The sequence below is a fragment of the Citrobacter sp. CK198 genome, from assembly GCF_030333295.1.
Classification (GTDB): domain Bacteria; phylum Pseudomonadota; class Gammaproteobacteria; order Enterobacterales; family Enterobacteriaceae; genus Citrobacter_B; species Citrobacter_B koseri.
Genome location: NZ_JAOWGE010000028.1, coordinates 1 through 55,466 on the forward strand (window position 1 = coordinate 1; position 55,466 = coordinate 55,466).

General features: G+C 51.6%; 64 protein-coding genes (1 of these 64 running past the window's edge). 24 read left to right on the forward strand and 40 right to left on the reverse strand.

The genetic code is table 11. The annotated features are described in order from the left end of the window. The 3 genes from OGY62_RS06440 to OGY62_RS06450 all read left to right on the forward strand — a co-directional run. On the forward strand, positions 1-582 hold a 582-nt coding region (locus OGY62_RS06440), incomplete at its 5' end, for a DUF2931 family protein (protein WP_286459389.1). 138 nt (positions 583-720) lie between these two features. Further along, a complete protein-coding gene (locus OGY62_RS06445; protein WP_049010113.1) occupies positions 721-1,536 on the forward strand; it encodes a Cof-type HAD-IIB family hydrolase in 816 nt (271 codons plus the stop codon). 150 nt (positions 1,537-1,686) lie between these two features. Next, entirely contained in the window at positions 1,687-2,949 is a 1,263-nt protein-coding gene (locus OGY62_RS06450; RefSeq protein ID WP_286459393.1) for a DUF1479 domain-containing protein, read from the forward strand. Here the strand turns inward: OGY62_RS06450 and OGY62_RS06455 are convergent. Next, entirely contained in the window at positions 2,946-4,019 is a 1,074-nt protein-coding gene (locus tag OGY62_RS06455) for a LacI family DNA-binding transcriptional regulator (protein ID WP_024130506.1), read from the reverse strand. The genes OGY62_RS06450 and OGY62_RS06455 overlap by 4 nt on opposite strands. 292 nt (positions 4,020-4,311) lie before the next feature. Between OGY62_RS06455 and OGY62_RS06460 the strand changes: the two genes are divergently transcribed. Beyond that, complete coding sequence (locus OGY62_RS06460; protein WP_049010087.1) at positions 4,312-5,613, forward strand: MFS transporter; 1,302 nt, start codon at positions 4,312-4,314, stop codon at positions 5,611-5,613. Positions 5,614-5,630: 17 nt separating this feature from the next. After that, a complete protein-coding gene (locus OGY62_RS06465) occupies positions 5,631-7,994 on the forward strand; it encodes a glycoside hydrolase family 31 protein (protein ID WP_248622891.1) in 2,364 nt (787 codons plus the stop codon). 83 nt (positions 7,995-8,077) lie between these two features. Here the strand turns inward: OGY62_RS06465 and OGY62_RS06470 are convergent, their stop codons facing one another. Further along, complete coding sequence (locus OGY62_RS06470) at positions 8,078-9,673, reverse strand: ABC-F family ATPase (RefSeq protein WP_047457942.1); 1,596 nt, start codon at positions 9,671-9,673, stop codon at positions 8,078-8,080. Positions 9,674-9,891: 218 nt separating this feature from the next. Between OGY62_RS06470 and ldtB the strand changes: the two genes are divergently transcribed. Beyond that, complete coding sequence (gene ldtB / locus OGY62_RS06475) at positions 9,892-10,812, forward strand: L,D-transpeptidase (RefSeq protein WP_012133148.1); 921 nt, start codon at positions 9,892-9,894, stop codon at positions 10,810-10,812. A gap of 80 nt (positions 10,813-10,892) precedes the next feature. Here the strand turns inward: ldtB and OGY62_RS06480 are convergent, their stop codons facing one another. Beyond that, on the reverse strand, positions 10,893-12,002 hold the full coding sequence (locus OGY62_RS06480) for an anion transporter (RefSeq protein ID WP_286459395.1): 1,110 nt from the start codon (positions 12,000-12,002) through the stop codon (positions 10,893-10,895). After that, complete coding sequence (gene mntR, locus OGY62_RS06485; RefSeq protein ID WP_012133150.1) at positions 11,999-12,472, reverse strand: manganese-binding transcriptional regulator MntR; 474 nt, start codon at positions 12,470-12,472, stop codon at positions 11,999-12,001. Before mntR ends, OGY62_RS06480 begins: the two co-directional genes overlap by 4 nt. A gap of 305 nt (positions 12,473-12,777) precedes the next feature. Here mntR and OGY62_RS06490 point away from each other — a divergent pair, with 305 nt between their 5' ends. Next, entirely contained in the window at positions 12,778-13,275 is a 498-nt protein-coding gene (locus OGY62_RS06490) for a hypothetical protein (RefSeq protein WP_160880228.1), read from the forward strand. 520 nt (positions 13,276-13,795) lie between these two features. On the opposite strand, the gene OGY62_RS06495 is transcribed toward OGY62_RS06490, so the two are convergent. The 23 genes from OGY62_RS06495 to OGY62_RS06600 all read right to left on the reverse strand — a co-directional run bounded on the left by OGY62_RS06495 (position 13,796) and on the right by OGY62_RS06600 (position 30,788). Next, the gene (locus OGY62_RS06495; RefSeq protein WP_286452000.1) at positions 13,796-15,499 is read right to left on the reverse strand and encodes a hypothetical protein; all 1,704 of its coding nucleotides are present in this window, start codon (positions 15,497-15,499) and stop codon (positions 13,796-13,798) included. Then, positions 15,499-16,044 carry a baseplate complex protein gene (locus OGY62_RS06500; RefSeq protein ID WP_286459396.1) on the reverse strand — a complete coding sequence of 182 codons (546 nt, stop codon included), beginning with the start codon at positions 16,042-16,044 and terminating at the stop codon, positions 15,499-15,501. Before OGY62_RS06500 ends, OGY62_RS06495 begins: the two co-directional genes overlap by 1 nt. Then, positions 16,016-16,741: a hypothetical protein gene (locus OGY62_RS06505; RefSeq protein ID WP_200089684.1), complete on the reverse strand. Its 726-nt coding sequence runs from the start codon at positions 16,739-16,741 to the stop codon at positions 16,016-16,018. Before OGY62_RS06505 ends, OGY62_RS06500 begins: the two co-directional genes overlap by 29 nt. Further along, a complete protein-coding gene (locus OGY62_RS06510) occupies positions 16,731-17,273 on the reverse strand; it encodes a tail fiber assembly protein (protein ID WP_200089685.1) in 543 nt (180 codons plus the stop codon). The genes OGY62_RS06505 and OGY62_RS06510 overlap by 11 nt, the downstream gene beginning before the upstream one ends. A gap of 13 nt (positions 17,274-17,286) precedes the next feature. Next, positions 17,287-19,224: a phage tail protein gene (locus OGY62_RS06515; RefSeq protein ID WP_286451999.1), complete on the reverse strand. Its 1,938-nt coding sequence runs from the start codon at positions 19,222-19,224 to the stop codon at positions 17,287-17,289. Positions 19,225-19,233: 9 nt separating this feature from the next. Continuing rightward, a complete protein-coding gene (locus tag OGY62_RS06520) occupies positions 19,234-19,821 on the reverse strand; it encodes a phage tail protein (RefSeq protein ID WP_172773924.1) in 588 nt (195 codons plus the stop codon). Then, positions 19,814-20,998, reverse strand: coding sequence for a baseplate J/gp47 family protein (locus tag OGY62_RS06525; protein ID WP_160880235.1), 1,185 nt, complete (start codon positions 20,996-20,998; stop codon positions 19,814-19,816). Before OGY62_RS06525 ends, OGY62_RS06520 begins: the two co-directional genes overlap by 8 nt. Further along, positions 20,995-21,324, reverse strand: a complete 330-nt coding sequence (locus OGY62_RS06530; protein WP_172773925.1) for a DUF2590 family protein — start codon at positions 21,322-21,324, stop codon at positions 20,995-20,997. The genes OGY62_RS06525 and OGY62_RS06530 overlap by 4 nt, the downstream gene beginning before the upstream one ends. Beyond that, a complete protein-coding gene (locus OGY62_RS06535; RefSeq protein WP_286451998.1) occupies positions 21,321-23,288 on the reverse strand; it encodes a phage tail tape measure protein in 1,968 nt (655 codons plus the stop codon). The genes OGY62_RS06530 and OGY62_RS06535 overlap by 4 nt, the downstream gene beginning before the upstream one ends. Beyond that, positions 23,285-23,479, reverse strand: a complete 195-nt coding sequence (locus tag OGY62_RS23375) for a DUF6890 family protein (RefSeq protein ID WP_371321192.1) — start codon at positions 23,477-23,479, stop codon at positions 23,285-23,287. Before OGY62_RS23375 ends, OGY62_RS06535 begins: the two co-directional genes overlap by 4 nt. Continuing rightward, positions 23,476-23,733: a putative phage tail assembly chaperone gene (locus OGY62_RS06540; RefSeq protein ID WP_172773927.1), complete on the reverse strand. Its 258-nt coding sequence runs from the start codon at positions 23,731-23,733 to the stop codon at positions 23,476-23,478. Before OGY62_RS06540 ends, OGY62_RS23375 begins: the two co-directional genes overlap by 4 nt. Then, complete coding sequence (locus OGY62_RS06545) at positions 23,720-23,908, reverse strand: hypothetical protein (protein WP_254303346.1); 189 nt, start codon at positions 23,906-23,908, stop codon at positions 23,720-23,722. Before OGY62_RS06545 ends, OGY62_RS06540 begins: the two co-directional genes overlap by 14 nt. Beyond that, complete coding sequence (locus OGY62_RS06550; protein WP_172773928.1) at positions 23,880-24,218, reverse strand: hypothetical protein; 339 nt, start codon at positions 24,216-24,218, stop codon at positions 23,880-23,882. The genes OGY62_RS06545 and OGY62_RS06550 overlap by 29 nt, the downstream gene beginning before the upstream one ends. Continuing rightward, complete coding sequence (locus OGY62_RS06555; RefSeq protein WP_000175564.1) at positions 24,218-24,559, reverse strand: M15 family metallopeptidase; 342 nt, start codon at positions 24,557-24,559, stop codon at positions 24,218-24,220. The genes OGY62_RS06550 and OGY62_RS06555 overlap by 1 nt, the downstream gene beginning before the upstream one ends. Then, complete coding sequence (locus OGY62_RS06560; RefSeq protein WP_160880241.1) at positions 24,556-24,852, reverse strand: phage holin family protein; 297 nt, start codon at positions 24,850-24,852, stop codon at positions 24,556-24,558. Before OGY62_RS06560 ends, OGY62_RS06555 begins: the two co-directional genes overlap by 4 nt. A 10-nt stretch (positions 24,853-24,862) precedes the next feature. Next, positions 24,863-25,318: a phage protein gene (locus tag OGY62_RS06565; protein WP_200089698.1), complete on the reverse strand. Its 456-nt coding sequence runs from the start codon at positions 25,316-25,318 to the stop codon at positions 24,863-24,865. After that, on the reverse strand, positions 25,315-26,442 hold the full coding sequence (locus OGY62_RS06570) for a DUF2586 domain-containing protein (RefSeq protein ID WP_286451997.1): 1,128 nt from the start codon (positions 26,440-26,442) through the stop codon (positions 25,315-25,317). The genes OGY62_RS06565 and OGY62_RS06570 overlap by 4 nt, the downstream gene beginning before the upstream one ends. After that, complete coding sequence (locus OGY62_RS06575; RefSeq protein ID WP_160880244.1) at positions 26,439-27,146, reverse strand: hypothetical protein; 708 nt, start codon at positions 27,144-27,146, stop codon at positions 26,439-26,441. The genes OGY62_RS06570 and OGY62_RS06575 overlap by 4 nt, the downstream gene beginning before the upstream one ends. Beyond that, positions 27,143-27,649 carry a phage tail protein gene (locus OGY62_RS06580; RefSeq protein WP_172773932.1) on the reverse strand — a complete coding sequence of 169 codons (507 nt, stop codon included), beginning with the start codon at positions 27,647-27,649 and terminating at the stop codon, positions 27,143-27,145. Before OGY62_RS06580 ends, OGY62_RS06575 begins: the two co-directional genes overlap by 4 nt. Then, positions 27,646-28,098 carry a head completion/stabilization protein gene (locus OGY62_RS06585; RefSeq protein WP_172773933.1) on the reverse strand — a complete coding sequence of 151 codons (453 nt, stop codon included), beginning with the start codon at positions 28,096-28,098 and terminating at the stop codon, positions 27,646-27,648. The genes OGY62_RS06580 and OGY62_RS06585 overlap by 4 nt, the downstream gene beginning before the upstream one ends. A gap of 99 nt (positions 28,099-28,197) precedes the next feature. Further along, entirely contained in the window at positions 28,198-28,896 is a 699-nt protein-coding gene (gpM, locus tag OGY62_RS06590) for a phage terminase small subunit (RefSeq protein WP_172773934.1), read from the reverse strand. Between the two features lie 3 nt (positions 28,897-28,899). Continuing rightward, on the reverse strand, positions 28,900-29,922 hold the full coding sequence (locus OGY62_RS06595) for a phage major capsid protein, P2 family (protein WP_233644175.1): 1,023 nt from the start codon (positions 29,920-29,922) through the stop codon (positions 28,900-28,902). 62 nt (positions 29,923-29,984) lie between these two features. Beyond that, positions 29,985-30,788, reverse strand: a complete 804-nt coding sequence (locus tag OGY62_RS06600) for a GPO family capsid scaffolding protein (RefSeq protein WP_172773936.1) — start codon at positions 30,786-30,788, stop codon at positions 29,985-29,987. Positions 30,789-30,949: 161 nt separating this feature from the next. Between OGY62_RS06600 and OGY62_RS06605 the strand changes: the two genes are divergently transcribed. The 3 genes from OGY62_RS06605 to OGY62_RS06615 are packed head-to-tail and all read left to right on the forward strand — an operon-like array spanning position 30,950 to position 34,115. Next, on the forward strand, positions 30,950-32,737 hold the full coding sequence (locus OGY62_RS06605; RefSeq protein ID WP_172773937.1) for a terminase large subunit domain-containing protein: 1,788 nt from the start codon (positions 30,950-30,952) through the stop codon (positions 32,735-32,737). Further along, positions 32,734-33,795, forward strand: coding sequence for a phage portal protein (locus OGY62_RS06610; protein WP_172773938.1), 1,062 nt, complete (start codon positions 32,734-32,736; stop codon positions 33,793-33,795). The genes OGY62_RS06605 and OGY62_RS06610 overlap by 4 nt, the downstream gene beginning before the upstream one ends. Beyond that, positions 33,792-34,115, forward strand: a complete 324-nt coding sequence (locus OGY62_RS06615; protein ID WP_160880257.1) for an Ogr/Delta-like zinc finger protein — start codon at positions 33,792-33,794, stop codon at positions 34,113-34,115. Before OGY62_RS06610 ends, OGY62_RS06615 begins: the two co-directional genes overlap by 4 nt. Positions 34,116-34,412: 297 nt before the next feature. Here the strand turns inward: OGY62_RS06615 and OGY62_RS06625 are convergent, their stop codons facing one another. The 11 genes from OGY62_RS06625 to OGY62_RS06675 form a co-directional block, all read right to left on the reverse strand. Continuing rightward, the gene (locus tag OGY62_RS06625; RefSeq protein ID WP_160880294.1) at positions 34,413-36,434 is read right to left on the reverse strand and encodes a replication endonuclease; all 2,022 of its coding nucleotides are present in this window, start codon (positions 36,432-36,434) and stop codon (positions 34,413-34,415) included. A gap of 1 nt (position 36,435) precedes the next feature. Beyond that, positions 36,436-36,648 (reverse strand): hypothetical protein, encoded by a 213-nt coding sequence (locus tag OGY62_RS06630; protein WP_160880259.1) that lies wholly within the window; start codon positions 36,646-36,648, stop codon positions 36,436-36,438. Next, positions 36,645-37,511, reverse strand: a complete 867-nt coding sequence (locus OGY62_RS06635) for a DNA adenine methylase (RefSeq protein ID WP_160880261.1) — start codon at positions 37,509-37,511, stop codon at positions 36,645-36,647. Before OGY62_RS06635 ends, OGY62_RS06630 begins: the two co-directional genes overlap by 4 nt. Next, positions 37,501-37,830: a DUF3850 domain-containing protein gene (locus OGY62_RS06640; protein ID WP_160880263.1), complete on the reverse strand. Its 330-nt coding sequence runs from the start codon at positions 37,828-37,830 to the stop codon at positions 37,501-37,503. The genes OGY62_RS06635 and OGY62_RS06640 overlap by 11 nt, the downstream gene beginning before the upstream one ends. Then, complete coding sequence (locus tag OGY62_RS06645) at positions 37,827-38,540, reverse strand: hypothetical protein (protein ID WP_286451996.1); 714 nt, start codon at positions 38,538-38,540, stop codon at positions 37,827-37,829. Before OGY62_RS06645 ends, OGY62_RS06640 begins: the two co-directional genes overlap by 4 nt. Then, a complete protein-coding gene (locus OGY62_RS06650; protein ID WP_286451995.1) occupies positions 38,531-38,764 on the reverse strand; it encodes a DUF2732 family protein in 234 nt (77 codons plus the stop codon). Before OGY62_RS06650 ends, OGY62_RS06645 begins: the two co-directional genes overlap by 10 nt. A 67-nt stretch (positions 38,765-38,831) precedes the next feature. Further along, entirely contained in the window at positions 38,832-39,233 is a 402-nt protein-coding gene (locus OGY62_RS06655; RefSeq protein WP_160880269.1) for a hypothetical protein, read from the reverse strand. Next, complete coding sequence (locus tag OGY62_RS06660) at positions 39,233-39,661, reverse strand: hypothetical protein (RefSeq protein WP_160880271.1); 429 nt, start codon at positions 39,659-39,661, stop codon at positions 39,233-39,235. Before OGY62_RS06660 ends, OGY62_RS06655 begins: the two co-directional genes overlap by 1 nt. After that, entirely contained in the window at positions 39,651-39,878 is a 228-nt protein-coding gene (locus OGY62_RS06665) for a phage filamentation protein Fil family protein (protein ID WP_160880273.1), read from the reverse strand. Before OGY62_RS06665 ends, OGY62_RS06660 begins: the two co-directional genes overlap by 11 nt. 8 nt (positions 39,879-39,886) lie before the next feature. Further along, a complete protein-coding gene (locus tag OGY62_RS06670) occupies positions 39,887-40,390 on the reverse strand; it encodes a phage regulatory CII family protein (protein WP_200089710.1) in 504 nt (167 codons plus the stop codon). Positions 40,391-40,420: 30 nt separating this feature from the next. Next, a complete protein-coding gene (locus OGY62_RS06675; RefSeq protein WP_200089712.1) occupies positions 40,421-40,642 on the reverse strand; it encodes a regulator in 222 nt (73 codons plus the stop codon). Between the two features lie 145 nt (positions 40,643-40,787). On the opposite strand from OGY62_RS06675, the gene OGY62_RS06680 reads away from it, so the two are divergent. From OGY62_RS06680 to OGY62_RS06700, 5 genes are all read left to right on the forward strand, one after another. Next, positions 40,788-41,369, forward strand: coding sequence for a phage repressor protein CI (locus OGY62_RS06680; protein WP_286452001.1), 582 nt, complete (start codon positions 40,788-40,790; stop codon positions 41,367-41,369). 24 nt (positions 41,370-41,393) lie between these two features. Beyond that, a complete protein-coding gene (locus OGY62_RS06685) occupies positions 41,394-42,113 on the forward strand; it encodes a hypothetical protein (protein WP_286451993.1) in 720 nt (239 codons plus the stop codon). Positions 42,114-42,131: 18 nt separating this feature from the next. Continuing rightward, entirely contained in the window at positions 42,132-43,172 is a 1,041-nt protein-coding gene (locus OGY62_RS06690) for a phage integrase (RefSeq protein WP_286451992.1), read from the forward strand. A 168-nt stretch (positions 43,173-43,340) separates the two neighbouring features. Next, complete coding sequence (mntS, locus tag OGY62_RS06695; protein ID WP_047457949.1) at positions 43,341-43,469, forward strand: manganase accumulation protein MntS; 129 nt, start codon at positions 43,341-43,343, stop codon at positions 43,467-43,469. A gap of 289 nt (positions 43,470-43,758) precedes the next feature. Next, positions 43,759-45,345 carry a phosphoethanolamine transferase gene (locus OGY62_RS06700; RefSeq protein WP_286459398.1) on the forward strand — a complete coding sequence of 529 codons (1,587 nt, stop codon included), beginning with the start codon at positions 43,759-43,761 and terminating at the stop codon, positions 45,343-45,345. A gap of 150 nt (positions 45,346-45,495) precedes the next feature. Here the strand turns inward: OGY62_RS06700 and ompX are convergent, their stop codons facing one another. Next, the gene (gene ompX / locus OGY62_RS06705; RefSeq protein ID WP_012133153.1) at positions 45,496-46,011 is read right to left on the reverse strand and encodes an outer membrane protein OmpX; all 516 of its coding nucleotides are present in this window, start codon (positions 46,009-46,011) and stop codon (positions 45,496-45,498) included. A gap of 353 nt (positions 46,012-46,364) precedes the next feature. On the opposite strand from ompX, the gene rhtA reads away from it, so the two are divergent. The 6 genes from rhtA to ybiO all read left to right on the forward strand — a co-directional run bounded on the left by rhtA (position 46,365) and on the right by ybiO (position 52,996). Beyond that, the gene (gene rhtA / locus OGY62_RS06710; protein ID WP_012133156.1) at positions 46,365-47,249 is read left to right on the forward strand and encodes a threonine/homoserine exporter RhtA; all 885 of its coding nucleotides are present in this window, start codon (positions 46,365-46,367) and stop codon (positions 47,247-47,249) included. A 305-nt stretch (positions 47,250-47,554) separates the two neighbouring features. Further along, positions 47,555-48,058 (forward strand): DNA starvation/stationary phase protection protein Dps, encoded by a 504-nt coding sequence (gene dps / locus OGY62_RS06715; RefSeq protein WP_012133159.1) that lies wholly within the window; start codon positions 47,555-47,557, stop codon positions 48,056-48,058. Positions 48,059-48,422: 364 nt separating this feature from the next. After that, on the forward strand, positions 48,423-49,169 hold the full coding sequence (gene glnH, locus OGY62_RS06720) for a glutamine ABC transporter substrate-binding protein GlnH (protein WP_012133160.1): 747 nt from the start codon (positions 48,423-48,425) through the stop codon (positions 49,167-49,169). A 95-nt stretch (positions 49,170-49,264) separates the two neighbouring features. Then, the gene (gene glnP, locus OGY62_RS06725; protein ID WP_012133162.1) at positions 49,265-49,924 is read left to right on the forward strand and encodes a glutamine ABC transporter permease GlnP; all 660 of its coding nucleotides are present in this window, start codon (positions 49,265-49,267) and stop codon (positions 49,922-49,924) included. Then, a complete protein-coding gene (glnQ, locus tag OGY62_RS06730; RefSeq protein WP_012133163.1) occupies positions 49,921-50,643 on the forward strand; it encodes a glutamine ABC transporter ATP-binding protein GlnQ in 723 nt (240 codons plus the stop codon). Before glnP ends, glnQ begins: the two co-directional genes overlap by 4 nt. A gap of 118 nt (positions 50,644-50,761) precedes the next feature. Then, positions 50,762-52,996 (forward strand): mechanosensitive channel protein, encoded by a 2,235-nt coding sequence (gene ybiO / locus OGY62_RS06735; RefSeq protein WP_115181808.1) that lies wholly within the window; start codon positions 50,762-50,764, stop codon positions 52,994-52,996. On the opposite strand, the gene rlmF is transcribed toward ybiO, so the two are convergent. Further along, positions 52,993-53,919 (reverse strand): 23S rRNA (adenine(1618)-N(6))-methyltransferase RlmF, encoded by a 927-nt coding sequence (rlmF, locus tag OGY62_RS06740; protein ID WP_115181809.1) that lies wholly within the window; start codon positions 53,917-53,919, stop codon positions 52,993-52,995. The two genes, ybiO and rlmF, sit on opposite strands and share 4 nt — an antisense overlap. A 286-nt stretch (positions 53,920-54,205) precedes the next feature. On the opposite strand from rlmF, the gene mcbA reads away from it, so the two are divergent. The 3 genes from mcbA to ybiJ form a co-directional block, all read left to right on the forward strand. Next, positions 54,206-54,466, forward strand: a complete 261-nt coding sequence (gene mcbA / locus OGY62_RS06745) for a DUF1471 family periplasmic protein McbA (protein WP_012133167.1) — start codon at positions 54,206-54,208, stop codon at positions 54,464-54,466. 191 nt (positions 54,467-54,657) lie between these two features. Then, positions 54,658-54,924 carry a DksA/TraR family C4-type zinc finger protein gene (locus OGY62_RS06750; RefSeq protein ID WP_047457957.1) on the forward strand — a complete coding sequence of 89 codons (267 nt, stop codon included), beginning with the start codon at positions 54,658-54,660 and terminating at the stop codon, positions 54,922-54,924. Between the two features lie 287 nt (positions 54,925-55,211). Then, a protein-coding gene (gene ybiJ, locus OGY62_RS06755) for a DUF1471 family protein YbiJ (RefSeq protein ID WP_012133170.1) crosses the window boundary here: on the forward strand, positions 55,212-55,466 show its 5' portion. Its footprint extends 6 nt past the window's final position; the window shows 255 of its 261 coding nt (coding positions 1-255); it begins with the start codon at positions 55,212-55,214; its stop codon lies off the right edge, out of view.

The following is a 55,466-nucleotide window of genomic DNA, read 5'->3' on the forward strand; positions in this document are numbered from 1 at the left end:
GACTGGACGCTGCCTTATGGCGAGTGGAGTTTTTCTTTTGTCACCCCTTCTGAACTACCCGCAGAAGTCCTTCATGCCCGGGTTATTGATACGGATGGTTATCTGTATACCTTTAATACGCTTGATCCGACTTCCCGAAGTCCTGATTCTATCGACAATTGGGCTACTGCTGTTCATGGTGTCAGCTTTAATAATTTCAACAAAGTCAAAAAGCCGCCTCAGTACATTGTCTTCTGCTGGGAATCCTATATCGATAAACAAACTTACGAGACCAGCGCCGTGTTCGGACCGGAAACCTGGCTACGGATGAAAACCCCTGCCGATCATACCTGGGACGGGGATGCCGTCTGGTACGACAATATAACTTTCGGCCTGTCCCCTGGTGGCAAAGTCAACGTCTGGTTCCCCGATGTCGCCGGGCGTCCCAGCCTTCCCGTAAAACCGCTGAAAATGTGGACCCTCGCAGGCAACGAGATGACGCTCTGCAAAGACTACGTCGTCCCCGGCGGCACGTTTAATTTCATTCAGTCAACGCAGGATTTCATTAAAGGCAAAACCTACCCGTATGGAAACTGGGATTAACAATATCCTTGCCCGACAGGCAACTACAAATACGGCGACTTCAGTTGCCGTTTCACTTTCGAATGAAATTAAATTTGTGCTCCCCGTCACCTTGTTATTAGAATGTTTCTGGTCGCAGTTTTGAGCCAGGAGCAATGTATGACCGTTAAAGTTATCGTCACTGATATGGACGGAACTTTTCTCGACGACGCCAAAAAGTACGATCACGCACGATTTATGGCGCAGTATCAGGAACTAAAAAAACGCGGCATCGAATTTGTCGTCGCCAGCGGCAATCAGTATTACCAACTCATTTCCTTTTTCCCCGAGCTGAAAGACGAAATTTCCTTCGTCGCGGAAAATGGCGCGCTGGTTTATGAGCATGGCAAGCAGCTGTTTCATGGCGAACTGACCCGGCATGAATCCCGTATTGTGATTGGCGAGCTGTTAAAAGATAAGCAGCTTAATTTTGTCGCCTGCGGCCTGAAAAGCGCTTATGTCAGCAAACATGCGCCGGAATCTTTTGTGGCGCTGATGTCGAAGCACTACCACCGCCTGCAACCCGTGAAAGATTACCAGGACATTGACGATGTTCTGTTTAAGTTTTCACTGAACCTGCCAGACCAGCAGATCCCCTTCGTGGTTGATGCGCTGCATACGTCGCTGGACGGCATTATGAAACCCGTGACCAGCGGCTTCGGCTTCATCGACTTAATCATACCGGGATTACACAAAGCGAACGGCATCAGCCGTCTGTTGAAACGCTGGGATCTTTCGCCGCAAAACGTGGTGGCGATTGGCGACAGCGACAACGATGCGGAAATGCTGAAAATGGCGCGGTACGCTTTCGCGATGGCGAACGCCGCAGACAACATCAAAGCCCTCAGCCGTTATCATACCGATGATAACAACCATCAGGGGGCGTTAAACGTGATTCAGGCCGTACTGGATAACGCCCCGCCTTTTAACGTCTGATTCCAGATACCGGAGCGCTGCTCCGGTTTCCCCCTGCTTTTCCATTCTGCGTACCGCATCAAGCTTTTAAACTTGCATTAACTTATTTATAACTTATATTGTCATTTGTAATTAATTTAAATTTCGAATGAAAGTCAATGCGAGGTAGTTATGGCTTTAACCTTCACAAGCGATACATTACCGGCCGATCATAAAGCGGCGATCCGGCAGATGAAGCAGGCGTTGCGGGCGCAGCTCGGTGATGTGCAGGGCGTTTTTGACAGGCTCAGCGAGGTGATTGCCACACGCGTGGCGGAAATCAATACGCTCAAAGCGCAGGGCGATGCCGTCTGGCCTGCGCTGTCTTACGCGGATATCCAGTCCGGCGCCATCACGGCAGCGCAGCGTGAACAGATCAAGCGGCGTGGATGCGCGGTCATTAAGGGCCATTTCCCACGGGAACAGGCGCTGGCATGGGATCAATCCATGCTGGATTATCTGGATCGCAACCATTTTGATGAGGTGTACAAAGGTCCCGGCGATAACTTCTTCGGCACGTTAACCGCCTCCCGCCCTGAAATTTATCCGATTTACTGGTCGCTGGCGCAGATGCAGGCTCGTCAGAGCGAAGAGATGGCGAACGTTCAGTCTTTCCTTAATCGGCTGTGGACATTTGAAAGCGACGGCAGACAGTGGTTCAACCCGGATATCAGTGTGATCTACCCGGATCGCATCCGCCGCCGCCCACCCGGCACCACCTCAAAAGGTCTGGGGGCGCATACCGATTCCGGCGCGCTGGAACGCTGGCTGCTGCCCGCCTATCAACGGGTTTTCGCCAGTATCTTTAACGGCGAGCTGGAAAAGTACGATCCCTGGCATGCCGCCTACCGTACCGAAGTCGAAGAGTATACGGTCGATAACACCACCAAATGCTCGGTTTTCCGCACCTTCCAGGGGTGGACGGCGCTGTCAGATATGCTGCCGGGCCAGGGCTTGCTGCATGTGGTGCCGATTCCAGAAGCGATGGCGTATATCCTGTTACGCCCCCTGCTGGATGACGTTCCTGAAGATGAACTGTGCGGCGTTGCGCCAGGCCGGGTGTTGCCGGTTTCGCAACAATGGCATCCGCTGCTGATTGAAGCATTGACCAGTATTCCGCAACTGGAGGCCGGGGACTCCGTCTGGTGGCATTGCGATGTGATCCACTCCGTCGCGCCGGTGGAAAATCAGCAAGGCTGGGGAAACGTGATGTACATCCCCGCCGCGCCGATGTGCGAGAAAAACCTGGCTTACGCGCACAAGGTCAAAGCCGCGCTGGAAACGGGCGCATCGCCTGGCGATTTCCCGCGTGAAGATTACGAAACAAACTGGGAAGGCCGTTTTACGCTGAGCGATCTGAACGTTCACGGAAAACGCGCGCTGGGCATGAGTTAAGCGTCATACAGCCCTTCCCGCTCTACGGCGGTGCGTCGTTTCCCTGGACGTATCCGCCGCACCGACTCCCGCACCGTCAACGTGCCGTTCAGCAACAGCGTACCGATTGGCGCATTCGGACGAACCAGACGTTGTTGCAGCATATGTACCGCCTCCGTCCCCAGCTCATCGCGCGGCACATGCACTGCCGTTAACGGCACATCCTGAATTTCCGCCAGATTAAAGCCGTCAATACTCATCACTGACACATCCTGCGGCACGCGAAGGCCGCGCTTTTGCAACGCGCTGATGACGCCCGCCGCCATAAAATCACCGCCGACCAAAAACGCCGTCGGCAACGCCTTATCCGGCGTATTCGCCAGCCATTCGCTGACCCGCTGCTCCGCCTCTTTCGCACTGAAACTCGGCGATACCAGTAAATCCCGCTTATCGTTAAATTTCAGATTATGGGTTTGCCAGGCGTCGCGAATGCCGGCCAGACGCAGCTCCATCGTGTAGCGACGCAGACAGAGCACCGTCATCACGTCGCGATGCCCCATTGAAAAAAGATAATCAGCGGCAAGTTCGCCAATGGCTCGGTGATCGGGCGAAACGGCTGGCAAACGCATTCGCTGGTCGCGGCAATTAATCAGTACGCAGGGTTTCCCCACGTCCACCGCCAAATCGTGAATATGCGGATCGTCAATCCCTAACAAAATCGCCGCCTGCGTTTCCGCTTCGTTCATCCGCGCGAGGAAAAGCTGCGCGTCACTGTCCAGTTCCTCAAGCGCGCAATAACGCAGCCGTACTTCATACGCCGTCAGCCCTTTACTCACGTTCTGAATCACGCGGTAGTAAAAGATGTCGGACCGCTCATCAAACGCCCGCTGCGGCGCAAAGACCACCAGACTATTCAGCAACAGCCTGCCTGCCGCCATCCCGTCCATGACGCCCAGCTCCCGCGCGCACTCCAGCACTTTGTTGCGCGCTTTTTCACTGGTATTTGCCTTCCCCGCCAGCACGCGGGAAACGGTGCTGACGGAAAGCTGCGTCCGCGCGGCAATTTCGCTGATTTTGAGCCTTTTATCCATTTTGTGATCTTGCTCCATTTGCTAAATGAAAAAATTTTCATAACGCACAAACAGGGAAATAACTGGCTTAATGCCCATCTTGCCAGAGCGATACCGTTAGTAATGAGAAAACTTGCACAAAATCCGCTATTGCCCGCCCATTTTCTCACTTAACCTGAACTTGTCACACAACTTACATACTAGTTGTATAGCAACTAAGAATAAATAAAAAGATAACTTTCAATGAGATAACAATATTTGTGTGACACCCAAACGTTTATTTCCCCTACCGTCCGTCTTGTGGAGAAAAGAAATGAGTCAGGACATCAATAACACTGTCGCCGCGAGTAAAACCCGCCGCGTCATCAAAAATTTGCGCTGGTATGTGCTGGTGCTGTTCTTACTGGGTGTGACCGTTAACTACATCACGCGTAACTCGCTGGGTATCCTGGCGCCGGAGCTAAAAGAGAGTCTGGGGATCACCACCGAGCAATACTCCTGGATTGTCGGCGCGTTCCAGATTGCCTACACCATTTTCCAGCCCCTGTGCGGCTGGCTGATCGATGTGATTGGCCTGAAGATTGGCTTTATGGTCTGCGCCGGGATCTGGGCGCTGATGTGTATCTTCCATGCGGGCGCCGGAAGCTGGCTGCATCTGGCGATTTTACGCTTCTTTATGGGCGCATCTGAAGCGGCCGCTACGCCAGCCAACGCCAAAACCATCGGCGAATGGTTCCCGAAATCAGAGCGTCCGGTCGCGGCGGGCTGGGCGGGCGTCGGCTTCTCAATTGGCGCCATGCTGGCGCCGCCAATCATCTACTTCGCGCACGCCTCATTCGGCTGGCAGGGCGCATTTATGTTTACCGGCGTGCTGGCGCTGCTGTGGGTGATCCTGTGGTGGGCGTTCTACCATAACCCGGAACAGCACCCGAACCTGAGTGGAGAGGAGCTGGAGTATATCAAGCAGGATAACGAGCCTCCGGCCGTGAAACTGCCCTTCCTGACCGCGCTGAAAACCGTGTCGAAAAATAAACGTTTCTACGGTATCGCGATCCCGGCCTTTATGGCAGAACCGGCCTGGGCGGTGCTGAGCTTCTGGGTGCCGCTGTATCTGGCGAAGGAACACGGTATGGATCTGAAGCAGATCGCCATGTTCGCCTGGCTGCCGTTCCTCGCCGCCGATCTCGGCAGCGTGGCGAGCGGCTACCTCACCCGCTTGTATACCCGTCTGTTTGGCTGCTCTCGCGTTAACTCCGTGGTGGCAAGCTCCGTGACCGGCGCGTTTCTGATGATTTCTCTCGGCATCGTGGCCATTACCCGCGATCCGTATATCACCATCGTGCTGATCTCCATCGGCGGCTTCGGTCATCAGATCATCTCCTGCATGCTGAGCGCGCTGGTCGTGGAGTCGTTTGATAAAGGCCAGATGGCGACCGTCAATGGAATGCGCGGCTCTGCGGCGTGGATCGCCAGCTTCCTCTTCTCTCTGTTAATTGGCGTTACCGCCGACAAAATCGGCTTTAACCCGCTCTTTATCGCCATGGGGTTCTTTGACCTGATTGGCGCTGTTTTCCTGGTGGCATTTATTGCTGAACGTCGCGCCAAGCGCGCCTGATAGTGGATGTATTGCGTATGAAAACCCTGAAAAACTGGATTGTAGAGAAACAGTCGGCCCATCATCTGGAACTGCTGGTCGATGGTCAACACCATCTGTGCCTGTACGTACTGGAAGAAAATCTGTTTCGCGTGCTGATCAAACGTAAAGGCGAACTGGCATTAGACAGAACCTGGAGTATCGCCCCGGCGCAGGATGTGCCGTGGGAAGGCCGCAGCCGTGAGGATGTCAGCGGCTTTAGCTGCCCGGCCTGGCAACTGACGCAGCAGAATGGCGCGCTGATTGTCGCCACTGAGCAACTGCGCGTGACCGTCCACCAGCCGCTGTGGCTGGAGTGGCACTATCGCGATGAGGCGGGCGACTGGCAGCCGCTGGTCAACGACCGCCCCACCAGCGCCTATCTGCTGAACGCTCACGGCGACGGCGTGGCGCACTATTTAAGCCGCCGTAAAGATGAACGTTTTTACGGCCTGGGCGAGAAAGCGGGCGACCTGCAACGCAACGGCCAACGCTATGAGATGCGCAACCTTGACGCAATGGGCTATAACGCGGTCAGCACCGATCCGCTGTACAAACATATTCCATTCACCATCGCCCGCCGCGATGACGTCAGCTACGGTCTGTTTTACGACAACCTGAGCAGCTGCTGGCTGGATCTGGGCAATGAAATCGACAACTATCACACCGCCTATCGCCGCTGGCAGGCGGAAGCGGGCGATATCGATTACTACATCTTTACCGGCAAGCGCGTGCTGGATGTCACCAAAGCCTTTGTACGCCTGACGGGGAAAACCCTGTTCGGGCCGAAGTGGAGCCTGGGTTACAGCGGCTCGACCATGCATTACACCGATGCGCCGGACGCGCAAAACCAGCTGATGAACTTTATCCGTCTGTGCAATGAACACGCGATTCCGTGCGATTCGTTCCAGCTTTCATCTGGCTACACCTCCATTAACGGCAAACGCTACGTCTTTAACTGGAACTACGACAAGGTGCCGCAGCCGAAAGTGATGACCCAGGCATTCCACGATGCGGGGTTGAAGCTGGCGGCCAACATTAAACCGTGTCTGTTGCAGGATCACCCGCGCTACAACGAAGTCGCGGAAAGAGGGCTGTTCATTCGGGATTCGGAAACCGACGCGCCGGAACGTTCAAGTTTCTGGGATGACGAAGGTTCTAACCTTGATTTCACCAATCCGCAAACCGTCGCCTGGTGGCAGGAAGGCGTCACCACGCAGTTGCTGGAGATGGGGATCGACTCCACCTGGAACGACAACAACGAGTTTGAAGTGTGGGATGGCGAAGCCCGCTGCCACGGCTTTGGCCGCGAAATCGCCATCAAACATATCCGCCCGGTCATGCCGCTGTTGATGATGCGCGCCTCGCTGGAAGCGCAGCAGCGCTTTGCGCCGGAAAAACGCCCGTACCTGATCTCCCGTTCCGGCTGCGCCGGGATGCAGCGTTACGTGCAAACCTGGAGCGGCGATAACCGCACCAGTTGGGATACCCTGCGCTACAACACCCGCATGGGGCTGGGGATGAGTCTGTCCGGGCTGTATAACGTGGGTCACGACGTCGGCGGTTTCTCTGGCGATAAACCGGATGCGGAGCTGTTCGTGCGTTGGGTACAGAATGGCGTGATGCACCCTCGCTTTACCATCCACTCATGGAATGACGATCATACGGTGAATGAGCCGTGGATGTACCCGGGCGTGACGCCGGCGATTCGTAGCGCGATTGAGCTACGTTACCGTCTGCTGCCCTACTTCTACACGCTGCTGTGGCAGGCGCACGCCGACGACGAGCCGATGCTGCGCCCCACTTTCCTCGACCACGAGCACGACGCGCAAACCTTCGCAGAGTGCGACGACTTCCTGCTTGGCCGCGATATTCTGGTGGCAAGCGTGGTGGAACCCGGTCAACGTGAACGCCGCGTCTGGCTGCCGGATAACGAAACCGGCTGGTACGATTTCGATAGCCACGAATGGTTCTCTGGCGGCCAGTGGATCACGCTGAACGCGCCGCTGGAAAAACTGCCGCTGCTGGTACGCGCCGGTGCAGGCCTGCCGCTGAGCGAACGGATCACCCATGTCAGCGCTGAACGCGACGATACCCGCGAGCTGAAACTGTTCCCGGTTAAAGGCGTGGGGACAACGTCCGGTCTGCTGTTTGAAGACGATGGCGAAAGCTGGGGTTATCAGACGGGCAATGCCCTGTGGGTGGAATGGGAGATGGTGTGCGATGGGGCGACCGTCAACCTGAAGATCAACGCGCGTGGCGACTATCGTCCGGCATGGAACGCGTTGAAGGTATCGTTACCGGCGGGGGAAAAACGCACGCTGCGGGTGAATGGCGTTGAAGGGAGTGAGTGGGTGCTCTGAAAATTGCCGGGGGGCGGCTTCGCCTTACCCGGCCTACAAACTGTAGCGTAGGCCCGGTAAGCGTAGCGCCACCGGGCTTTTTTTTAGCCGTCGATCCCTTTACTACGCAGATAATCTTCGTAGTTGCCGCTGAAGTCCACCACACGCTGCGGCGTAATTTCCAGCACGCGCGTCGCCAGCGAGCTAACAAACTCACGGTCGTGAGAAACGAAAATCAGGGTGCCCTGATACATCTCCAGCGCCATGTTCAGCGATTCGATCGATTCCATATCCAGGTGGTTGGTCGGTTCGTCCATCACCAGGATATTCGGTTTCTGCATCATCAGCTTACCGAACAACATACGCCCTTTTTCACCACCGGAGAGCACCTTCGCCGGTTTTCTGATATCGTCCTGGCTGAACAACAGACGGCCAAGAATGCTGCGTACCGCCTGCTCGTCATCGCCTTCCTGCTTCCACTGACTCATCCATTCAAACACCGTCAGGTCATTTTCGAACTCATATTCGTGATCCTGCGCGTAATACCCAATGCGCGCGTTCTCTGACCATTTCACGGTGCCGTTATCCGGCGCCAGATCGCCCACCAGCGTTTTCAGCAACGTGGATTTACCCACGCCGTTAGTCCCGAGTACCGCAAGCTTTTCGCCCACTTCCAGCAGCAGATTAACGCCCTTGAACAGCGGGCCGTTATCAAAGCCTTTCGCGAGCGCTTCCACTTCCAGCGCGTTACGGAACAGCTTCTTATCCTGTTCAAAACGGATGAACGGGTTCTGACGGCTGGAGGCCTTCACCTCATCAAGCTTAATTTTATCAATCTGACGGGCACGAGACGTTGCCTGGCGAGACTTAGACGCGTTAGCGCTAAAGCGGCTGACGAAAGATTGCAGGTCTGCAATCTGCGCCTTTTTCTTGGCGTTATCGGCCAGCAGGCGTTCACGCGCCTGGGTGGCGGCAGTCATATACTCATCGTAGTTACCCGGGTAAATGCGCAGTTCGCCGTAATCCAGATCCGCCATGTGGGTGCACACCATATTCAGGAAGTGACGGTCGTGCGAAATGATGATCATGGTGCTGTCACGTTCGTTCAGTACCTGCTCCAGCCAACGGATCGTGTCGATGTCGAGGTTGTTGGTCGGTTCATCAAGCAGCAGGATATCGGGGTCGGAAAACAGCGCCTGCGCCAACAGGACACGCAGCTTCCAGCCCGGCGCGACTTCGCTCATCGGGCCGTAGTGCTGCTCAACCGGAATCCCCACGCCCAGCAGCAGTTCGCCCGCGCGCGCTTCGGCAGAGTAACCATCCATTTCGCCGTATTTCACTTCCAGATCGGCCACTTTATAGCCATCTTCTTCGCTCATTTCCGGCAGCGCGTAGATGCGGTCGCGTTCCTGTTTCACTTCCCACAGCTCAACATGCCCCATGATCACCGTGTCGAGTACGCTGAACTCTTCGAAGGCAAACTGATCCTGGCGCAGCTTACCGATACGCTCGTTCGGATCGAGAGAGACGTTGCCCAGCGTCGGTTCGAGATCGCCGCCGAGGATTTTCATAAAGGTGGATTTACCGCTACCGTTGGCGCCAATCAGGCCGTAACGGTTGCCGCCGCCAAATTTGACGGAAATATTTTCAAACAGCGGCTTGCTGCCGAACTGCATGGTGACGTTGCTGGAAACTAACACTGGCGTATCCTGAAAAATATGTGACAAACCGCTTATTATGCCACAAGTCTTAAATAAGATCGCGCCTCACGGTAAGCCGCTAAAATTGTCCTCACGGGAAAAAAATGTGATTTCGTACACATCTGAATTCCCACTTAACGGGAATGCACATATAATGCGCTCCCAACATGACAGAATTCTCAACCCAATAGCCTGCCAGGCACTGAATCTCGCATAACATGAATATGAAATTAACAACGTTTTTCGCGGCGGCCCTCGCTGTAGTTGGCTTTTGCAGCACCGCCTCAGCGGTGACTTATCCTTTACCGACCGATGGCAGTCGCGTCGTTGGTCAAAACCAGGTGATCACTATCCCGGAAGGCAATACCCAACCGCTGGAGTATTTTGCGGCTGAATACCAGATGGGGCTGTCTAACATGCTGGAAGCGAACCCGGGTGTTGATACCTTCCTGCCAAAAGGCGGTACGGTGCTGAACATTCCTCAGCAGCTGATCCTGCCGGACACCGTGCATGAAGGCATTGTCATTAACAGTGCGGAAATGCGTCTGTACTACTACCCGAAAGGCACCAACACGGTGATCGTTCTGCCGATTGGTATCGGTCAGTTAGGGAAAGACACGCCAATCAACTGGACAACGAAAGTTGAGCGTAAGAAAGCAGGCCCGACCTGGACGCCGACGGCGAAAATGCATGCCGAATACCGCGCGGCGGGCGAACCGCTGCCTGCCGTCGTGCCAGCTGGCCCGGATAACCCGATGGGTCTGTACGCGCTGTACATTGGTCGTCTGTATGCGATTCATGGCACCAACGCTAACTTCGGTATCGGCCTGCGCGTCAGCCACGGCTGCGTCCGTCTGCGTAACGACGACATCAAGTTCCTGTTTGAAAATGTGCCGGTCGGCACCCGCGTACAGTTTATCGACGAGCCGGTGAAAGCGACCACTGAGCCAGATGGCAGCCGTTACATTGAAGTTCATAACCCTCTGTCTACCACGGAAGCGCAGTTCGAAGGCGGCGAGATCGTACCGATTAACCTGAACAAAAGCGTTCAGAGCGTCACCAGCCAGCCTGATGTCGATCAGTCTGTGGTTGAGCAGGCCGTTCAGAACCGTTCCGGTATGCCGGTTCGTCTGAACTGATCAGAGCCATGTGCCGGATGGCGACTCTCGCCTTACCCGGCCTACCGCATCGGCCCGATAAGCGTAGCGCCATCGGGCCATCACTTCAGCAGCAACAATCCATATCCCACCAGCGCCGCCCAGAGCAGCATCGGCAACGAATACCAATGAAACCGCCACCAGATACGCCGATCATTTGCCATCCGCAATGCAATCAGATTCGCCAGCGATCCCGGTAGCAAACCAAAACCACCGATATTGACCGCCCAGGCCAGCAACGCGGTCGGCGGAACGTAGTTGAGCAATAAAATCGTGGCGGGCACATTGCTGATAAACTGCGACAGACCGAGCGCAGTCAGCCAAAGCCCCGGCGCAGAGAGCGTTTCAACATGGCGCAGTACGCCCTGTAACACCGGTAGCTGTATCAATAAATGCACGTCGATAAACATCGCCATAAACACCAGCAGCAACGTCCAGTCGACGCTCAGTACCACGCGGCGCGCCAGGACGATGAATCCTGCCGCCACAATCGCCAGCCCCCAGAGTTCCTGCTTCAGTTCAAGCGCGGTCAGAAACACGATATACAACCCAAGGCAGCTCCACACCAGGCGCGGTTGCCACTCAGGGGCGCGCGTACCGGTATGGTATTGCAACGCCTGCCCCGGAAAACAAAGGCCGCACAGCACCAACAGCGTCAGCATCATCACGGCGGCAAGCGGCGCCATCTGCCAGACAAAAGCCGCAAATGAAAGACCAGAACGCCCCCACAACAAAATATTTTGCGGATTGCCAATCGGCGTGAGCAGCGAACCGGCGTTGACCGCCAGCGCCTCAAAGATAATCAGCCGGTTTACCGGAATCGCACACAGTCTTTTCAGGGTAATAGTCAGCGGAACGACGATAAACAGCGCCACATCGTTGGTCAGGAACGTTGACAGCACCGCCGCCGCCAGCACCATAAACATTGCCAGACGGCGTTCCGTTTTAAAACGACGAACCATTCTGCGGCCCAGCACATCAAAATATCCGCTCAGCTCAACGCCTTTGGTCAGCAGCATCAAACCGCTCAGCGTAATAATGGTGTGCCAGTCAATTGCACCCGGCCAGGTGCGGGGAGTAAACGGGACGAACAGACTGAGTCCGGCCCCGACAAGGAGTAATAACAGCAGGAAACGATCGCGTCTTAATGACCGCAGAAAAGGAAAACTCATTCAGAAGGCGTTCCGTGCTTTTGCGTAAACAGGCGGAAAGCCTCAAGCGTTTCCTGGCTTACATGGTGTTCCATCCCTTCCGCATCGCGGCGTGCGATTTCCGGGCTGACGCCCAGCACCAGTAAAAAGTTTTCCACGATCTGGTGGCGTTCACGGCTTTCCTGCGCCAGCTTCTCGCCTTCTGCGGTCAGGAATACCCCGCGCCAGGGGATCATTTCGATAAGCCCTACCGACGCCAGACGCTTGAGCATCTTGGCGACCGTCGGCTGGGAAACGCCAAGTCGCGCCGCCATATCAACCTGACGCGCTTCACCGACCTCGATAATTAAATCGGAAATCAGCTCAACGTAGTCATCAATCAGTTCACGGCGATGCGCTTCCCTGACCTGGCGGAACCCTTCGACGTGTTCTTCGACATTCACTAATTGCGTCACTTTTTTTGTTGTTGGCGTACCTGCGCGACGACTCATTCTGCTTCCTCGTTACTGTGACGCGTTAATTGCATCTGGCTGGAGTGGGCCCATTGTAAACCAGAGTTGCACAGGCTCAAAAATTTAACGTTTTAGCAATAGCTATATAATATAACTTTCGTAACACATGAAAACCCTTATAAATAGGCGCATTAAAGGTAATAACAACTGCCAAGTGTCGCAAAAATGTCGCACAACTTCCTTTACCACTATCCACAACAGTATTTATCAATGGCCATTTGTTCCTTGTAAGCATACGGTTTAGCTGGTTATCATCTAGCTGCTTAATTAATAAGGAATTGTTTATGGCACTCACTAAATGCAAAGAATGCAAAAAAGAAGTATCAACCTCTGCAAAGACTTGCCCACACTGTGGCGTAAAAGATCCGGGCTTTGGTGCTAAGCAGAAACTTAGCGGCTGTCTGATACTGATTATTATTGTGGGAATAATCATGTATTTCGTTGGTAGTGGTGACGATGAAAAAGCAGCTGAAACTCCAAAGGTATGCTCTAACACTGACACCCAGTGCAACTTTGATAAGAACCTGGTAGATGCTGTGACCAAATGCAAACCATTGGTTGAGCGTTCCGCGAAGTATGAATTTGAATGGACTGACGGAATGTTAGATCCAATGTTTTCTCATGGCAGGATTGACAGCAAAAAGAACCAGTTAACCTTCATCGGTGATAAGGTCAAATTTACAAACGGCTTCAACGCAAAAATGAACATGACCTATGCCTGTACACTGGATCTGAAAACCAAAGAAGTCGTGGATTTCAATATTTCGGAAGGAAAACTTTAACCGCTGTTTTTCAGTTTTAAAAATTGCAAACTGAACACCGTAGCCCGCGCCATTCCTAGAAGCGCGGGCTTTTTGCTGTCTACAGCACACGGAGTAATTAGATCCCCAAAAGCCACATAAAATTTATTTTTCCCTTATTTATCTGTAAGTTAACAATTTCATCAGATCCACTACAGATCCTTTTTACTGAAAAAAAGTGAAATTCTTTTCAACGTTTTCAGTTTAGTGTTTCCCGCAATCCGCCAGCGCTGGCGCGGTCTGGCGGTCTGATTTGAAGAAAAATAAAACTGAAAAATTTCTACGATCCAAAAACCGCAGGCGGGTGCGGTGTAGTGCCGTTTTTGTCTGCGAAAGATTTATTTTGTCAGTGTGTAGCGCCGCCAGCGTAACGTGACAGCACAGATCCTTTTACGGTGTTGCGCGGTAGTGGTCAGATAAAAGAGGCGCTTAGAATGCGTCTGGTGAGGCCTGAGAGTGAGTACAAAAAAAGCCCGCAATATGCGCGGGCTGATGGGGATGGTCAGGCGATTATGCTCTGGTATTTGCTGCGGGTCTGTCCGGCTTTCGCTGCCGTCTGGGTAAATGCTCCGGCATTGGTTGGCGTACCAACACTGGGGTGCGAATGGCTCGCACATTGCTGCGCCAGTTCTGCCAGTAAATCAATGGTGTCCAGCATCATGGTCAGGGCGTTGATACTCTCACTGCCAATATGAACGGTTGCCCCCATAACCTGCTGGCCGCCAGCAGCTACAGATTTACGCAGTGCGGCAATTTTTTCTGTCAGGGATTCCCCCACTTCAATATCCACGGCTCCGCCCACTTTGGTGGACTGCCGTCCTGTTATGTCCGTTTCTTCGTTCCCTTCAATACTGGCCAGCCTGTTACCTTTCACCGCCTGGCTGTAATCACCGGCGCTTACCTGCTGGATAGCCCCAGCCAGCAGCGTGGCGGTTCCCAGTACCGTGATTTTATCCGTGGCCTTTACCGTGGTTTCACGGCTGACCAGTTCGCGCTGTTCTGTATCAGCTTTAACGCTTCGCACCATCGATTTTTCACTGATAGTCTGATCGGTCTGCCGTACCCAGTCGCCAGCCTGAGTAACCCGCTGTGACACTTCCTCGCGCTGCTGCTGTAATTGTTCGCCAGGCTTAACATCGGGCAAACTGGTGCCATCCGGTAGCGTCTGCCGAATGAAAGGCTTATCCGGCCTCCCGCCAGTAAATGCCACTTCAACCAGCGTCCCTTCAGGCGGAAACTGAAACATGCCCGAATCATTACCGGCCATAGGAACCGGCAGCGGCACAGCAGAATAAACCGGCGTCTTGTTGTCCGGGTTTCCGTCTGCGTCAAGCAGTTGCACATCCACGGCATAGCGCGGCCGGAACGGATCGGCAAAATTACCACTTTTCACGGCTTCACTGTGTGCCACCACTCTGGCCTGTTTTGGCAGATGCAGCCCGGAAGCCAGTTCCGGGTAATGGCTTTCAATCTGACGCTGTGCCGGTGTTTTCTGTAATGGCTGACCTGTTGCGCGGTTTCTGGGTGTCCAGGTGATGGCCATTGTGTCATTGGTCAGATGAACTTTGGTCACGCGTTCCCCGTTCATCTCCACACCCGGACGCAGACTCTGGATCACTGGCAACGTCATGGAATTACCGCCCGCAGCCCCCTGACTGAACTCAGCCGGGATATCTACCGGGCGATCAGCAAACATCGCTTTTTCCGCGCCGCCCACATACAGGGAACCATCAGGCAACTGATACCAGATGTAATCCGGGATACTGAACGCCCTACCCAGATTATTCAGCAGCTGATAGCCCGTGCCGTTATGGGTGAAGTGCGGGATCGGCTTATCGCTGTAAGGGGCATCCGACACACTGACAGCAATTCCACTGTTTTCCTCCAGCCAGCTGGAGATCTGGCGTAAAGTTGGGTGCTGAAACGAACATGACCACATTCTCTCAAATATGCCGACCAGCTCGCGTACAAACAGGCGCTGAAAACCATTTTCGGCAGGTTGTGAGCGTTCCACATAGCCGGTAAACCAGCGCAAAAGCAGATCGGAATACCCCACATCCAGCCGCACTAGTTTCCCTGTGTAATCGTTTGTCGTCTCAGCAGTAATAAAACCGCGTCCGCAACTGTTCAACTCCAGAACCAGACTTGCATCCGTCAGATGCACTTCATCCGTTGAAAGGTAAAGGCGTTTTACTGGTTTCATCATTACCCCAGTGCATCATTTACGGGCTTCAGCACTTTACGCTCAAACCACGTCAGTTTTTCTTCATCCTCACCGGCATTCTGACCGCCTGACTTCCCGGCGCTTCCGGCAGTCTGTTTTTTCGCCGTTGTTTTGCCCGTCGCCCTCGCTTCCCGCTTTTCCTGCACGCTGATATGTTCTGTCAGCGTGAATGTCACCAGCCAGGCCATTTTCCCATCCTGCTGCGGGGCATCGAGCGTGCCTGTGAAGGTGGCTTCACGAAAATTCACCGCCCTGGCAACCTCATGCGCAACGCGGTATTTCTGGCGCTTACCGCCGCTGTCGGTGGCGCTGGCCAGCTCAAAGATGCGTTTAAGGATCTCCGGGTTTTTAAAGGGGATCTCTCCACTAATGCGCAGCTCTTTACCCTTTGCGCCCTGCTCTGATTTGGACGTCGCGCTGGTCTGGCCGGACTGGTCTTTGTCCTGAAACTGCTGTGAAACAGTCACGCGCATATTTTTTAGCTGTATCGCCTCGCCGTTAAGCGCCAGTGTTGGGATCGAAGTCATGAATCATTCCCTTTATTCCATCAAGATTATCGCCAACCAGCATCATCGCCGCCGTGTAAACAGCGGACTGCTGCGGAATCCCTTTTACCAGTTCCAGCAACGTGGTGGCGGTGTCTCCACTGGCTGTAAAAACCCACGCTCTGGCACTTTTTCCCTGCAATTCATTCAGTCCACTGGCCACATCACCGATCAGTTTGTCGCGTAGCTGCGTGAACTCTCCCAGTTGTTGCTTTAATTCACTTATATCAAATCCGGCACCAGCCGCCTGTTGCGCCGCACTGATTGCAGCAGCTGATAACGCCATCCTGCTGGTAGGAACAGACAACGGAACAGGTGCAGGTAAACCCGCAGTTGATTTTGCCGGGATCTGCATTTTTTCAATAGCCAGCTCCGCCGCTGATTGCGCCAGCCTCTTTACCTGTGTGAATGCCGGGGCGGGGAATACATCTACCAAGCCACCCAGACTGGCCATGAAATTTTCATGTGTCTGCCCGGTCACCATGAAGATCACTACATCAGCCACACCACCAGTTCCGGCCAGTTTTTCAGCAAGGTAAGATACTGCGTTAACGGGACTCAAATACGCCCCGCTTTCAGTCAGTTGACCCAGTCCATAAACCCACGGATGCGCCGGAACGATGGAGCAATTCAGCGCGGCCAGAGAATCAGTGAAAGCCAGACGCGCTTCACGCCACATCAGGCACCTCCGGCCAGTGAATATCTGGCGTATCGGCTGGCTTAATGCGATTAAGCTGAACCCGGTACTTTCTCCACTCAAGTAAAAGCGCGGACTCTTCTTCTGTTGCCTCACCAATATCGACGGCATCCTGCAACGGCGCGATTGCAGCTGCTGCGGCTGACAATAATTCAGCTTTCTTTGCCTCCGCCTGTTCAACTAATTCATTTTGCGAATACTGGCGCGGCTGGATTTCTCCGTCTTTAAATACCCATTCACCTGAAATATCCGCCATTTTATTTTTTGCCGTGGCTTTAACTTCCACGATGCTAAAATCTCGCGGATAAATAGCTGTCACATCATTGCTGATACAACGAATAATTCCCGCTGCATCATATGCCACTTTCAATGTATCTGTAAGAAAAGCGGCTTGTGATTCGTACCAGTCCCGACCATCGTCAGAGATAAAAAACTCTGCGCCATGCTCATCCATTAAGAACAGTTTATATGCGTCGTCTGGAGTATATTTTTTTAAATTCTTAAGATGCTGCATTTTATTCCCCTGATTACGTAGCTACATTTACCCAAGTGCCGTTAATATTCCGCTGGAGATACCTGACAAGCAGAGAACCAACGTTTGAGCTACCGCCCACCATCTGTATCGCGGTTGCAAATGCCGCATCGTTAGAAGAATATCCTCCACCGTCGCGGAACTCCCTGACTTGCGTTGCGCTTACGCGAATCCCCTGCAAATAGCGTGAATCAGACTGCGATTTTGTGTAATACCTGCCATCGCTTTCCGCTTTTGTATAAGCCTGACCTGCTGGCGTGTAATTTCCTTTTGCCTGGTAACGCGCATCAAAGTTTGACCAGTCCCCCGGTTGAATCGCAAAGGGCGTGACAATACGGCCATGAATTGTAATTGTTGTTGTATTATTCGAACCACCACCGGAAGCAGTAGAACCTTTCGAAATGTCGGAAATATCAACAGTGAAGATATTAGAGCGAATACTGCTGTTTGCCTTACTACGCGCATACAGTTCCCAGCGATAATCCAGAGTATCGGTCGCATACGTTCCCGTTAATCCCTCGGCTTTATTTTTATAAGCTGACTCAGGAAAGAAAAGGATTCCGCGATGAAGCGACAGACCGCCAGTAAGTTGACCACCTGAAATAGGTAAAGCGCCGATATCACCAGGAGTGGGTTTATTGGCCGTGTTATATTCAATGACCCATGAAGTGCCTTGCGTCGGCAAAGGCCCATCCCATCCCTGACGCTTAGCGTTCTGCCCGCGATGACTGTAGTAATGCTGAAGCCACGACCCGGATGACAAATCGACAAATAAATATCCATATCCATACAGCTTCTCACCGCTGGGAAAAGCAGGAAAATCAGAAATAGTTGCTGTATTTGAAACAGCTACACGCCACCACCCCGTTTTATTTGCAGAAGCAATTGTCTTATTGTCATTAATTACCCCAACGACCTCAACGGGCATTGCACTAACATCATCAAACGATAAATCAATATCATCAGATAACGAATAGCCATTAATTTTTGTTGTTTTCGGGACTCCACCGATATTTGATAAAGACTTTGCCTTATCGTTAATATCAGAAAGATTCTTGTCTTTACGGACAAAATCACTATTTGCCTGTTGTTCCCCCAAGGTACCTTTTGGTCGCAAATCTGTAATAACGCCATTCGCATCAATAGAAGCCACTGCAAATACGTAATGCTGTACGCCATTTTGTACATAATCAGCCATATTTGCAGCTACCGTAATCTTGCTCTGAACGCCCCATGCGCTTGTCAGCGTCCCAGTCCAGCACACATCAAGCCAGATTTTTACTGGCTTAGTTGTCACAGTAATATTCTGATTTGCGGCCAGTGATGTGCGTAATCCGGCAACATAACCGGTGCCTTTGGTGACAAAAAACTGATTGCCGGTTTTCGCTACCAGATAACCGTCACCGAAGAACGCAGCCGCACCGTAAAGATCAATATTTTCCAAGCGCTGACGCTCATCAATCCCCGCCATGCGGGCAGTGAAATCAATCTGCCATGTTTCCGCAGGCGTATTAATTCCTGTCTCAGCCTGTGCGCCGTTGTATTCCATTAGGAATGAGCGCGTCAGCACGTTGCCCTGCTGTCCTTCCGCTGTTTTCAGCTTTTGCTGTTCCGGGGCATGTACGATCATAGCCAGCGTGCCACTAGCTTTGTTAATGAGTCCAATCCAGTTAAACGAGAAATCACCAACATCTGCACCCAAAACAACGGAATGCACCACCGCATTTTCACTCACAACACCTTTACGGCTTACAGCCTGTCGGTGAACAATCTGCGCCACAGGCGGCAATGTCTCGCTACGGTCAATCGGCATAGCAGGATCAAGCCCTGGTACATTCGCAAAAACAAACTCATCCAGCAGTACGGATTCACCCGTCACGGCCTGGCTGGTTTTCCACTGCTCAAACGCCAGAGTGATAACTGTCTGTGACATACTTACTCCCTATAAACTCGCGCTGAATGTTGCGCCGTTGTTTTCCGCATCGACCAGCCGTGCCGGATAAACAACGTATTCCCCCTGATCCCATCCTGCCCGGATAACCAGGCTTTCAGACGTAATCACTTCAAACTGATAACGGCGACATGTACGGCCGTACTGCCGGATAATCTGGATCAACAGCTGCGTGTTGTCCGCTATCTGACTGTCTGTGACGCGAACAAGAATCACGTCCCAGTCAATATCCGGCTGACGCTCCTGTAACTCCACATACCCAATCCCCAGCCGATCAAAAATATTGATGAATCCCTCTACAGAACCGGCATCACGGGCATTAACAAAGGCATACGCCACGCGCTTACGAAACAGCGCCAGCGGTTCCCCGTCAAAACGGGTTATATCGCGATCATATGCCAGCAGGTTCAGTAATGCCGGTGCACACGTCAGCGGATCAAACTGATTCAACGGCCATGTGATCCAGCCGTAAACTTCCGTCCAGTACCGGCGAGCAACTCTAAGCAGCTTTGCGGGTTCACCTTTATTCATCCATGACGGAAGCACCATCCCCGCCAGCTTTTTCAGGAACTCATTCATTTTCTATGCTCACAACCAGTGATTTCAGACGCGGAACACTCAGATCACTGGTAATGTCACCAAGAGAAAACGTCAGTGATTCCGTCAGCGAAAATGTTTTGTGAATCTCCCGCCCAAGCTGGGAAAATGAAAAACGCGAATACGGCCACGTCTTTCTGACGTCGAAATCAGCATTTTCACGAAATGCGCAGCGAATCATGTTTTCAACGCCATCCTTCAGCGTTTTTATTTCGTCATCGCTTAAATTGCTCAGGTTTTTGACGTAAACAGTGACGGACAGATCGTGAAGCGTTTCCGGCATTGCGTAGCACTGCATATCGTCACCGTGACCGTGGTGCCCCTGGCTATTGATATAGTCATTGACGGCATCAACGAACGGCGCAGATGCCACCCCGCTATCAAGCAGCAGATACGCATTGGCGGTTCCCGGCCCCCTCGGTGCTTCATGCTCGAAGAAAATCCGATCAATACTCAACCCGGCAACTCCGGCAATCATTGACCGGTATACGGCATCAGTATGGTAATTCCCCACAAGGTTGAACTGATTCCGGCAGCGTTCACGCAATTCATCATCACTTTCCTCATCCGCCCCTGGTACAGTCAGCCAGTCCTCTTCACTGGCGGCGTGGCTGATACCATCAACGGCAACTGGCAGAATGCGGTAATATCCCGGCGCAAGATTGTAAGCGCCTCCCGTTCCCGTCGCCTTTACCGGCAGTAGCGCACTGGCCGTCCCTGAAGGAATAACCACATCCTGTGTTGTGGCCACTCCATAAACTTTACCGTTGATGCGTTCTGTCTGAATAAGCGTCCCGGCCTTCACCGTCACCACAGCTTTTGCATCTTCCTTAAAGAACCGGATCACACCCTGCGCAGCGCTGGCTGGTTTTGGCGTAACGTTCACAGCCCAGGCAAGCAGCCGCAACATACTCCCACTGGCTGTGGCCACAAACATATTTGCCAGCACAGTGGACACTATGACGTCCTTCAGCCACATCACCGGTGCAACCACAATAGCTGTAATCAACTTCCAGAACGGTGACATTTTTGAAGTGTTGGTGATCATGCCCTCATCATCTGCAATCGCATTAAATCGGTCTCGCACCTCAGATTCCGTCACCGGCATTCCGCTGGCTTTCACCACCTCTTCAAAATCAACCTGTGGTTTTTCCGTCATAAATCCACCTGCGCAGAAATTCCGCCAAAATCATATGTGCTGGCAGTGATCCATAATCGCTTCTGACTTTCCTCACTGATTTCTACCGTTCCAGGCACAATACGCTCATCATCTTCAATCAGTAATTCCATGCGAGTAAAAATATCAGCCCGCATAGTTGGGCTACGTTCAGCAATTAGTTCCGTTGCTAATCCACTTTCGATAATAGAATGAGTAATATCCTGTCCTATACTTTGACGGTTATTACACAATTCAGGTTCGCGGCCAGTATTCAGAACAAAATCACCATTCTGAATAAGTAAATCAATATAAAGACTCTCATTCATGCGCCAAGCTCCTGAAACTCCATTAACTGACCAGGCGTTACCATTTCTTTTGGATAAACATTCACCACACCAATTTTCCGGCTGTTATCAGTCACAGATTTTGAATTACTGCTGATAGCTTTATTAATGCCGCCCCTGTCAACGCCCTTTAATTCCCCACCAGTAGAAAGAGTGTTACCTGTCAAAGATGGTGCGGTATCTGTCGCCAATGATATATCCACTCCGGGAATTTTATTTATTTTTTCTATAATCCAGTTCCATGATTTCAAAAAACCGTTTTTAACGGATAGCCAGACATTATCAAACAGCGACACGATACCCGTGGCCAGCCCGCTTAATGCCTGAGAAGGAGAAAAACTGGTCAGCAATGAAATAAAACTATTCCAGCCCTCACTGATAAACTGCCAGGCTGAAGCAAACACCCCGGCAAGCCACTCAACAACCGACGCACATGCCTGAAATGCTTCAGTATTCATCACTGCGGCTTTAACCGCATCCCAGTGCTTAATCAACAGATAACAACCGGCAGCAAGCAGGGCTATCGCACCAATCACAAGCAGAATCGGCCAGCTCATCAGATTGATACCAATCCCGGCCATCATTGCCGCCATACGAACCGCCAGCAACGCACCACGCAGAAATTTCAGCGTGGCGTTCCAGGCAATCACGGCCATATTAGCCAGCCATACCGTGGCGGTATATACCTTCGTAACAGCCGTCAGCGCAGACCAGATCCCACGTAACCCCATCATGATAAATTTGGATACACCCATCACGATATTTGCCACAGCCCCCACTGCGGCAAAGCTGAGTAAGGCCAATGCTGCATAACCAACGACACGCGCAATGTTGGGAAACAGTTGCATCCAGCGGGCAAAAGTCTGTCCCATATCCGCCAGGCGGTTGAGCAACGGATACAGCACCGGGATCAGCGTCAGTCCAATGACGAGCTGGATAGCTTTAAGGATTTCGACAAAGCGATCCCACGGCTTAACCATTTTCTGCGCCATTTCCTGGGTACGCTTCAGCCCGTCCGCCCCTCCCAGCTCTGTGATATTCCGCTGTAGCAACGCTACATTGCCGTAAAGGTGCTTCACCACGGCCGAACTGTCACCAAATGCCGCATCAAGCTCCGCCTGTGCTTTCAGGTTCCCTTCCAGGCTTTTCCCGTATTTGCCCTGCAACTTGATCAGCATTTCCGGCATCGAGAGCATTTTTCCGGTTGAGTCAGTGAAGGACAGCCCCAACTTTTTAGCCCCGTCAATAGCGCCTGTCATAAAGCCCTCGTAAGCGCTACTTGCCTCCGTACCCAGCGTACGGTTTAACTGACCCAGTACGGCCAGCTGTTCATCCAGCCCCACGCCGTAGTTAGTCCCGACTCCGCGTGCACCTTCCATCAAGTCTTTGATAGTGGCCATTTCTGTGCCAAAGGTTTTACGCATGTACACCATTTTCCCGGCCAGTTGTTCAGCAAATTCAACCTTGCCCAGCCTTTGAGCATCGGCGGAAAAGTTACCGAACATTTGCCCCATAAACTCCGCTGTATCCGCAGCGGTAGACTTCAGCGCAAAAGCCAGAATATTGGCGACTTTCGTCACTTTCGGCAGCTCATTGCCCGTCAGCCCGGCAATAGAAGCGTTAATATTTTCAGTGGACTTAACAAACTCCACCGAGCTGGCACCATATGTTGTACTGAAGCGCAGCGCATCACGCTGAACAGTTTTAAGCGCAGAATCATCAATCCCTTTTGCAGCCGCATCATTCAGCGCGTCATACATTTCAATGGCGGGCATCAGCGCACCTTTAATGGCCATACCTGTACCCGCCAGTGCCAGCCCGCCTCCGCCAATCTGCATAAAGGCTGCTTTTGATTTTTCAGCAAAGCCCGTTACGTTACCCTGCGCCTGTTTTAACGGGCGGGACAATTTATCAATCAGGCTTAATGTAAAATCTAATTGCTTCATTCAGTGCCTTTAAATGCTTTAGCCACGCCATTAGCCACGGCTATTCCCGTATATTCCCAGTGACGGTTATCCAGCCATATAGCTGCGGCAATATCGTCAACGGAATCCTGACCATGTGGCAAATAATGACGACGGAGAATTAAATACTGTTCGAGTCCATTTCGTTCAATGTCATGGACTCGCTTTGTCAGTTTTTTACTTCAATCTCCAGTTCTGGCGCGTAAATATCATTTACTTTACTGACCAGTTGAAGTGCGGCGCCCGGTCGTTTCAATACTTCCGTAAGCGCATCTTTACTTTCAGTCGAAACAATACGCGTCAGATAATTATGCGCAGGGGCAATTTTATTATCCATTGCCATTTCATTAATAAATTTATTGTATGCGGTCTGGTTCGGTTCAAAAACAATATCCACACCACAAACACACAATTTAATTTTTTCCATAGTTAATACTCTCTCTTAAATTAATTTCGTCTACTAACTGATTATGACGCGCGGCACACTGGCCATAAATTTCAAGATAAATCGTCAGTAATTCTGCTGCGTCTTTACCTGTTGCACCATTCAGGCGTGGTAGCTGCGTGGCACATTTAGTTTTCAGGTTTTCCTGATAGCGCACGTTCGGTACTGGCTGCGGCGCTGTTGTACATGCTGACAAACTCATCAGACAGACAAACATTGGTAAAAACAGGCTTAAGCACCTCAGTGCGAATTTCGCGCGGTTGCGCATCTTTCAACGCCTCCAGTTTATCTTCCAGCGTTCTGGCGGAATCACTGGCAACATCCTGCATCACCTTCCGCGATTTATCGCCCGCCACCTGTGCAGCTGTGTTGATTGCCAGCTCCAGACTGTCGCGCCGCCAGTCCGCAGTCAGCCAGCCCCAGACAAACGCCAGCGCCACCACAACCAGCCACTGCCCGCTGCTCATCAGCGCACCCCGTTATGTTCCAGGCTGAAATGATTACCATCCGGCCTTGATTTGAAGCGCCCGCCCCAGCTGCCGCCTAAAGATTCCCAGTATTCCCCCAGCGGCAGATAATCTTCAGTACGGGTTTTGTATTCCCCTTTCACGAACAGATTAAAATCTACAGCCAGCCGCAGGGTGTGCAGACTGTTTGAAATACCGCTGCCTTTCTTCGCATTCAGCGCAGCCTGTTCTGGTGTGCGGTACGCTTCACCAAACGTCAACCACATGCCATTCGCATTTGCATACTGAATTAACAACGCAATCATCGACGTAAAACGTTGTTGTTTTTCACTTAGTGTCATCTTCCTGCCCCTTTATCAAAAATCCCTGAAAAACCACGCTTGCGCAGCCATGCCTCAACCACGTTCTGGCCGAGAATACCCAAAGCAGAACCAAAACCGGCAATTGCCAGAGGATGGATATCCGGGACAAAATACAACGCCACCCCGGCGATCAACGTCAACCCGCTGCCGACAATAACGCGCCCGGCAACCAGGCGAAAAGTGATCGGCTCGTCACTATTGAGCAACTTACCCAGTGCAATCACCGCCCCCATGACTACCAGTGCAATGAACCCCTTTTCATACTCCTGCATTATGGCTTCCTTATCCGATCAGATTTTCCGTGGCTTCCGCTTCCAGATACGGCACGCCGTTGATGTTCACGAACTTGGGGCTGGTCACAAAATATTTGATTTTGTGCGTCGCCACACCGCCCCCCTTCGGATCAATATCCAGAAGATTACTTAGCTGGAGTTTGTTGCCAAACGATTCCACTTTCATTTCCTCGCTACCCGCTTTGGCATAAAAAAGAAAATCCAGTGGTTCAATACCACGCCACGAACCTGCGGCGCGGGCTTTAGCTGTCAGTACGCCCAGCACCTTTGAACTGACCTCAATTTCTCCCTCTGCGGCCACATCACCATCAACATGACCATCCGGCACACCACGGGTCTGGGCGGCGGTGCTGTTATCCGTGATATCAAGTGTGATTTTCTCGATATGGATCAGATCACCGTCAAGGTAGGTATCAAAGGACATGCCCGAAATACGTTTACTCATGCAGCGGCCTCCAGACTGGCATCAAGTAACAGACTGATAGTGATTTGCAGCGGAACTTCCCAGGTGCGCACCACCAGATAAATATCCACCGTCTTTTTGTTCTTCCAGACAATGGTCACATCACCATCCTGCGGCGGCTTCACTTCCCCCGGAAATGACACCCCATTAATACTGGCGGCAGTAGACATTTCACGCAGCGGACGTGCAAACAGCGTCTGGTGTGCAGCAATGCTGCCCGGCGTGCTGTTCAGTGAACGATCTGCGATTTTGCTGATAGCCAGCAAACGCACACGACGCGCCGCTTTATCGGCAACACGCAGGGTTTCAATTGACTGGTAATCACCCCCTTCCACATCAAGCGTGCGCCCGTCAGACCAATAAAAGCCGTCATAGTCCGGGTACCACATCGGCACACTAAAGCGCTGCGCTTCCAGTGCCTGAAGTGTGGCCAGTTCCAGCACAACTCCGGCACCATCAACCGGCATTTCATCACTGCCCAGGTTCAGCAGCGCCCCGGTTTTCACACGGGCTGGACTGTCTGCGATAGTCACTGCACGGCTACACAGACGCCCCGCCAGCACACCCGGTTCATTCCCCCACAGACGCGGAACCAGCTGTACTGACTTTTCGGCAATACCATCCTGAAGGGTGGCCATGCGTACCAGATAATCCGCCTGTGCTTCTTCGTTCTGCATCCCCTGCGCGGCCAGAATGAACCACACCCAGCGGCTATACTTTGAAATCAGCGTGGATCGTAACGTCACGGCCTGATTTACCTGCGCTTTAGTGGCTACATCATCAGACAACACCACGCCTTCCACAGAGCACACCACCTGCGCGGCCAGAACCGCTTTAACCCAGGCGTCCTCCTCCGCTTCAGCTGACAGGACGTGAATGAATCCCCACCAGTTCTGGCCAGCATTCGCCAGCGCAGCCAGAACATCATTTTTCAGCGGGCTGGCCTCCTCACCCAGCAGTGAATCAAAATCACTCTGGGCATTCACCGCCAGCGTTTTCCCTACATTTTTGGTACCCGTACCGATAAACAGCAGCGTGCGTTCCACTTCATTGGTTTCGCCCAGAAGCTGATTTACCTGGTTCACTGTCACATTTGGCCAGGTCATGTTTTCCCCTTAATATCCTGCGCCTTAACATTCCAGCCAAAGCCAATGGCCTGAAGCTGACGCGCCAGCGCTTTATCAAATTCATCGTCATTCATGCCCAGGAATACACGGGCAGGAAGTTCCACTGTCCAGCTTGTTTTCACCGCTTTACCGCTTAACTTCCGAATCAACAGCCCCGCCTGGTTGTAAGGCATCGTCTGCGTAATCTCACCCAGTGTGGGCTTTTTCCAGCGCTTGCCAGTTCGTACCCGATAGCCCAGCGCCCTCAGTTTTTTGGCCTGTGCTGGCGTGGCCATTTTCCCGGCCTCTGCCTTCCGTGACTGATTGCGACGACTGACAGTCACGCGCATTCCGTTTTGCTGTGCGTAACCTACTGTCCCGGCCGGAACCGGTGTTTCCCCGTTCCGGTAGCCACCACCCTGCAAATAGATCCGCACAGCCTGAATTTCTGGCATTTCACGGATATGCAGCAGCTTTGGCAGGTTACGCAGCATTTTCCCTTTGCGTTTTGTCTTACGCCCTGGCCACTTCTGACCATCCGGTGATTCCTGATTGCGCACATGCCGTTTCGCCGCAGCGATCACGCCATATTTGGCCAGACGCCAGATCAGACGCTGCCGTTTTCTCGGCGGCAGATCCATGCTGGCCAGCGCCTTGCGCAATTCGGCCAGCTGCTTTTTATTCAGCTCGCCACCGACAATCATTCCCCCTCACCTACCGGCGCACCAGCCTCATCCACGCTGTAAATGCTGGCAGTCAGCGCCGTCCAGATTTCAGGCTCAACCAGTGACCAGCGCTCCCCCTGCCACGGAATAGCTCCGTTATCGTCCCGCCTGATCACCAGTTCTTCCACCATCGGCACGGTCAGCACAACAGTGGCCGTTTCCTCATCCTCTACCGATACATCCCAGTCTGGTTCCGCCTCACTCAGCCCCACTTCATCCAGTAGTTCCCTGTCAGCATCATCCAGCCACGCCGCCAGTAAGGACATAAGCAACTGCGGAGGACACAGGCGATAAGGGAAACGCCCCCAGCTCAGCACCGCGTCATACCGGATCACAGCCTGGCGGTATTGTCCCAACCCGTAATCCTTCGCCGCAGGAATGAACTTCATCTCATCCAGCACGCTGTCAAACGACTGCATCGCGCGGGGCGGGACGTTCTCTTTAAAAAATTCGGTCAGGCTTTGAATCTGCGTCTGGCTCATACTTTTTTCACCGTTGCCCTTTTCAGCCCTTTCATACGGCGGATCACCACTGAAGCCTCAGCAAGTAATCCGGCGCGGGTTTCCTGGCTTTCCTGTCCAGGATGAGAATCACGCCGCCCGATTGTGGCAAACTCCCCCAGCAGATCCGCTTTTGCCCTGGCAAATACAGCTTTCATGTACTGAGCGCACAGACTGTTAAGCCCGCCCATTTTTACGCCCGGCACATCCGCAGCCAGCACATATCCTTTTGTTTTCCAGATGGCTTCCACGTTCTCCAGCTCCGCATTGACCTCCGCTACAGCTGCAAGCAGCGCCTGGCTGATTGTGTCCGCGTCAATATCTGGCGGCAGTGACCGCTGCGCCTGAAAGTCTTTCAGGTTCAGATCCGGCCAGAAGCCGTTATTTGTCAGCGGCTCATCCTGATAATCCAGCGGCTTTCCGCTAAACATAATTCCCCCGAAAAAGGCGGACTGACCGGTTTCCACGGCGCAGTTACACACAAGGTGTTCTGCCCTCCACCGCGTCCGCCTGGCTTGCGGTAGTCGTTTTTATTTCGTCAGACTGCGAATGCGTGCCGCAATCTGTGCTCGCATAGTAGTTACACCTATGCGCTTATAGAGATTTTCAGCACAGGCCAGCAGTTCATTGGCCTTTAACAACGTGTCAACATCTTCCACTGCCGTAGCGCGTGGCTGGCCGTTGTCGTCGCGTAACAGCATCAATCCGGCAAATTTAAACCACTTGGCGGTAATCTCTTCATGAAGCCGCCAGCGCTGAGTCACTTTCTCAAAAACCTGTGAAAAATATGGCTCGACACTTTCCCCCGCTGCTGCCGTGCTTTCCGCCCACTCCATCACCGTATCAGCGACAAATACCGGAAAGCGGCTCTTAATGTTCTCCGGCGTTGGCTGTTGCTGCTCAATCGCGATATCAGCCAGGCGCAACGCCTCATCAAGCTCACCAACATCGAACATCCACACAACGAACCAGGCAAAGACCGGGTTTTCATACACGCTTTCACCTGTCAGATATTCATCAACAGTCGGCTTCCAGCGTGGAATCAGCTCATCGCGCTTGTATGTCACACGATCTGCAATCGTCGGGAGTCCACGTAAAAACGCGATATCCTGATTCAGGATCTGGATTTGCACATGCAGACTCTCCAGCGTTTCAATCGCCCGGCGCTTTTTCAGTTGCTGTTCAGCCAGAATGCGCTGGCTATGACGCTGTGCGGGAGAAAGTGCCATTTATCAACCCTCCGCTGGTTCAGATACTGCGCCGATGGTCACCGCCGATTCATCAATGGCTGCATACAGTTCCGGCACTTCAATGGCGTAACCTTCGTTGCGCAGGTAACTGTTTTCGTATTGTTTGCGATCATCCTCAAAGCGGGCTTTACGCTGGCGCGTATTACGCTGGGTATAGATGTGCAGGTTACTCAGTGGCGTAACCACCATACGTTTACCCGGCATGAATGGCGGAATAATCGCTTTGCGCCCGGCAATGGTGCTACCCAGCATCTGCGCTGCAATTTTCTCTGTTGGACGGTCAGCTGCCTGATACAACCGGTACTGTTCAGCAGCAACCAGGTCTGCACCAACCAGCACAACCAGACGCGGATCATTACGGTACTGCGCCGGAATTTTGGCGTTAATCAAATCCTGCGCCATAGCATCCAGTGATTTGTAGTCACCGGCCTGATCCAGTACGACTTCATCATTCATAATCTGATTACCGTCGAGCAGTGTTTTCATGCGTTCATGCCAACCGATGTTCACATCCTCACCGTTTGGGTTGGCTTCAGCATCAGTAGTGGCCGCACGATGCGTACCGTTGAAACCAATGCGCAACATGTCCAGAGCGAAAATCTGGGTTGAAAAGGATTGCACCAGATTGAAGAACTCATTTTCTTCTTTACCGGCGTTAGCCCATACGGAAAGCAAATCCCAGCGCAATGCGGCGCAGCTGTCCGTTTCAACCAGATCGTAGGTATTACCATCCACACCAACCTGACGAACAAAGCGCCCTGCTGCATTACGGCCAGTATGAAGCCGCGATGCGCCCACAGAAATCACCTGGCCAGAAAGCTGGTCTACGTCAAGACAGGTAATCATTTCCAGAAATTCAACTGATTCCAGCATGGCCAGACGCAGCGCATTTTCCTGCGGGTCATTTAGTGAGAAAAAGCGGCTTGGATCACGAGTACCCATTTGCTCGGCCATTCCCACCGAATATTTATCGAGTAAATCCCGCGCACGATTATTAAGGTGCATAAAACTCCCTCGCAATTAAGCGATAATAAAAATTAACCTGCGTTATTCAGCGTTAAAGCGGATTACAGAAAATTAAACTTCCCGGCTTTTTCCGAAATTTTACGCCCAGGTGAACGGGTTGATTTACTACCTAAATCGTTAAAACGTTTAACGATATCTTTCGCATTATCACGAATAGCGGCAAATTCTTCCGTGTCAACCACTTCGGAAATGGTATCAACATCATCCTGAACGTCATTAATCTGACTTTCAATTTTTGCGACACGCGCTTCCAGATCGTTTACCACATTAGCAAGCGCCTGCAACTTATCATCATCCGGCGCAGGATTATCCTGCGTGGTTTCATCTTCAAATTTCGGCTTGATACCAAACAATTTTTGCCAGTTCTTCATTTTTCCTTCCTGTTTTATTTTTCCGTCACGGGAAATTACACAGCTGTAATAGCCCTGTTCAGATAATTTTTTACGCCGACTACTAAAGCGCAGCCGTGTGGTGCCAATACTGGCTGGCGTGTCTGTTACCGCCAGCCCTTTCAGGTAAGTCCGTCCGCTACCGCGCCAGTTCTCTTCCGGCTCAATGGAGAAAAATAAAAGCTGATCTTCATGGTTGGCGAAAATCAGGCGCATATTCGGGCAAAGGCTGACATATAACCGCGCCAGACCATCATCACCATCACTCCAGGTGGCTTCCAGCACCTCACCGAAATTACCGCAATCGTCCTCATGTTCTGGCCAGATTAAAGCAACCCAGTGGTTATAGTCATAGGTTTCACCCATATCTATAATCCACTGCCGTTTAATTACTCTGCCATCAACGGTATCACCTTCGGTAGCAACACACAGCCAGTCAGTTTTTAAATGTGACATATCCCCCCTGCTCCACTCCCTGACGCTGCAAATCAATTATTGCCAATAAATACCGCCACCGCATTACGCTTTATTCTGTTCAGTTCGGTTATAACGCTTTACCGAACAGACACGAATTAACACCACCGTTTTTTCATTACAGCCACGGCATAATTATCCGCATGGCTAAATACTCTGAAGAATTAAAAGGCGTTGTCCGCGCACTTTATCTGCGCCGCTATACGCCAAAGGAAATTGCATCTGAATTAAATCTGCCGAATGCGCGGATCGTTTACTACTGGGCGGAGAAATATAGCTGGGCGGATTTGCTCAGTTTTGAAAGCACAGAGGAAGCAATTGAACGCCGTTACCAGCTGCTGGCCAGCCGCGACAACAAAACCGATCTCGACCTGAAAGAAATGGACATGCTTATCGCACATGCCACGAAACTGCGTGCGCAAAGTAATAAGCATAAAGAGAAGATGGCCAACAGCCAGGGGGGAAATCAGAACAGCGAACAAACAGGAGAATACGCTGTTCACGACGAAAGCCGGAAAGGGAAACGCAAATACAAGAAAAATGATATCTCATCGCTGACGCAGGAGGACTTTGACGCATGGGCTGATGAACATCTTTTTGAATATCAGAAGCACCTGCGCAATAACATTGGCCAGCAAGTCAGGAACATACTGAAAAGCCGTCAGATCGGTGCGACCTGGTATTTTGCGTTTGAAGCGTTTGAAAACGCGGTGATGACCGGCGATCCGCAAATATTTCTGTCGGCATCAAAGGCTCAGGCTGAAGTGTTCCGGTCTTACATCGTGAACATTGCAGAGCAGTATTTCGGTATCACGCTGACCGGCAACCCGATCCGTTTAAGCAACGGCGCAGAACTGCGCTTTCTGTCCACCAACAAAAACACTGCACAGTCCTACAGCGGCCACCTGTACTGCGATGAATATTTTTGGGTGCCAAACTTCGCCAGACTTAACGAAGTGGCCAGCGCAATGGCCACACATGACAAGTGGCGTACCACCTATTTTTCAACACCGTCAGCAAAGACACACCAGGCGTACCCGTTCTGGACAGGCGATGAATGGAAACAGGGCAGCAAGAAACGTGCGGCCATTAAGTTCCCGTCCTTTGACGAAATGCGTGATGGCGGGCGACTCTGCCCGGATGGACAGTGGCGCTATGTCATTACGATGGAGGATGCCATTGCGGGCGGCTTCAACCTGGCCAACATAGAGAAACTGCGCAACCGCTACAACACCGCCACATTCAACATGCTCTACATGTGCGTGTTCGTTGACAGCAAGGATTCCGTTTTCAGCTTTTCCGACCTGGAAGCCTGCGGCGTGGAGGTGGACACCTGGCAGGATCACAACCCCGATGCGGCGCGGCCATTCGGTGATCGCCCGGTATGGGGAGGTTTTGACCCGGCACGCAGCGGGGATTTGTCCTGTTTTGTGATTATCGCTCCGCCACTGCTCGCCGTGGAGAAATTCCGCGTTCTGAGAGTTATTTACTGGAAGGGCATGAACTTCCGATACCAGGCAAAGCAGATAGAAAAACTGTTCAGCCAGTACAACTTTTCTTATCTGGGCGTTGACGTGACCGGCATTGGCCAGGGTGTTTTTGACAACATCCAGCACTTTGCCATGCGCGTGGCCGTCGCAATTCGTTACGACCTGAACACCAAAAATAAGCTGGTACTGAAAGCAGCGGACGTGGTGGAAAGCCAGCGTATCGAATGGGACAAAAACCTTAAGGAGATCCCGGCCAGCTTCATGGCCGTGCGCCGTACAACAACCCAAAGCGGTAACGCGATGACATTTGTCGCTGACCGCAGTCAGGATACCGGACATGCGGAAGCATTCTGGGCAATTACCCACGCGCTACATAACGAACCTCTTAACTATGAAAACAAACCGCAGTCCCGCTGGGGCGTAAGGAAAAAGGCAGCATGAGTAAAAAGAAACGCTTCATTAAGCGCGACCAGCGCGGCGATAAGTCCAAAAAAATGAGCATTATCACATTCGGCAAGCCTGAACCGGTACTGACTACCGGCACAGACTACCGTGATATCTGGTACGACAACGCCGCCGATCATTTCACACAACCGATTGACCGGCTGGCGCTGGCACAGCTGATTAACCTTAACGGGCAGCATGGCGGCATCATCCACGCCCGCAAGAATATGATTATCTCCGACTACAAAGGAGGTGGCCTGATTCATGACCAGCTTGAGGCGGCAGCATTCGACTATATAACGTTTGGTGATATCGCAATTGGTAAAATCCGCAATGGCTGGGGAGACGTGATCGGCCTTGAACCTCTCCCCGGACTGTATATCCGTCGCCGGAAGGTCAGGGACAATGCCACGGATCAGCCTGGCGATTACGTGGTATTACAGGAAGGGGAACCGGAGGTATGGCCGCAGGAAGATATTATTTTCATTAAGATGTACGACCCGCAACAGCACATCTACGGGCTACCGGATTACATCGGCGGTGTGCATTCTGCGTTACTCAACAGTGAAGCTGTCATTTTCCGGCGCCGTTATTACCACAACGGTGCGCACACGGGCGGTATTCTATACACCCGCGACCCCAGCATGACGGACGAAATGGAAGAAGAGATTGAACAGCAGCTGCGCGACAGTAAAGGGATCGGCAACTTCTCCACCATTCTGGTAAATATTCCTGGTGGCGACGGTGACGCTATCAAATTCATTGAAATGGGTGATATTTCCGCAAAGGATGAGTTTGCAAACGTCAAGAATATCAGCGCCCAGGACATTCTGAATGCACACCGCTTTCCTGCTGGCCTTGCCGGAATCGTTCCGCAGAACACTGCCGGACTGGGCGACGTTGAAAAGGCTGAACGTATTTACAAGAAAAGCGAAGTTGCACCCATTCAGCGCCGGTTCATGCTGGCCGTTAACAACGATCCCGAAATACCGGAAAGACTGCACCTTAACTTTGATTTAAGTTACGCAGAATCAACAGATAAGGATGCGGTATGAGACGAAAAAGGCTAAAATCCAGGCATTATTTAACAGCTGGAGCATGGAATATGCGAGTTCTGAAAATCGAATGCCCGGAATGCGGCTCAAAGGCTGTTATTCGTAAAACAAACCGGAAACACCGACAGATTGCCGATATTTACTGCGCCTGTTCAGATGTGGAGTGTGGTCATACGTTTGTCATGAATCTGACGTTCTCCCACACTCTCAGCCCCAGCGCTAAAACGGGTGATGCAATGGTGCAAAAAATACTGGGTGCACTTTCACCCGATCAGCGTCAGATGGCATTAGACCTACTGAAAGCGACACCCGCCGCCTAAGCCCCCTGACTGGGGGCTTTTCACTTCTTTCCTGACCATTTCCCGCATTTCTCCCGCGATTTCACCAATCCAGGCCAAAGCGATCGTTTTCTCTCTCTGGTCACTTTCGTAAACATGGGCAATTTTGGCCAATAACTCAATGCGCTCCAGCTGTGCCGACGCTTCCAAAAGATCCATTTAGCCCCCAAAAACATAAAATAACTGGATATACATACAGTACACCTTTAAGCACAAATTGTGAAATTTAATTTCCTGCTATCTACCGACAAAAAGAAGGTGTTTCACAGACTTACAACACTATACCCATCCCGGCCATAACTCCTGGACTGGCTCTTTTCGCGCTTCCTGCAACCTGCCATTACGATAAATCAGGGCTGTATGGCCAAACCTTAAACCACTCCCCCGCGTCAGTATGGTGATTTCCTCATCAGAACCATCAAAACCACGACTGCGTAACTCCAGTTTTAACCGTCTGCGGGTTCCCCCCTCAGTACAGTTATTGACAGAACTCCAAGGGTGTTTAAGGTCAAGGTCAAAACCCGCCTCCGCTGACGCTTCGGCCAACTTCGTAACCTTCTGCCACTTCACCAGACGCGTACATACCTCAGAATCTGGAATATGTGGCGAGTAGATGCCCTGTACGCGCTGCACGTCCTCTGCGTATTCGTTACCCTGCTCAGTTACCTCATACGCCAGGCGGACGGTCAGATCCTTACGCATAACAAACGCGCCCCCCTGGCACTCGGTATAAGCTCGCCAGTCGCCCACGTCTGCTGCAAAACGCACGTTATCCATATCTTCAGTTGGTAAAATCTGTCCATCACCTGGCAGACGGCGCAGCTCACGCCATACCGTCACCGGCGCACCGCCTATCTGCTGGAACTGTCTAATGCGCCAGCGTGATGCCCATGCTGAAACGGCTTTAGCCATATCGCGCAGGTTTTCCCCGGTCTCATCATCTTTTTCGCCATCGAGCGAAAAGCCATCAATATTCTTTGATATGTATTTAGCGATATAGCCAGTGGCCGACCCCTTTTTAGGATCGATAGGCTCAACATGAAAACGCGCCTTAAGCGCGTGGGGGGTTTGTAGTTCTTCAGAATCAGTGATACGTGCGTGATAGCAAAGAATATCGCGTACCGTGTCCACATCCTGTGGGCGCATAAAAAGCAACATATGCCAGTGGGGTGTCCCATCATGGTGAGGCTCTACAACCCGAAACCCAAAGACATGGATACCCGCGCGGGAGAGCGCTGCGCGGGCTTTTGCCCATACACCACATAGATAGCGCTGGGTATCCTGCGGCGTGTATCCATTCCATTGAGAAACAAAGCCGCCTTTACTGTGCACTGCATGGAAACGTGATGGTGCGGTGATGGTATAAAACTCACCGGCCAGCCGTTCGTCATTGGCAATATCTTCAAATCCGCGCATACGAACCATCAATTCACAGCGACGTATCGCTGGATTGGCCACGCTACCATGAACCATATCAGCCAGCGCTACGCGATCCCCATGCTCATTTATCAGGTCGAATTTTTTAAAAAACTCAGCGTTGCGCTTTTTCTGTTCTATCCATTCGCCCAGAGTTTTACGGGACACATAAGCACTGGCTGCTTTCTGTACCTGCCCCACAGCTATAGCCAGATGCTCACGCTGTACATCACGCGCACGCTTAAGGCGCTGATACCACCACTCTGGCGCCATCATGCGCAGGATGCCGGATTCAGCCTTGCGCGTTTCCAGTTGGCCGTCACTGGCTTCATGTTCCGCCCAGTACGGAGGCTGATTATTCAGCATCAGTGAACAGGCGCACAAATGGCGATAAGACTCCAGCGTACGGCGGCGCAGCTCTGCGGCATCTTCAGTGCTGCCCATAAACTGATCGGTGAAGTCATACAGTGACTGGGAGATCCAGCCAGATATCTGTCCAGACAGTTTTTTAAGATCTGGACGGTCAAGTGATGGCAGTCGCTCCAGCGACTTACCAAAAGGAAGATCAAGTGCATCAGCGGCCAGCTTGTAACGTGCGGCCACTTTGCGCAGACGTGGCAATACATTCCCGCCGATAGTCTGACGCAGAAATGTATTGGCACGGCGACGCCCGTCACGACCAGCCAGCAGCTTTTCATAACGGTTGCCAAAATACCCGGCTAACCAGTCGGGTATCTCATGCAGGTACTGGGAGCGCCATTCATAATCCTCTGGATTAACAGCCCATAAACGGCGCTCTGTGATGGTGGCATCTGCTGGCGTTCCCGGCGCAAAGGTTTCACGCCGCCAGGCATCGACGGCGTGATGTTGGCCAATATCCAGCATATCAGCCACGATTAACCCATTTTTTCCAGAAATCAATCAGGAATGCCACCAGCACGGCCGCGACCAGTGGTAGCCAGAAAACTGCACTTAAAGTGATCAGCAAAAAGTCATCAACATCATGACTGAAGTCATCCTGCTGTTCATCCCATAAGAGAAAAACAAAGGTAATACAGGCAAATAAGGCATAAACGCCGATCAGGATTTCCATCATCATGCCCCCACCACCTGAACATCGTTCGTTACGTTGATGGGGGACTTAATAATCAATTCAGCTGCTGATTTCTGACTTGTAGCCGCTGCACCAACACTGCGCGGCGCATTAATACGCACTGATTTAAAACCGGCGTAAAGGTAATGCACCATTTCAAGATCGCTATTTGATGCGACGACACTAACACCCTTCATCGCCAGCTTTCGCAACTTACGCGCCAGCCGACCATGATCCATATGCGAAAAACCACGCTCATGGTAAGCCGTGAAATTATCGGCATCGGTCAGATATGGCGGATCGCAATACACCACATCGCCAGGCCGCACCAAATCAAGCGTTTCTGAATAATTGGCAGTGATAAACGTTGCTCGTTTGGCTTTATCTGCAAACGCGCGGATCTCATCAACTGGGAAATAGGGCTTTTTATACTTCCCAAACGGGACATTAAACTGGCCACGGCGATTGTATCGGCACAGGCCATTGAAGCAGTGCCGGTTCAGGAACAGGAAACGCGCAGCAGCTTCCACAGATTCAGAACCAAAGGATTTGCCGGACTGGTTGAAGGCATCACGCACCGCGTAATAGAAAATTGCCCGGCTTTCTTCATCGCCTAGTGAACCGGCAGAAAATAAACCCTCCAGCTCAATGAGCAACGCATCAGTGTGATAAGCCATCGTCTTATACAGATTAACCAGATCAGGATTTACATCAGCGATCAGATACTCGTCATAATCCGTATTCATCATGACGGCGCACGAACCAGCGAACGGCTCAACCAGACGCTTTCCCTTTGGTAAATGAGGACGTAGCTTTGGCATAAGGCGGGCTTTACTGCCCACCCATTTAAGCGGAGTTTTAATGGCCATATTCAACCCCGTTTAAAAGCAGCCCTGATACGCCGTTAGAAATGATGTACTCCATCACTTCAAGCGGTGACATTGAACGAATGGACAGAACTACCCAGCGGTCTACACCAGCGATAATTTCATTCACCGGCAAAACATGAGTGATAACCGCCGCCCACTCTCGCCCGGTGTATTTCCCGTGCTTCCACTCACACAGCGAAAGAACATCACCTGTTTTATAGTTACGATCATTCTTACGCAGTTCTGCTTTTTTCTGGCCAGCGACTACTGCGTTAAGGTACTTGGGCGCAATTTTTATCGTGTGAATTTTGATGGTCATTTGGCACCACCTTTGAGCATGGCGGCACGGCAGATGTTCCAGATTTCCTGAGTTAATGCGTGATCTCTCAAACCGGATGATAATAAATTAATAATCCTGCTAGTTAATCCGGGTGGGATTTCATCCGGTACTATCGGCACTCTCGGTCTGCCCTGGCTATCCGATGGCGCTAAAGGTGCATTTCTCAGTGCAGAGGACAGCATTTCAATATCTGGCTGGGCTGGCTGCGGCAACATGGCTTTGAATGCTTCGATATTGGCTTCATGTTCTGCACGTTCTTCCCGTGTCATAGCGTCAATTTCAGCGTAATAGTCGGCGCGACGTTGAAGCGCAGTAAGCAAAGTCTCTGTTTTACAGCCCTTGCCGATAATAAGGCCTGGCTTTAATTCCACGGAGCACGGAAGAGTTGCAGGAACTACCGATACTGGCTGGGCGGCATAGACCTCAATGACGCCGTTATCAATAGGCCACTCGCCATCCCTGATGTAATCCGTGGTTCCTTCCACCTGCTGATCGGCAATGTGGAAAGCTCCAATCGGCTCAGCCGTCAGCGATGCCAGCGCTATTTTGCCCATAACCACCTCACGTCTGTAGTAGTCGCGCGAAACGGGATCAGTGCTTGGATCAGCAATAATTTCCTCTATCACCTCGCAACGCCGCTGCGCATGTCCTATTAACTGCTCTTTGGTGAATTGGCTATTCAGTTCCATGCTGCACCGCCTTTGCTGCAAATCGCTGCGGCTTCTTCGCGGATTAACTCAACGATTTCCGTTGCGCTTAAACCTTCATTGGCTGCATGGGTGGCCAGCTTTTCCAGACGAATGGAACACAGATCAGCTGCTGCGGCTTTACCTTCCTGCGTGGCTTTGGTGAGCATGGCCAGCAGGTCAGCGCCTGATTTTGTTGCAGGTAAATCCTGACGTGTCATGTGCATTTTGGTTTCCTTAAGGCAAAAGAATCCCCGGCCACTTGAGCTGTGGCCAAAAATTTCTGGTAGTTAATTAGTGAAAAATGGGTTGAACAGTGACGGCTGAATAGTTCGGCGCAGGAACCTGGTGCAACTCGTAAGTGTGTCGCCACCACTCCTGGATCAGCGCCTTAATTTCGCCAACGCCCAACGCACCAGCTGCATAGAAAAGTGCACGGATTCCGGCCAGTGCTTCAATCTGCGCTTCTTTGTTTTCCGCCTCGCGGTAAACGCAGCACCAGAAAGCCGCATTAATGGCCAGCCAGTGGCGCGGACTTGTCATGTGTTCTGTGTCGTTAAAGAAGAACGGATGCAACGCGATACGCCCATCTTTCGCAGTGCTTTTCGCTGCAAAGGTAACAGCGTAATTATGTGGGACACCCCACGCGGCCAGCTCCGCCCCCAACATTTTTCCTTCAACTGAAATAATGGTCATTAGTGATTCCCCTGTTGCTGTAACTTATTAACGATGTGAGGAGCAATAATCATCTGCACCCCGTTACGACTGCTGATCGGGTGTGCCTTTTTGATTGGACGGCTTGCTGACCGGGTGGAAAAATCGCTGTCACGCAACGACCCAAAACCATCAAGCGTAAGACGCGCGCGGGCTATGCCCTGACGCAGTTGGATCATTGCTCTGTAGTCCAGGCGTTCAAAAAGCTCTCGCCAGCAGCATTTACTTAAGTGGGCTTTAAACACCCCAGTTCCAGAAGTCACTGCGGCTGCATGAAGAACAACACCCCGCCATTCAGGAGTTAATTTGTCCCACCAGTCAGCGGCTTCGCTGCTATTGCTGAAATATTTGCGGCGAATCTGTTTTAAATGTTCCAGTCCGCGCTTTTGTTGTTCCTGGCTAATCGCCATAGCGCCCCCCTATACACCCAACCAGGCGACGGGCTTTTGTAGACAAGAAACGTAAAACCACCCCGCCTTTCATTCGAACAGGCTCATGCGCATTGAATTTATACGTGTGGCCAGGGTTCCAGCGCTGACCGTTCGGCAGTTCTATCCAGCCCGTTGAACCGCTTGGCCGTTGCATGGCGGGTGATTCTTTTTTCAGGTAAGTAACAAATGCTTTCATGTTGTTCCTCACATCATGCCTGTGGCGCTGGTTGTCACCAGATCCACCGCAGCGGCCAGAACCGGCGCAGAGTGAATGCGGGTTTCAACGGTATAAGCCAGCACAGAAAGGCTACGGATAGCATCGCGGGCGCGATCAAGAATTTGTGTACGGCGGGCGGCGGTCATATGGCCAGTTGATACGGCTTCCCCAGCAATCGCGCCCACACACGCAGTGGCGCTAAGCGCACACAGTTGCATATTGGCTTCAGTGGCATTGTTCACCGGCACGGATGGAAGGCAGTTAATCTGACCTAACATCCCATCAAGTAAACGCGCATCTTCGGTGTAATCCGTGATAGCCAAAAGCTCATCACAGGTTAGGCGGTGCGGTTGCGCTGGGTTCAGTTTGTTGCGCAGGATCTGCGACCTCATACCAACGGCAGCGGCCACATCTTCAAGATTGTGCTCAATTGCAAATGCTCGGCAAGCCGCATCAAAGTGCGCATGTTTAGAGGTCTGGTAATCAAACATTGTTTGCCTCTCCCTAATCCGTAGGATGGATTACGCGTTAAGCGAAATATCACATTCGCTTAACGCCTGAACGGTGAGCGCTGCCATATTGACTTCGACCAGACCTTTCTTTTGCTTACCCTTCGGCTTGATAGGTAATTTCCCGTATTCGATCAGGTTCCTGGCGGTTTCTTTGTTGGTGCCAGTACGGCGGCAATACTCGTCTAAAGGCAGGTATGGTTCTGGGATGATGATTGTAATATTTGGACGCATAAGGCAAACTCCACAAGTTAACCTGTACGGCAATACAGGTCTAAAAACGTCAATATTCGTAAAAAACTACAACACCGGAGAGGCTATATCGCAAAAAGCGACAAATCAAGTTTTTTTTCGCATTTTACGAGTCGCCATTGATGTAATGAGCAAATTCCCTTTAGAACAAATCGGACATAGCAGTGAAGTTTTAGACCGGGTCATTGAGGCATATGGTTTTACTTCGAAATTGATGCTCGCAGACCATTTTGATATGGCCTCCAGCAGTTTGGCGGGAAGGTACAAACGCGGCGGCTTTCCTGCGGATATGGTTGTGAGATGTGTCGCTGAAACCGGTGTTAACCTGGAGTGGCTAGCAACCGGCAACGGGCGCAAGTATAACGACGAAGAATTAGACATATTAAAGATTCCACGCCGTAAAATAGTGGATGGGCAACTGTACGAATCAGGAATACTCCTGTTAGACAAGGTTACTTTTTTACCGGGAAAACCATTACCGCAAAATCCTATCTGCGTTATTGATAACGCCACGCAATTCATTGTCGAACAAAATTTCACTGAAATTTATGATGATGATTGGCTGGTTAATGTTGAGGGCAAGCACAGCATCAGAACCCTTACGCGTATACCTGTACGGAAAGTTAGAGTTAGCGGCGTAGGAATGGCTTTTGATTGTGGAATTGACGATATAACCGTTATTGGCCGAGTGGTACTTAAAATTAAATAATTAATTTAAAGGAATATCACTACAATGGAAAAAAAAACAATTCTAAACAGTACTGTCATTTCAGCATATCTCTTAATGTTGAGTACCGCCTATCTATGGGGATTCTGGGGACATTTTGATATTAACATCCTTAATTACATTGGTGTGTCAGATATAATAAAATCTGCTATATGGCCAATGATAATAGCTATTGTGATGTATCTTACGCAAGTTGCCTTAAATATATTCAATGGCCCCAAAGCTAACTCTACTGAAAATTTCTCTTCAAAAACAAAAGGTGAGAAAATTGATATAATAATTCGTTTTAGCTACATATTACTAATGGCTGCTATAACTATTGGTGCTATTCTATACAATTTTATTACTGGCAGTAAAATGCAAAGGTACGTTTCCTTTGGCTGGGCGCTATCCACTATTTTTTATTTTACAACCAGTAGAAACAGTGCCTTGATGGAGTATATTCCGTTCAAAAACAAATCCCTTTCTTATAGCATAATCTGTGTTCTTCCTATACTTTTTCTTTCACGCGGTGTATTCGAAGGAGAGAGAATCAAGTCGGGGAAGGACACCTTTTTAATAGAGTCCAACTCCATATGTAGCAGCAGCGCTAATAACAATTACAGATATATTGACGCTTTTGCAGACAAAGCATTTGCCCTATCATTGAAAGATCATTCAATATGTATTTTCAAATATGAATATCTTAAATTAATAAAAGAAAATCAGACAACCAACAATAAATAATTATTTCGTGGGAAAAATATGTCAGTACGAAAAACTCCCAATGGACAGTGGATCGCCGACTTCTACACCGTCAACCGTAGTAATGGTAAGAGCGGGAAGCGTATACGTAAAAAATTTGCCACGAAGGGGGAAGCCCTGGCATTTGAGAATCACACGCTTCAAAAGGTAGATAGTGCGCCGTGGTTAGGTGAAGGGAAAGATAAACGAACTTTAATCGACCTGATTACAATGTGGTACGAGCGCCACGGCGTTGCCCTGCGCAATGGTGAAAAGCGTAAAGACGCAATGACCTGGGCAGCGGAGTGTATGGGTTTTCCGCTGGCCACTGAGTTTAATGCCCAGCTGTTTACAGCATACCGCGCCAAAAGGCTTGAAGGGCATTATGCCCGTACTAACCGTGTTTCTAAGGTTTCACCTAAAACAATGAACCTTGAACACGCTTATTTCCTAGCTATGTTCAATGAGCTGAAACGGATCGGTGAGTGGTCAGCACCTAACCCACTGGAGAACGTCAGACAATACCGCACAGATGAAACCGAAATGGCTTTCCTCACAGCTGAAGAAATTGATCGGCTTTTGCTGGAATGCAAACGAAGCAAAGTAAAATACTTAGAGCTAGTCGTGAAAATCTGTCTTGCTACCGGCGCAAGATGGAATGAAGCGGCAACGCTTAAAAGCTCTCAGATCGCTGGCGGTAAAGTCACATTCGTCAAAACCAAAGGGAAGCGTAACAGAACGATCCCCCTTGATGATGAACTTCTATCCGAATTGCCTGAAACGAAAGGAGCTCTGTTCCCTAAGCCCTGCTATAACGCGTTCCGCTCTGCGCTGGAACGCGCAAGCATTGAACTCCCCTCCGGCCAGCTTACTCATGTACTGCGCCATACATTTGCAAGCCACTTTATGATGAACGGTGGGAATATACTCGTCCTGCAAAAAATACTCGGTCATGCCGATATCACTATGACGATGCGTTATGCGCATTTCGCCCCAAGCCACCTTGAAGATGCCGTGCGGCTTAACCCACTAAAATGTCGCAAAATTGTCGCGACAACTTAGAAATACTGCCGAATAATGACGAACATTAACTAACGTAACCTATTGATAAAACTCTAAGTTATTGTTTTTCGTAGATAGTTGATGCTTTATAATATAGCCTGTGCTATATCTGTATGTAATGCAGGCATCCCTCACGGATCGATGGGATCGTAAAGTCAGGAGGTTTCTATGAACGAATTTAAGAGGTGTATGCGCGTGTTTAGCCACTCTCCCTTTAAAGTACGGTTAATGCTGCTGTCCATGCTGTGTGACATGATCAACGGCAAACCCGAGCAGGATCAGCCCTCGTCAAAATAACGCGGCGTCGCGGTACGCCGCTCCATTTTGACGCCATCTTCGCGGCCATCAAGGCGCGCTCGCGCTGTGTTTTATCTCAATACCCTTTCTTTTTGTCGGTTTTGCTGCCCCCTTCGCAAAACATTTTCCTTGTAGTAGTTGACCTTCTTATACACACGCTCTATCGTTGCGCAGCCCTGCATATATTGCGGCTCGCAGATGCGGACCCCATCCCCTCTTCACGCACTTTCCGGCAGGTATTGACCCTTAACGCCAGGGTGAGCACATGGCGTTTTTGCAATAGTGGCATATGAATTTAACCCTCAAAGACTCGCTTATTGCCCGCAGCAGGGCCATTAGCCCGTGGACTGGCTTCTACTTTTTACAGTCGCTGCTGATTAACCTCGCGTCGGGCTACCCGTTTAGCCTGTTCTATACAGCGGCCTTTACCTGCCTATTGCTGTTGCTCTGGCGCACCTCGCCGCGCGCGCAAAAGGTGTTGATCGGGCTATGCTCGCTGATCGCCGCCATGTATTTCCCGTTCGGCCAGGCCTACGGCTCGCCAAACTTTAATACGCTGCTGGCGCTGCATTCGACCAACGTGGAAGAGTCCACCGAAATCCTGACCATCTTCCCGTGGTACAACTATCTGGTAGGCCTCTTTATCTTTGCACTGGGCGTGATTGCCGTTCGCCGTAAGCAAGAGACGGAGAAAAAAGCCTGGCGCGTTGTGGACAGCGTGTGTCTGCTGTTCAGCGTCATCGCCTTTTTTGTCGCGCCGGTGCAAAACCTGGCGTGGGGCGGCGTGTTTAAATTAAAAGACACCGGCTACCCGGTTTTTCGCTTCGTGAAGGATGTCATCGTCAACAACAATGAGGTGATTGAGGAGCAAGAGCGGATGGCGAAGCTGTCCGGGATGAAGGATACCTGGACGGTCACTGCGGTTAAGCCCCGATACCATACCTACGTGGTGGTGATCGGTGAAAGTGCGCGGCGTGACGCAATGGGCGCATTCGGCGGTCACTGGGATAACACCCCGTTCGCCAGTACCGCCAACGGTTATTTTTTCATGGATTACGTTGCCGCCAGCGGCTCAACGCAAAAATCGCTCGGTTTAACGCTCAACCGCGTGGTCGACAACAAGCCGCAATTCCAGGATAACTTCGTGACGCTGGCCAACCGTGCCGGTTTCCAGACCTGGTGGTTCTCGAATCAGGGGCAAATCGGCGAATACGATACGGCTATCGCCAGTATCGCGAAACGTGCCGATGAAGCGCACTTCCTGAAAAGCGGAGACTTCGAAGCCGACAAGAATACGCGTGACGATGCGCTGTTAAAAATGACCGCTCAGGTACTGGAGACAGAACGCACGCAGCCGCAGTTAATTGTGCTGCACCTGATGGGCTCGCATCCGCAGGCCTGCGATCGCACGCAGGGAAAATACGACGTTTTCGTGCAGTCGAAAGAGACCTCTTGCTACCTGTACACCATGACCCAAACGGACGCGCTGCTGGGAAAACTGTACGCGCAGTTGCGTAACAGCGGCGACAGCTTCTCTATGGTCTACTTCTCGGATCATGGTCTCGCATTTAAAGAGCGCGGGAAAGAGGTGCAGTATCTGGCGCATGACGACAGGTATCAGCAGAATTTTCAGGTGCCGTTTATGGTGCTTTCCAGCGATGACAAAGCGCATCACGTGATTAAAGCGCGCCGCTCGGCAAATGATTTCTTAGGCTTTTTCTCGCAATGGACGGGGATCAGCGCGAAAGAGATTAAAACCAAATACCGTTTTATCTCTGAGCAGAAAGCCGGGCAGGTCTTCATCACCAACTTCAAGTTGCAGAAGGTGGATTACAATCATCTGGGTACGGATATTTTTAGTACCAAACAGCGCTAACCTGTAGTCCTGTAATGTTATAGGCCTGATAAGACGCCTCAGCGTCGCCATCAGGCATTGCCGGATGGCGGCATAAATACCTTATCCGGCCTACACATCAGACAAAAAAAATCCGCCCCGAGGGGCGGATTTTTCATATCACCGAAGTGATTAGAAGCGGTAACCAACACCGGCGATCCAGGTGCCGACGTCCACGTTACGGATACGGCTCTGCTCATAGGAGAAGTCCAGCGCAACGTTTTCGATCGGGTTGAACTGCAAACCGGCACCGTAGGAGAAACCGTAGTCGCTGGTGTCGTGTTTGTCAGCCGGGGTGGCAGCAGTCTGGAATTTACCGTAACCCACACCAACAACACCGTAGATGCTTGCCCAGTCGTTCAGACGGTAAGCAGGACCGGCGGTGAGGCCGTAGTACTGAGTTTTGTTGTAATCGCCAGCACCGTTAGTACGATCTTTTTCTGTGTAGGTGAAGGAACCGATTACGCCCAGCGGGTTGTTGTCCTGCTCGTAGCGATACTTCAGGTTAAAACCGTTCATTTTGTTCGCTGCGCCCTGAGCATCGCTCTGAGCGTAACCACCCGTAACGGTAGAAGTAGCAGCTACAGCAGTACCTGCGGAAATAGCCAGAACAGCGGCCAGTGCTGAAAGACATGCAATTTTTTTCATAACCACCTCAAATGTGCTTCAAGTAAATCCTAAGTTATAAATATATCAAAAATTGATGAGAAACTCTTTGCGATTCGCGATGTCTAACGGGTCTTTTCGTGTAACAGAACATTTCCATAACCCGCTATCTCTTTCAAATAACATCACTTTTCCGGTGAAGCGCACCATTATTACGCGCACAATATGGTACATTCATCCAGATAATTCCTAATTACGCAGTTTATTAATCCATCAATTCATCGATATTTTACGGATTCTCCGGGATTTTTTTTCAACGAATACTCAACCGTCAGAGGTTATTTCTATTACACTGCCTTTTTTACTTCTATTGACATTAATTGACAGGAGAAAGGATGCCGGGGTCGTCACGTAAGCCAGTCTGGCTGCCTATTTTGGTTTTGCTCATTGCGATGTCCTCTATTCAGAGCGGAGCCTCACTGGCGAAATCGCTGTTCCCTCTCGTCGGGGCGCCGGGCGTTACCGCACTGCGTCTGGCATTAGGCACGCTAATCCTGATTGCGTTCTTTAAGCCCTGGCGTCTGCGCTTTGCCAGAGAACAGCGGCTGCCGCTCCTGTTTTACGGTCTGTCGCTTGGCGGGATGAACTACCTGTTTTACCTGTCGATTCAGACGGTGCCGCTCGGCATCGCCGTTGCGCTGGAGTTCACCGGGCCGCTGGCGGTCGCGCTGTTCTCGTCCAGACGGCCTGTCGATTTCATCTGGGTTGTGCTGGCCGTGCTTGGACTCTGGTTCCTGTTGCCGCTTGGTCAGGGCGTATCGCATGTTGATTTAACGGGTGCCGCGCTGGCGCTCGGCGCAGGCGCCTGCTGGGCTATCTATATTCTGACCGGGCAGCGGGCGGGTGAAGAACACGGCCCCGCGACCGTGGCGGTAGGCTCGCTCATTGCGGCGATCGTTTTCGTTCCGGTTGGCGCGCTACAGGCGGGAGAGGCATTATGGCACTGGTCGATTCTCCCACTGGGTCTGGCTGTCGCCGTGCTGTCAACGGCGCTGCCCTACTCGCTGGAAATGATCGCGCTGACGCGACTGCCCACGCGAACGTTTGGGACGCTGATGAGCATGGAGCCCGCGCTGGCTGCCGTTTCGGGGATGATTTTCCTGGGAGAAACGCTGACGCTGGTGCAGCTTCTGGCCCTGGCCGCCATCATTGCCGCCTCGATGGGGTCCACGCTCACCATCCGGCGGGAAACGAAAATTCAGCAAGTCGACATTAATTAACGTTACAATTCTGCATGATTTGCATAATCATGCAGAATATTGCTTTCATCCTTCTCATTATTATTATCTCCGCTATTTTTCTGCTGCCTGCAAACCTATTTATGTTTATCGCTCACAGTGAATGAGAATTATTAACATGCTGACACTTAATTTAATAACATATTGATTTTTAATCATTTTCAATATTAAACACTTTCTGCACTATTAAAGTGATAGGCACAGACAGAAAAGCAAAATGAAAAACCGGTGCTATACTTAGTTTCGTTAATTACCTGGGACACAAAACATCAAGAGGATATGAGATTATGAGTACCGCTAAACTGGTAAAAACGAAAGCGTCTAATCTGCTTTATACCCGCAACGATGTATCAGACAGCGATAAGAAAGCGACGGTTGAGTTGCTGAATCGTCAGGTGATCCAGTTCATTGACCTGTCACTGATCACTAAGCAGGCTCACTGGAATATGCGCGGTGCTAACTTTATTGCCGTACATGAGATGCTGGATGGCTTCCGTACAGCGCTGACCGACCACCTTGATACCATGGCAGAACGTGCCGTACAGCTGGGTGGCGTGGCATTAGGGACAACGCAAGTGATTAACAGCAAAACACCGCTGAAAAGCTACCCGCTGGATATCCATAGCGTTCAGGATCACCTGAAAGAGCTGGCGGATCGTTACTCTGTTGTCGCCAATGATGTTCGTAAAGCCATCAGCGAAGCCAAAGACGAAGACACTGCTGATATCTTTACCGCTGCTTCCCGCGACCTCGATAAATTCCTGTGGTTCATCGAAGCCAACATCGAATAAGCAGCATGATAAGTAAGACCTATGAACCCTCGCTTCGGCGGGGGTTTTGCACTTTTATAGTGCATCAAATTTCTTCCGCCCTGCCGTAAAGTAAAATATTTGTAATAATCACCTCACACAATCGTTAACGAGAGATTGTTTTAGCAACATTTTTTGCGCTAAATAGTCATACCGTTTGCACCCGATTCGGTCTGCACTAAATCAGTGCCCCAAAACGGTGCAATCCGTCAGTTTTGCCACGCTTATTGTGCATTAAAATGAAACACCTTCTTTTTAAAACAATGAGTTGCATAATTGGCACGATTCTTTCATTACGCCATATGTTCTCGCAGGGGATCGCCCCGTGGATATAAAAGGAAATGCTATGAAGTCTGTATTAAAAGTTTCACTGGCTGCACTTACCCTGGCTTTTGCGGTGTCTTCTCACGCCGCGGATAAGAAACTCGTCGTGGCAACCGACACGGCGTTCGTTCCGTTTGAATTCAAACAGGGCGACAAATACGTTGGCTTTGATGTGGATCTGTGGGCCGCTGTCGCGAAAGAGCTGAATCTGGACTACACCCTGAAACCGATGGATTTCAGCGGCATCATCCCGGCGCTGCAAACCAAAAACGTCGACCTGGCGCTGGCAGGCATCACGATCACCGACGAACGTAAAAAAGCGATCGACTTCTCTGACGGCTATTACAAAAGCGGTCTGTTGGTCATGGTGAAAGCCAATAACAACGATGTGAAAAGCGTGAAAGACCTCGACGGCAAAGTGGTTGCGGTGAAGAGCGGCACCGGTTCTGTCGATTACGCGAAAGCAAACATCAAAACCAAAGATCTGCGTCAGTTCCCGAACATCGATAACGCCTACATGGAACTGGGCACCAACCGCGCAGACGCCGTTCTGCACGATACGCCAAACATCCTCTATTTCATCAAAACCGCGGGCAATGGTCAGTTTAAAGCGGTAGGTGAGTCTCTGGAAGCGCAGCAATACGGCATCGCCTTCCCGAAAGGCAGCGACGAACTGCGTGAGAAAGTGAACGGCGCGCTGAAAACGCTGCGTGAAAACGGCACCTATAACGAAATCTACAAAAAATGGTTCGGTACTGAACCTAAATAATAACGCTGTATTTTAGCTCGTTACGCCCGGTGGCGCTTGCGCTTACCGGGCGTACAGGCCTTTGAGTATTTTCACCACGGTAACAGGAACAATTTATGGAGTTTGACTGGAGTGCCATCTGGCCCGCCATCCCGCTATTGATTGAAGGCGCCAAAATGACCCTGTGGATTTCAATCCTTGGTCTGGCTGGCGGCCTGGTCATCGGGCTGCTTGCGGGTTTTGCGCGCACCTTTGGTGGTTGGATCGCCAACCACGTTGCGCTGGTCTTTATCGAAGTGATTCGCGGTACGCCTATCGTTGTGCAGGTGATGTTTATCTACTTCGCGTTGCCGATGGCGTTTAACGATCTGCGAATTGATCCCTTCAGCGCCGCCGTTGTCACCATCATGATTAACTCGGGCGCGTACATTGCAGAAATCACGCGCGGTGCGGTGCTGTCTATCCACAAAGGTTTTCGCGAAGCGGGCCTGGCGTTAGGGCTGTCTCGCGGCGAAACCATTCGCCACGTTATTTTACCGCTCGCGCTGCGCCGTATGCTGCCGCCGCTCGGTAATCAGTGGATTATCAGCATCAAAGATACCTCGCTGTTTATTGTTATCGGCGTCGCTGAACTGACTCGTCAGGGGCAGGAAATCATCGCCGGTAACTTCCGCGCGCTGGAAATCTGGAGTGCCGTTGCGGTGTTCTATCTGATCATTACGCTGGTGCTGAGCTTCATTCTGCGTCGTCTGGAAAGAAGGATGAAAATCCTGTGATTGAATTTAAAAACGTCTCCAAGCATTTTGGGCCAACCCAGGTGCTGCACAATATTGATCTGAACATCAAACAGGGTGAAGTGGTGGTCATCATCGGGCCATCCGGCTCCGGGAAGTCCACTCTGCTGCGCTGCATCAACAAACTGGAAGAGATCACGTCCGGCGAGTTGATTGTTGATGGTCTGAAAGTGAACGATCCGAAGGTGGATGAGCGGTTAATCCGTCAGGAAGCCGGCATGGTGTTCCAGCAGTTCTATCTCTTCCCGCATCTGACGGCGCTAGAAAACGTCATGTTCGGGCCGCTGCGCGTGCGCGGCGCGAAGAAAGAAGATGCCGAAAAGCAGGCCAAAGAGTTATTAGCGAAAGTCGGGCTGGCAGAGCGCGCGCATCACTACCCTTCCGAACTTTCCGGCGGTCAGCAGCAGCGTGTGGCGATTGCCCGCGCGCTGGCGGTGAAGCCGAAAATGATGCTGTTTGACGAACCGACCTCCGCGCTGGACCCGGAACTGCGTCACGAAGTGCTGAAAGTCATGCAGGATCTGGCGGAAGAAGGGATGACAATGGTCATTGTGACCCACGAAATCGGCTTTGCCGAGAAAGTGGCCTCCCGTCTGATTTTCATCGATAAAGGGCGCATTGCGGAAGACGGTAATCCGCAAACCCTGATTGAAAATCCGCCCAGCCAGCGTTTGCAGGAGTTCTTGCAGCACGTTTCCTGAGGCACGCCCCTCCCTTCCGCCCGGAAGGGAGGGTTTCCCCGGAATCCTCCCATTTCAAATCCCTCCTCTTTAAGCATCTATACTTATCTTTTTGCTTATATTTCTCACAGGAGGAGTCATGCGGCGGATCCTGTTCATCCTCTTTTTACTGCTGGGCGCCCCCGCGCATGCGGTCGCGATCCCCGGCGTCACAACGGACGCCTCAGGCAGTCAGGAGGCCGCGCCTGCGGCTGAACCCGATGTCGAACAAAAGAAAGCCGCCTACGCAGCGCTGGCGGATGTGCTGGAAAACGAGACCTCTCGCAAGGAGCTCATCGACCAGCTACGAAAAGTCGCCGCCACGCCGCCGCCAGAGCCCGTCCCCACGATAACACCGCCCACGGTTACGGAAGAAAAAACGGTACTGGAGAAAGTAACCGACATCAGCCGGCGTTACGGAGAAGCCCTCTCCGGGCGCTTTGCCCAGCTTTATCGTAACATCACCGACTCGCCGCATAAGCCGTTTAACACGCAGACATTTACCAATGCCCTGACCCACTTCCTGATGCTGGCAGCTTCGGTATTTGTCTTTTACTGGCTGATACGGCTTTGCGCGCTGCCGCTGTATCGCAAAATGGGTCAGTGGGCGCGCAAAAAAAATCGCGACCGCAGCAACTGGCTACAGCTTCCCGCAATGATTATCGGCGCATTTATCATCGATCTGCTCCTGCTGGCGCTGACCCTGTTTGTCGGGCAGATACTGAGCGACAGAATGAACGCCGGCAGCCGAACCATCGCCTTTCAACAAAGTCTGTTCCTGAACGCGTTTGCCCTGATTGAGTTTTTCAAAGCCATTCTGCGCCTGATCTTTTGCCCTAACGTAGCGGAGTTGCGTCCGTTCACGATTCAGGACGCCAGCGCACGCTACTGGAATCGCCGTCTGAGTTCGCTCAGTAGCCTGATCGGCTATGGTCTGATCGTCGCCGTGCCGATTATCTCCAACCAGGTCAACGTCCAGGTCGGCGCGATGGCAAACGTCATCATCATGCTGTGCATTACGCTGTGGGCGCTGTATCTGATCTTCAAAAACAAAAAAGAGATCACCCAACATCTGCTGAATCTCGCGGAACGGTCGCTGGCCTTTTTCAGTCTGTTTATTCGCGCCTTCGCGCTGGTGTGGCACTGGCTGGCCAGCGCCTATTTTATCGTGCTGTTTTTCTTCTCATTGTTCGACCCGGGCAACAGCCTGAAGTTTATGATGGGCGCGACGGTACGCAGCCTGCTCATTATCGGTGTCGCCGCGTTTGTTTCCGGCATGTTCTCACGCTGGATAGCCAAAACCATTACGCTGTCGCCCCCTACGCAGCGCAACTATCCTGAGCTGCAAAAACGGCTGAACGGCTGGCTGTCAACCGCCCTGAAAGCCGCGCGAATCTTGACGGTTTGCGTGGCGATCATGCTGTTGCTCAACGCCTGGGGGTTATTCGACTTCTGGAACTGGCTGCACAACGGCGCGGGAGAAAAAACCGTCGATATTCTGATCCGCATTGCGCTGATCCTCTTTTTCTCTGCGGTCGGATGGACCATCCTCGCCAGCCTGATTGAGAACCGCCTGGCGTCAGATATTCACGGCCGCCCCTTGCCCAGCGCGCGTACCCGAACCCTGCTTACGCTGTTTCGTAACGCCCTGGCGGTGATCATCAGTACAATCACTATCATGATCGTGCTGTCAGAGATTGGCGTGAACATTGCCCCCTTACTGGCCGGCGCCGGGGCGCTGGGGCTGGCGATTTCGTTCGGTTCGCAAACGCTGGTGAAAGATATAATTACCGGCGTATTCATCCAGTTTGAAAATGGGATGAATACCGGCGATCTGGTGACTATCGGCCCGCTGACCGGTACGGTGGAACGAATGTCGATTCGCTCGGTAGGCGTGCGTCAGGATACCGGGGCGTACCACATTATTCCGTGGTCTTCGATTACCACCTTCGCGAACTTTGTGCGCGGCATTGGTTCGGTCGTGGCTAACTATGACGTGGATCGCCATGAAGATGCGGATAAAGCCAATCAGGCATTGAAGGACGCGGTGGCTGCGGTGATGGAGACGGAAGATATTCGCGGGTTGATTATCGGAGAACCGTCATTCTCCGGGATCGTCGGGCTGACCAATACCGCTTTTACGCTGCGGGTCTCCTTTACCACCTTGCCCTTAAAACAGTGGACGGTACGCTTCGCGCTCGACAGCCAGGTGAAAAAACATTTCGATCTGGCAGGCGTTCGCGCGCCGGTGCAAACGTATCAGGTACTGCCCGCACCGACGATCGGTCAGGCGCCAGCGACAGACCCCCTGCCGCCGAGCGAACCCACGCTTTAGCGCTTACGCGCCATAAAACGGCGACGCTGATCGTCATCCATAAAGGTCCAGGCAATAAAGCGGCTCTGCTTTTGCCCCTGGGCCATCTCCTTTTTGACCACTTTTACCGCCCCGACGTCCGTCAGCGCGCGGTACAGCGGCGGCAAATTTTCGCCGCGCGACACTAACGTGGTGAACCACATCACCTGGCGGCCAAAGGCCTGGCTTTCCGCGATCATCGTTTTGATAAACGCCACTTCCCCACCTTCGCACCAGAGTTCCTGCTGCTGGCCGCCAAAATTCAGGGCATCGTTTTTATCCTGCCCCAGATTGCGACGTTTGCGCTCGCTTCCCGCACGGGCAGAAGCTGCCGAATCGTGGAACGGCGGATTGCACAGCGTAGCGTCATACTGTTCATTCTTATGAATGATGCCGTTGAAGATTGCCGCAGGATCTTTCTGCCGACGCAGACGAATCGATCGGGTTAATCCTGGGTTGCCGCTGATGATCGTCTGGGCGCTGGCCAGCGCCTGCGCATGGACTTCGCTGCCGGTAAAGCGCCAGCCGTATTCATGCACGCCGATAAGCGGGTAAATGCAGTTCGCTCCTGTCCCCACATCCAGCACGCTCGCATCCGCCGGAATCGCGCCTGTGGTTTCGCCCAGCAGATCCGCCAGATGGTGAATATAATCGGCGCGGCCTGGCACCGGCGGGCACAGAAAGCCTTCGGGAATATCCCAGTTTGCCACCTGATAGAAATACGCCAGCAGCGCTTTATTGAGCGCCTTGACTGCCAGAGGATTCGCGAAATCAACGCTTTGCTCACCCGCAGGCGTACGGGTAAGAAATTGCGCCAGTTCTGGCGTGACCTGGCATAACGTCGCGAGATCGTAACGATGATGATGGCGATTACGTGGGTGCAATCCCGGTTTCTGGGCAGACATGGCATTCTCCTTTTAGCAGCGGCGTAAGATACTCGCATAACGCAACGCGGTAAACAAACCTGACGGAGAAAGCCCGCTTATACCGCAAACGAACACGGGTCGCTCCGCAGGCTTAGCGACAAAATCCTGGAAAATCAATAATCTGTATGTCATTGATTTGTCAATATTCGTCAAAAAATATCGTTCAAAAAACAAGCACATCATAATCAATTTTTTGCGTTAATTTTGCGTCATCAACGTCCTAAACTTATGAGGCACCACCTGTTGTTTCTAAGAGGATGCCGTTATGAAAAAATGCCTCACCGTACTGGCTGCTGCTCTGCTCACTGGCATGAGTTTTAGTGCATTCGCCGCGCAGCCGCTTAGCAGCTCAGAAGCAGGCCAGCTCAGACCCGCCGGAACCGTCTCGGCGACGGGCGCGACGACGCTGAGCGAACTTGAAAATAAACTGGCAGAAAAAGCGCGTGAACAAGGCGCCAAAGGTTTTGTCGTCAATTCTGCCGGTGGCGATAACCAAATGTATGGCACTGCCACTATCTACAAATAACCCCCTACCAGGTAACTGCATTCCCACCGAATGCAGTTTTCCTTAGCATGGAAAACTTCCCCCGTCTCTTTCATTCGCTGATGTTTTTCGCTGACTGATATACCGGCCTGCTTCTGCGCTATTGACTGTACGATTTTTGACCCCATATTCACTACACTTACCGTGTGGAATAAAGGGGGAGGAACCGGTATATGGCATCCGGGTGGGCGAACGACGACGCCGTTAATGAACAAATCAACAATACCATTGAAGATGCTGTCGCCCGCGCTCGCGGCGAAATTCCTCAAGGCGAAAGCCTGTATGAATGTGAAGAGTGCGGCGATCCTATCCCGGAAGCGCGGCGTAAAGCCGTTCCGGGAGTAAGGCTATGCATTGCCTGCCAGCAGGAGAAAGATTTACATAACGCAACATTCTCAGGATATAATCGCAGAGGATCGAAAGATAGCCAGTTACGCTAACTTTTCTTTACGTAAAACAACAGCGTAAGCATGTTCTTTTACTCTCATGCTTTTTCACCTTCTGCGTGGCAAAATGTGCCGTTACTCTCTCTTCTGTAAAGTGAAACGGCAAGAAGCGTAAATCCATGTTTTGAATTTATTAATAATCAATAAGTTATTTGTCATTCAAATTATTTGATGGATGACGTCAATTCTATTCGATTTTATCTCCCGCAAAAAACCGTGATACTTATCACATCGACGGAACAACGTCTTACTACACAAGAATAACCTGCGAGAGATTAATCATGAAAAATATCAAATATGCTGTTGCTGCTATCGCTCTGTCTACCCTGTCATTTGGCGTTTTCGCTGCCGAGCCGGTAACGGCTTCCCAGGCGCAAAGCATGAATAAAATCGGTGTTGTTTCTGCGGAAGGCGCCACCACTCTGGATGGCCTGGAAGCGAAACTGGCTGAGAAAGCGGCAGCTGCCGGCGCAACCGGTTATAGCATCACTTCCGCAACCAACAACAACAAAATGAGCGGCACTGCTGTTATCTAC

What these genes read in the sequence shown, in the direction of transcription:
- OGY62_RS06615 (WP_160880257.1), top strand. Translation starts at nt 33,792, where the DNA reads ATGAGACGAAAAAGGCTAAAATCCAGGCATTATTTAACAGCTGGAGCA.
- dps (WP_012133159.1), top strand. Translation starts at nt 47,555, where the DNA reads ATGAGTACCGCTAAACTGGTAAAAACGAAAGCGTCTAATCTGCTTTAT.
- OGY62_RS06500 (WP_286459396.1), bottom strand. Translation starts at nt 16,044, where the DNA reads ATGACTTCGATCCCAACACTGGCGCTTAACGGCGAGGCGATACAGCTA.
- OGY62_RS06665 (WP_160880273.1), bottom strand. Translation starts at nt 39,878, where the DNA reads ATGAAAGCATTTGTTACTTACCTGAAAAAAGAATCACCCGCCATGCAA.
- OGY62_RS06645 (WP_286451996.1), bottom strand. Translation starts at nt 38,540, where the DNA reads ATGGAACTGAATAGCCAATTCACCAAAGAGCAGTTAATAGGACATGCG.
- mntS (WP_047457949.1), top strand. Translation starts at nt 43,341, where the DNA reads ATGAACGAATTTAAGAGGTGTATGCGCGTGTTTAGCCACTCTCCCTTT.
- glnH (WP_012133160.1), top strand. Translation starts at nt 48,423, where the DNA reads ATGAAGTCTGTATTAAAAGTTTCACTGGCTGCACTTACCCTGGCTTTT.
- OGY62_RS06530 (WP_172773925.1), bottom strand. Translation starts at nt 21,324, where the DNA reads ATGAATGAGAGTCTTTATATTGATTTACTTATTCAGAATGGTGATTTT.
- OGY62_RS06680 (WP_286452001.1), top strand. Translation starts at nt 40,788, where the DNA reads ATGAGCAAATTCCCTTTAGAACAAATCGGACATAGCAGTGAAGTTTTA.
- OGY62_RS06655 (WP_160880269.1), bottom strand. Translation starts at nt 39,233, where the DNA reads ATGACCATTATTTCAGTTGAAGGAAAAATGTTGGGGGCGGAGCTGGCC.
- OGY62_RS06515 (WP_286451999.1), bottom strand. Translation starts at nt 19,224, where the DNA reads ATGTCACAGACAGTTATCACTCTGGCGTTTGAGCAGTGGAAAACCAGC.
- mntR (WP_012133150.1), bottom strand. Translation starts at nt 12,472, where the DNA reads ATGAGTCGTCGCGCAGGTACGCCAACAACAAAAAAAGTGACGCAATTA.
- OGY62_RS06605 (WP_172773937.1), top strand. Translation starts at nt 30,950, where the DNA reads ATGGCTAAATACTCTGAAGAATTAAAAGGCGTTGTCCGCGCACTTTAT.
- OGY62_RS06445 (WP_049010113.1), top strand. Translation starts at nt 721, where the DNA reads ATGACCGTTAAAGTTATCGTCACTGATATGGACGGAACTTTTCTCGAC.
- OGY62_RS06640 (WP_160880263.1), bottom strand. Translation starts at nt 37,830, where the DNA reads ATGACCATCAAAATTCACACGATAAAAATTGCGCCCAAGTACCTTAAC.
- OGY62_RS06660 (WP_160880271.1), bottom strand. Translation starts at nt 39,661, where the DNA reads ATGGCGATTAGCCAGGAACAACAAAAGCGCGGACTGGAACATTTAAAA.
- OGY62_RS06690 (WP_286451992.1), top strand. Translation starts at nt 42,132, where the DNA reads ATGTCAGTACGAAAAACTCCCAATGGACAGTGGATCGCCGACTTCTAC.
- OGY62_RS06575 (WP_160880244.1), bottom strand. Translation starts at nt 27,146, where the DNA reads ATGATTGTCGGTGGCGAGCTGAATAAAAAGCAGCTGGCCGAATTGCGC.
- OGY62_RS06480 (WP_286459395.1), bottom strand. Translation starts at nt 12,002, where the DNA reads ATGAGTTTTCCTTTTCTGCGGTCATTAAGACGCGATCGTTTCCTGCTG.
- OGY62_RS06650 (WP_286451995.1), bottom strand. Translation starts at nt 38,764, where the DNA reads ATGCACATGACACGTCAGGATTTACCTGCAACAAAATCAGGCGCTGAC.
- gpM (WP_172773934.1), bottom strand. Translation starts at nt 28,896, where the DNA reads ATGGCACTTTCTCCCGCACAGCGTCATAGCCAGCGCATTCTGGCTGAA.
- ldtB (WP_012133148.1), top strand. Translation starts at nt 9,892, where the DNA reads ATGAATATGAAATTAACAACGTTTTTCGCGGCGGCCCTCGCTGTAGTT.
- OGY62_RS06525 (WP_160880235.1), bottom strand. Translation starts at nt 20,998, where the DNA reads ATGACGGAAAAACCACAGGTTGATTTTGAAGAGGTGGTGAAAGCCAGC.
- OGY62_RS06670 (WP_200089710.1), bottom strand. Translation starts at nt 40,390, where the DNA reads ATGTTTGATTACCAGACCTCTAAACATGCGCACTTTGATGCGGCTTGC.
- OGY62_RS06550 (WP_172773928.1), bottom strand. Translation starts at nt 24,218, where the DNA reads ATGAGCAGCGGGCAGTGGCTGGTTGTGGTGGCGCTGGCGTTTGTCTGG.
- OGY62_RS06580 (WP_172773932.1), bottom strand. Translation starts at nt 27,649, where the DNA reads ATGAGCCAGACGCAGATTCAAAGCCTGACCGAATTTTTTAAAGAGAAC.
- OGY62_RS06625 (WP_160880294.1), bottom strand. Translation starts at nt 36,434, where the DNA reads ATGCTGGATATTGGCCAACATCACGCCGTCGATGCCTGGCGGCGTGAA.
- OGY62_RS06465 (WP_248622891.1), top strand. Translation starts at nt 5,631, where the DNA reads ATGAAAACCCTGAAAAACTGGATTGTAGAGAAACAGTCGGCCCATCAT.
- OGY62_RS06570 (WP_286451997.1), bottom strand. Translation starts at nt 26,442, where the DNA reads ATGACCTGGCCAAATGTGACAGTGAACCAGGTAAATCAGCTTCTGGGC.
- OGY62_RS06700 (WP_286459398.1), top strand. Translation starts at nt 43,759, where the DNA reads ATGAATTTAACCCTCAAAGACTCGCTTATTGCCCGCAGCAGGGCCATT.
- OGY62_RS06540 (WP_172773927.1), bottom strand. Translation starts at nt 23,733, where the DNA reads ATGGAAAAAATTAAATTGTGTGTTTGTGGTGTGGATATTGTTTTTGAA.
- OGY62_RS06510 (WP_200089685.1), bottom strand. Translation starts at nt 17,273, where the DNA reads ATGCAGCATCTTAAGAATTTAAAAAAATATACTCCAGACGACGCATAT.
- OGY62_RS06635 (WP_160880261.1), bottom strand. Translation starts at nt 37,511, where the DNA reads ATGGCCATTAAAACTCCGCTTAAATGGGTGGGCAGTAAAGCCCGCCTT.
- OGY62_RS06535 (WP_286451998.1), bottom strand. Translation starts at nt 23,288, where the DNA reads ATGAAGCAATTAGATTTTACATTAAGCCTGATTGATAAATTGTCCCGC.
- OGY62_RS06585 (WP_172773933.1), bottom strand. Translation starts at nt 28,098, where the DNA reads ATGTTTAGCGGAAAGCCGCTGGATTATCAGGATGAGCCGCTGACAAAT.
- rlmF (WP_115181809.1), bottom strand. Translation starts at nt 53,919, where the DNA reads ATGTCTGCCCAGAAACCGGGATTGCACCCACGTAATCGCCATCATCAT.
- rhtA (WP_012133156.1), top strand. Translation starts at nt 46,365, where the DNA reads ATGCCGGGGTCGTCACGTAAGCCAGTCTGGCTGCCTATTTTGGTTTTG.
- OGY62_RS06460 (WP_049010087.1), top strand. Translation starts at nt 4,312, where the DNA reads ATGAGTCAGGACATCAATAACACTGTCGCCGCGAGTAAAACCCGCCGC.
- ompX (WP_012133153.1), bottom strand. Translation starts at nt 46,011, where the DNA reads ATGAAAAAAATTGCATGTCTTTCAGCACTGGCCGCTGTTCTGGCTATT.
- OGY62_RS06455 (WP_024130506.1), bottom strand. Translation starts at nt 4,019, where the DNA reads ATGGATAAAAGGCTCAAAATCAGCGAAATTGCCGCGCGGACGCAGCTT.
- OGY62_RS06565 (WP_200089698.1), bottom strand. Translation starts at nt 25,318, where the DNA reads ATGAGTAAACGTATTTCGGGCATGTCCTTTGATACCTACCTTGACGGT.
- OGY62_RS06555 (WP_000175564.1), bottom strand. Translation starts at nt 24,559, where the DNA reads ATGACACTAAGTGAAAAACAACAACGTTTTACGTCGATGATTGCGTTG.
- OGY62_RS06750 (WP_047457957.1), top strand. Translation starts at nt 54,658, where the DNA reads ATGGCATCCGGGTGGGCGAACGACGACGCCGTTAATGAACAAATCAAC.
- OGY62_RS06610 (WP_172773938.1), top strand. Translation starts at nt 32,734, where the DNA reads ATGAGTAAAAAGAAACGCTTCATTAAGCGCGACCAGCGCGGCGATAAG.
- OGY62_RS06600 (WP_172773936.1), bottom strand. Translation starts at nt 30,788, where the DNA reads ATGTCACATTTAAAAACTGACTGGCTGTGTGTTGCTACCGAAGGTGAT.
- OGY62_RS06490 (WP_160880228.1), top strand. Translation starts at nt 12,778, where the DNA reads ATGGCACTCACTAAATGCAAAGAATGCAAAAAAGAAGTATCAACCTCT.
- OGY62_RS06675 (WP_200089712.1), bottom strand. Translation starts at nt 40,642, where the DNA reads ATGCGTCCAAATATTACAATCATCATCCCAGAACCATACCTGCCTTTA.
- OGY62_RS06595 (WP_233644175.1), bottom strand. Translation starts at nt 29,922, where the DNA reads ATGCACCTTAATAATCGTGCGCGGGATTTACTCGATAAATATTCGGTG.
- OGY62_RS06560 (WP_160880241.1), bottom strand. Translation starts at nt 24,852, where the DNA reads ATGCAGGAGTATGAAAAGGGGTTCATTGCACTGGTAGTCATGGGGGCG.
- mcbA (WP_012133167.1), top strand. Translation starts at nt 54,206, where the DNA reads ATGAAAAAATGCCTCACCGTACTGGCTGCTGCTCTGCTCACTGGCATG.
- OGY62_RS06450 (WP_286459393.1), top strand. Translation starts at nt 1,687, where the DNA reads ATGGCTTTAACCTTCACAAGCGATACATTACCGGCCGATCATAAAGCG.
- glnP (WP_012133162.1), top strand. Translation starts at nt 49,265, where the DNA reads ATGGAGTTTGACTGGAGTGCCATCTGGCCCGCCATCCCGCTATTGATT.
- OGY62_RS06630 (WP_160880259.1), bottom strand. Translation starts at nt 36,648, where the DNA reads ATGATGATGGAAATCCTGATCGGCGTTTATGCCTTATTTGCCTGTATT.
- ybiO (WP_115181808.1), top strand. Translation starts at nt 50,762, where the DNA reads ATGCGGCGGATCCTGTTCATCCTCTTTTTACTGCTGGGCGCCCCCGCG.
- OGY62_RS06520 (WP_172773924.1), bottom strand. Translation starts at nt 19,821, where the DNA reads ATGAATGAGTTCCTGAAAAAGCTGGCGGGGATGGTGCTTCCGTCATGG.
- OGY62_RS06685 (WP_286451993.1), top strand. Translation starts at nt 41,394, where the DNA reads ATGGAAAAAAAAACAATTCTAAACAGTACTGTCATTTCAGCATATCTC.
- OGY62_RS06495 (WP_286452000.1), bottom strand. Translation starts at nt 15,499, where the DNA reads ATGATGAAACCAGTAAAACGCCTTTACCTTTCAACGGATGAAGTGCAT.
- OGY62_RS06505 (WP_200089684.1), bottom strand. Translation starts at nt 16,741, where the DNA reads ATGTGGCGTGAAGCGCGTCTGGCTTTCACTGATTCTCTGGCCGCGCTG.